This window comes from Janibacter sp. RAF52 (assembly GCF_052114035.1).
Taxonomy (GTDB): Bacteria; Actinomycetota; Actinomycetes; order Actinomycetales; family Dermatophilaceae; genus Janibacter; species Janibacter hoylei.
Genome location: NZ_JBFRDY010000003.1, coordinates 338,876 through 396,546, shown reverse-complemented (window position 1 = coordinate 396,546; position 57,671 = coordinate 338,876). Strand labels below are relative to the sequence as shown.

Here is a 57,671-nt window from a genome sequence, read left to right as displayed (position 1 = left end):
GGCTCTGGCCCGATCGACATCCTTTAACCGCTGTCCAGTGAGGCAGAGAAGGAGGTCTTGAGACACCCATGTGTCCGGACACGCCCCCAGAGGCCAGCCCCCCCGCCCGCGAGGTGATGAGCGCCGCCGACGTCGCGCGCGGCCTGCGCCGCATCGCCCACGAGATCGTCGAGCGCAACAAGGGGGCCCGGGACGTCGTCCTGCTCGGCATCCCCAGTCGCGGCGTCGAGCTCGCCCAGCGCCTCGCCGCCCAGATCAGTGAGATCGAAGGGGGAGCCGTCCCCGTCGGGTCCCTCGACGTGACGATGTACCGCGACGACCTGCGTGGTCGCCCCACCCGGGCCCCGCAGCAGACGCAGTTCCCCGCCTCCGGCGTCGACGACAAGATCGTCGTGCTCGTCGACGACGTCCTGTACTCGGGCCGCACCGTCCGGGCCGCCCTCGACGCCCTCTCCGACTACGGCCGGCCGCGCTCCGTGCGCCTGGCGGTCCTCGTCGACCGTGGGCACCGCGAGCTCCCGATCCGCGCCGACCACGTCGGCAAGAATCTGCCGACGTCGCAGACCGAGCGGGTCACCGTGCGCCTGTCCGGCCACGACGATGTCGCGGACTCCGTCACGATCTCCGGGGGTGAGCAGCGATGACCCGCCACCTGCTCTCCGTCGCCGACCTCGACGACACCGCCCTGCGCACCGTGCTCGACACGGCCGCCGAGATGCACGACGTGCAGCGCCGCGAGGTCAAGAAGATCCCGACCCTGCGGGGCCGGACGGTCATCAACCTCTTCTTCGAGGACTCCACCCGCACCCGCAGCTCCTTCGAGATCGCGGGCAAGTGGATGAGCGCCGACACGATCAACATCACCGGCAAGGGGTCGTCGACGTCGAAGGGCGAGTCCCTCCGAGACACCGTGCGCACCATCGCGGCCATGGGGGTCGACGCCATCGTCATGCGCCACCAGGCCTCTGGTGCGGCCCACCAGGTCGCCGGCTGGTTCGACGAGTCGGGCGTGCGCACGAGCGTGGTCAACGCCGGTGACGGCACGCACGAGCACCCGACGCAGGCCCTGCTCGACGCCTACACCCTCGAGCGCCGCCTCGGTTCGCTCGAGGGCAAGCGGGTCGCGATCGTCGGGGACGTGACCCACAGCCGGGTCTTCCGCTCCAACGTCCTCTCGCTGCCGCGCCTGGGCGCCGAGGTCACCGTCGTCGCGCCGCCGACGCTCATGCCGAGCGGCGCGAGCGCCTGGGCGAGCGCCGACGGCTTCACCCTGGGCGACGACCTCGACGAGGTCATCGACTCGGGTGTCGACGCGCTGATGATGCTGCGCGTGCAGCGCGAGCGCATGGCGGGCGGCTACTTCCCCACGGCTCGTGAGTACACCGTCGGCTACGGCCTGACCCGCGACCGCCTCGCCGCGCTCACCGCGGCCAACCCCGAGGCCGTCATCTGCCACCCCGGGCCGATGAACCGCGGCCTGGAGATCGCCGCCGACGCCGCCGACGCGGCGAGCAGCCTCGTCCTCGACCAGGTGAGCGCCGGTGTCGCCGTGCGGATGAGCGTCCTCTACCACTTGCTGGCCTCCGGCCTGCCCGACGAAGGGGGGCAGGCATGAGCGACCTGCTGATCACCGGCGCATCCCTGCTCGGTGGCGAGTCCACCGACGTCCTCGTCCGGGACGGCGTCATCGCCGCCGTCGGGGCAGAGGCCACCGCGGGGGAGAGCACCCAGCGCATCGACGCCGACGGGCTGGCCCTCCTGCCGGGGCTCGTCGACCTGCACACGCACCTGCGCGAGCCCGGTCGCGAGGACGCGGAGACGGTGCGGACCGGGTCCGCGGCCGCCGCGGCCGGCGGCTTCACCGCCGTCCTCGCCATGGCCAACACCAGCCCGGTCACCGACACCGCCGAGGCCGCCGAGCGCGTACTCGACCTCGGGGTCGCCGCCGGGCACTGCGACGTCCAGCCGATCGGGTCCGTGACCAAGGGCCTCGACGGGGCCGAGCTCGCCGAGCTGGGGCTCATGCACCGCTCGCGGGCCCGGGTCCGCGTCTTCTCCGACGACGGCCGCTGCGTCCACGACGCCCGCGTCATGCGGCGCGCGCTCGAGTACGTGCGGGCCTTCGACGGCGTCGTGTCCCAGCACGCGCAGGACCCCGCCCTGGCCGGGCCGGCCGCCTGCTGCCACGAGGGCGAGCTGAGTGGCCGCCTCGGCCTCACCGGGTGGCCGGCCGTCGCCGAGTCGAGCATCATTGCCCGCGACGCGGAGCTGGCGCTGCACACCGGCTCGCGCGTCCACGTCGCCCACGTCTCGACCGCCGAGGGCGTCGAGGCCGTGCGCTGGGCCAAGCGACGCGGCGCGCGCATCACCGCAGAGGTCACGCCGCACCACCTCGTCCTGACGACGGACCTGCTCCGCGGGTACGACCCGGTCTACAAGGTCAACCCGCCGCTGCGCCCCGCCGAGGACGTCGAGGCGCTGCGCGAGGCCTTGGCCGACGGCACGATCGACGCGGTCGCGACCGACCACGCACCGCACGCCCGGCACGACAAGGAGCACGCCTTCCCCGACGCGGCCTTCGGCATGCTCGGGCTCGAGACCGCCTTCGCCGTCGTCCACGACGTCATGGTGACGAGCGGCCGGATCGACCTGGCGACGCTCGCCGAGCGGATGTCCCACGCGCCAGCCCGCATCGCCGGGCTCGCCGACCACGGTCGCGCGATCGAGGTGGGCGCCCCGGCCAACCTCGTCCTCGTCGACACCAGCGAGCGGGTCACCGTCGACCCGGCCACCTCGCACTCCCTGTCCCGCAACACCCCCTTCGCCGGGCACACCCTCACCGGGCGTGTCCGCACGACGATCCTGCGCGGCCGCGTCACGGCCGCCGACGGAGAGGTCAACCTGTGAGCACCAGCAGCACCAGTCCAGCGGTCCTCGTCCTCGAGGACGGTCGCACCTTCACCGGTACCGCCTACGGCGCGACCGGCGAGACGGTCGGCGAGGCCGTCTTCTCCACCGGCATGACCGGCTACCAGGAGACCCTCACCGACCCGAGCTACCGCGGGCAGGTCGTCGCCATGACGGCCCCGCACATCGGCAACACCGGGTGGAACGACGAGGACGACGAGTCCACGCGCATCCACGTCGCCGGCTTCGTCCTGCGCGACCCCGCGCTGCGCCCGAGCAACTGGCGCTCGCAGCGCTCGCTCGAGGAGGAACTCGTCGCCCAGGGCATCGTCAGCATCGCCGGCATCGACACCCGGGCGCTGACGCGCCACCTGCGCGAGCGCGGCGCCATGCGCGTCGGCATCTTCTCCGGCGACGCTATCGGTGACGAGGCCAGCCGACTCGAGCGGGTGCGCTCCGCCCCCGAGATGGCCGGCTCGGCCCTCGCCGCCTCGGTGAGCACGAGCGAGCCCTACGTCGTCGCGGCGAAGGGGGAGCAGCGCTTCACCGTCGCCGCGATCGACCTCGGGATCAAGACGATGACCCCGGCCCGCCTCGCCGAGCGCGGCATCGAGGTGCACGTCCTGCCGGCCACTGCCACGTGGGAGCAGGTGCAGGCCGTCTCGCCCGACGGGCTCTTCTTCTCCAACGGCCCCGGTGACCCCGCGACGGCCGGCGACCAGGTCGCCCTGCTGCAGGAGGCGCTGCGGGCCGGGCTGCCGTACTTCGGCATCTGCTTCGGCAACCAGCTCTTCGGCCGGGCCCTCGGCTTCGGCACGTACAAGCTCAAGTACGGCCACCGCGGCATCAACCAGCCGGTGCTCGACCGCTCGACCGGCAAGGTCGAGGTCACGGCGCACAACCACGGCTTCGCCGTGGACGCCCCCCTCGACGAGGCGACGCAGACCCCCTTCGGCACGGCCTCCGTCAGCCACGTCTGCCTCAACGACGACGTCGTCGAGGGTCTGGAGCTGCGCGACGGCGACGGTGACGACGCCCGCCTGCTCGGCTTCTCCGTCCAGTACCACCCCGAGGCCGCGGCCGGACCGCACGACGCCGCCTACCTCTTCGACCGTTTCACCGACCTGCTGGCCACCGCCGGCACCAAGGAGGCCCGGGCCTGATGCCCAAGCGCGACGACATCAAGAGCGTTCTCGTCATCGGCTCCGGGCCGATCGTCATCGGTCAGGCCTGCGAGTTCGACTACTCCGGCACCCAGGCCTGCCGCGTCCTGCGCGAGGAGGGCGTGCGCGTCATCCTCGTCAACTCCAACCCGGCGACGATCATGACCGACCCGGAGTTCGCCGACGCGACGTACATCGAGCCGATCACCCCCGAGGTGGTCGAAAAGATCATCGAGCGCGAGCGCCCCGACGCCGTGCTCGCCACCCTCGGTGGCCAGACCGCACTCAACACCGCGATCTCGCTCCACGAGGCCGGCGTGCTCGACAGGTACGGCTGCCCCCTCATCGGCGCGAGCGTCGAGGCCATCGAGCTCGGCGAGGACCGCGAGCGCTTCAAGGGCGTCGTCGAGCGCTGCGGCGCCGAGTCCGCCCGGTCGGTCATCTGCCACACGATGGACGAGTGCCTCGCCGCGGCAGAGGACCTCAGCTACCCGGTGGTCGTGCGCCCCTCCTTCACCATGGGTGGGCTCGGCTCGGGCTTCGCCTACGACGAGACCGACCTGCGGCGCATCGCCGGCGCGGGGCTCCAGTACAGCCCGACGACCGAGGTGCTCCTCGAGGAGTCGATCCTCGGCTGGAAGGAGTACGAGCTCGAGGTCATGCGCGACAACGCAGACAATGTCGTCGTCGTCTGCTCGATCGAAAACTTCGACCCCGTCGGCGTGCACACCGGTGACTCGATCACCGTCGCCCCCGCGCTGACCCTCACCGACCGCGAGTACCAGCGGATGCGTGACGTCGGCATCGCCGTCATCCGCGAGGTCGGCGTCGAGACCGGCGGCTGCAACATCCAGTTCGCCATCAACCCGGACGACGGTCGGATGATCGTCATCGAGATGAACCCGCGCGTCTCGCGCTCGTCGGCCCTCGCCTCCAAGGCCACTGGCTTCCCGATCGCCAAGATCGCCGCCAAGATGGCCATCGGCTACACCCTCGACGAGGTCCCCAACGACATCACCGAGGAGACTCCGGCGGCCTTCGAGCCCACGCTCGACTACGTCGTCGTCAAGGTGCCGCGCTTCGCCTTCGAGAAGTTCCCGGCCGCCGACCCGACCCTCACGACGACGATGAAGTCCGTCGGCGAGGCGATGGCCATCGGCCGCAACTTCACCGAGGCGCTGCAGAAGGCGCTGCGTTCCGCCGAGCGCAGTGGCGCCGCCTTCCACTGGGACGGCGACCAGCCCACCCTCGAGGAGGGACGCGCCCTGCTCGACGCCGCCCGCACGCCCACGGACGGTCGCATCGTCCAGGTGCAGCAGGCGATGCGCGCGGGGCTGTCGGTCGAGGAGGTCTTCGAGGCGACGAAGATCGACCCTTGGTACCTCGACCAGATGGAGCTGATCAACGACGTGGCCCAGCAGGTCCACGATGCGGAGGAGCTGGGCCCGCAGGTGCTGCGCCTGGCCAAGCGGCACGGCTTCTCGGACGCCCAGATCGCCCGGCTGCGGCGCATGGACGAGGCCGTCGTGCGCGGGGTGCGGCACGCCCTCGGGGTGCGCCCGGTCTACAAGACGGTCGACACCTGCGCGGCCGAGTTCGCCGCCCGCACGCCCTACCACTACAGCTCCTACGACGAGGAGACCGAGGTCGAGCCGCGTGAGCGGGAGGCCGTCATCATCCTCGGCTCCGGGCCCAACCGCATCGGCCAGGGCGTCGAGTTCGACTACTCGTGCGTGCACGCGAGCTTCGCCCTGCGCGACGCCGGCTACGACACCGTCATGGTCAACTGCAACCCCGAGACGGTCTCGACCGACTACGACACGAGCAGCCGGCTCTACTTCGAGCCGCTGACCCTCGAGGACGCCCTCGAGGTCATCCACGCCGAGACCCAGGCGGGCCCGGTTGCCGGCGTCATCGTGCAGCTCGGCGGGCAGACGCCGCTCGGCCTCGCCGACCAGCTCAAGGCAGCCGGAGTGCCGATCGTCGGCACCTCGCCCGAGGCCATCGACCTCGCCGAGGACCGCGGCCACTTCGGTCGGGTCCTCCACGAGGCGGGGCTCAACGCGCCCAAGCACGGCACCGCCTTCAGCGCGGACGAGGCCGTCGAGATCGCCCGCGAGATCGGCTACCCGGTCCTCGTCCGCCCGTCGTACGTCCTCGGCGGCCGCGGCATGGAGATCGTCTACGACGACGCGACGCTCTCGGAGTACGTGACCCGGGCGGCGATCGCGAGCCCGGAGCACCCGATCCTCGTCGACCGCTTCCTCGACGACGCCATCGAGATCGACGTCGACGCGCTCTACGACGGCACCGAGATGTACCTCGGCGGGATCATGGAGCACATCGAGGAGGCCGGCATCCACTCCGGCGACTCCAGCTGCACCCTGCCCCCGGCCACGCTCGGCACCTCGGAGCTGCAGCGCGTGCGCGAGGCGACCCTCGCCCTCGCGCAGGGCATCGGCGTGCGGGGCCTGATGAACGTCCAGTTCGCCCTCGCCCAGGACGTCCTCTACGTCCTCGAGGCCAACCCGCGCGCCTCGCGGACCGTCCCCTTCGTCGCCAAGGCCACGGGCGTCCCGCTCGCCAAGGCCGCGGCCCGCGTCATGCTCGGTGCGACCATCGCCGAGCTCAAGGACGAGGGCATGCTGCCGCGGGAGGCCGACGGCGGCTCGATGCCGGCCCACGCGCCGATGTCGGTCAAGGAGGCGGTCCTGCCCTTCAAGCGCTTCCGCACGACGGAGGGCGACGTCGTCGACTCCCTGCTCGGCCCGGAGATGCGCTCCACCGGTGAGGTCATGGGCATCGACGCCGACTTCGGCGCCGCCTTCGCCAAGAGTCAGCTCGGCTCCCTCTCCAGCGGTCTGCCGACGAGCGGCAACGTCTTCGTGTCGGTCGCCAACCGGGACAAGCGGGCGATGATCTTCCCGATCAAGCGCCTCGCCGACCTCGGCTTCACGATCCTCGCGACCCAGGGCACCGCCGACGTGCTGCGGCGCAATGCCGTCGAGTGCGAGGTCGTCACCAAGCACTCCGAGAAGGCCGAAGGGGAGCGCAGCGTCGTCGACATGATCCTCGCCGGGGAGGTCGACGTCGTCTTCAACACCCCGTCCGGTCAGCACGCTCGTGCCGATGGCTATGCCATCCGCGCGGCGACGACGGCCATGGACAAGCCCATCGTCACGACCGTGCAGCAGCTCGGTGCCGCGGTGCAGGCGATCGAGGCGCGCCTCCATGGCGAGCTGCGCGTCAAGCCGCTCCAGGAGCACGCCCGCGACCTCGACCTCTACGGGGTCGGCCGGTGACAGCGCGGGCCGTCGCCGCCCGTGAGGGGGCCGGCGTCGTCCAGGTCGACGCCGAGGTCCTCGGCAACTCCGCTGCGGGAGCCTACCGGCACCTGACCCTCGTCACCCCGGGCCTGCCCGAGATCGCCCGGCCGGGGCAGTTCGTCGCCCTCTCCGTCGGTGACGGCACGAGCTCGATGCTCCTGCGCCGCAGCTTCTCGATCCACCGGGTGAGCCCCGCCGGCACCTACGGGGCGACGACGGAGATCGTCGTGGCGGCTCACGGGCCCGGCACGCGGGCCATCACCGCGCTGCAGCCGGGCGAGACGGTGAGCGTCGTCGGCCCGCTCGGGCGCGGCTTCCCGCTCCCTTCGCAGCCGGTGCCGTGCATCCTCGTCGGCGGTGGTTACGGCTCCGCGCCGCTCTTCTGGCTCGCCGAGCAGCTGCGTGAGCGCGGCTGCTCCGTCGAGATCGTCCTCGGCGCGGCGTCGGCCGACCGGCTCTACGGCGTCGTCGAGGCGCGGCGAGTCGCCGACGGGGTGACCATCACGACCGATGACGGCTCCGCCGGGACCCGGGGCTGGGTCTCCGACGTGCTGCCCGACCTCATCGCCCGCACCGGTGCCGGCGTGCTCTACGGCTGCGGCCCGATGGGCATGCTGCGCTCGATGAGCGCCATCGCGGCCGACCACGGCATCGTCGCCCAGGTCGCGGTCGAGGAGGCCATGGCCTGCGGTGTCGGCATCTGCATGACCTGCGTCATGCCCGTGGCCGACGCCCACGGCACGACGAAGATGGTCCGCAGCTGCCTCGAGGGCCCCGTCTTCCGCGGTGACCGGGTGCGCTGGGAGGCCTTCGAGGACGGCCTGTGCCGGGTACCGGCCGACGCCGTCGGAGCGCCGCAGGAGGCCCGCCGATGACCGACATGTCCGTCGACCTCGCCGGGGTACGGCTGCCCAACCCGATGATGACCGCGAGCGGCTGCGCCGCCAACGGTCGCGAGATGCACCGTTTCATCGACGTCGCCCAGCTCGGGGCCTTCGTCACCAAGTCGGTCAAGGCCCAGCCGGTCTCGGGCCGCGGTACGCCGCGCATGGCCGAGACGCCATCGGGGATGCTCAACTCGATCGGTCTGCAGGGTCCCGGCGTGCAGGCCTTCGTCGAGGAGGACCTCGCCTGGCTCGACTCGATCGGTGCCCGGGTCGTCGTCTCGATCGCCGGCAACACCGCCTCCGAGTTCGCCAGCGTCGCGCGCACCATCGTCCGTAGCCGGTACGCCAGCGCGGTGGCGGCCATAGAGGTCAACATCTCCTGCCCCAACGTCGCCAACCGTGGACTGGTCTTCGCCTGCGACCCGGCGAGCTCGCACAAGGTGATGACCCTCGTGCGCGAGGAGGTCCCGCGGGGCCTGCCGATGCTCGCCAAGCTCAGCCCCGACGTCACCGACATCGTCGAGATCGCCGACACCGTCCTCAAGGCTGGCGCCCACGGGCTGACGATGATCAACACGACACTGGGCGTGGCCATCGACATCGACCGCCTGCGACCGCACCTCATCGCCGCGACCGGCGGGCTCTCCGGCCCGGCCGTGCGACCCATGGCGGTGCGCGCCGTGTGGCAGGTGGCCGGTGCCATGCGCGTCGGCCGGATCAGGACCGCGCCGATCGTCGGGGTCGGGGGAGTGCGGCACGGACGCGACGCCCTCGAGCTCGTCGCCGCCGGGGCCAGCGCGATCCAGGTCGGCACGGCGGCCTTCAACGACCCAACGGCACCCGAGCGCGTCGGGCGCGAGCTCGAGCAGCTCATCGCCGAGCGCGGCTTCGACCGCCTGGCCGACGTCGTCGGCATCGCTCACGAGAGGTTCACGCCATGACCGAGCAGACCTTCGGCACCCGCCTGCAGGCAGCGATGGCGCACCACGGCCCACTCTGCGCAGGGATCGACCCGCACCGGGCACTCGTCGAGTCCTGGGGTCTGACCTACGACCTCGCCGGGGTCGAGCGCTTCACGATGACCTGCGTCGAGGCCTTCGGGGGGGCGGTGGCCGCGGTCAAGCCGCAGTCCGCCTTCTTCGAGGTCTTCGGGGCGCCCGGTGTGGCCGTCCTCGAGCGTGCCCTCGCCGACCTGCGGGAGGCCGGCACCCTCACCGTCCTCGACGTCAAGCGCGGCGACATCGGCACGACCGTCGACGCCTACGGCGAGGCCTTCGTCGGCACGCACGCCCCGGCCCCGGCCGACGCGATCACGCTCAGCCCCTACCTCGGGTACGGCTCGCTGCGACCGGCCCTCGACCTCGCCGCGCAGACCGGCCGTGGCGTCTTCGTCCTCGCCCTCACCTCCAACCCCGAGGGGGCGCAGGTCCAGCACGCCCGGCTCGCCGACGGACGCTCCGTCGCCGGCGCGATCGCCGACGACGCGGCTGCCGACAACGCGGACGCCCGCTCGCGCGGCGAGCTCGGCAGCGTCGGCCTGGTCGTCGGCGCGACCGTGGGGTCCGCGGTGCGCGACCTCGGCGTCGACCTGCCCGCGATGGCCGGGCCGGTCCTCGCCCCGGGGCTCGGGGCCCAGGGGGCCACGGCCGAGGACGTCCGTACGGTCTTCGCCGGCGCCCTGCCCCAGGTGCTCGCGAGCAGCAGCCGCGACGTCCTGCGCGCTGGACCCGACGTCGCGTCGCTGCGTGCCGGTGCCCGTGAGGTCGCCGAGCAGGTGGCCGCCATCACCACGGCGTGAGAGGCTGACCGGTACCCGTCCGGACCACCTGCGGAGGACCCCGTGCCCGTGCCGCCGCTCACCTCACGGCAGCGTGCCGAGGCCCTCGCCCGCGCCGCGGCCGCGCGCCGTTCGCGGGCCGATCTGCAGCAGCGACTCAAGCACGGCAGCGTCGGCCTCGAAGAGGTGCTGCGCGCCGGCGGCGACGACCCCGCGGTGGCGCGGATGCGCGTTGTGACCCTCGTCGAGTCGCTCCCGGGGGTGGGGCCCGCTACCGCTGCCCGGGTCATGGAAGAGTTGGGCATCGCGTCCTCACGCCGCGTCCGCGGCCTGGGACCACGTCAGCGCACCGCACTCCTCGAGAGGTTCACCCGGGTATGAGCTCCCCCCGACTGACCGTCCTCGCCGGCCCCACCGCCGTGGGCAAGGGCACCGTGGCCGCCTGGATCCGCGAGCACCAGCCCGAGGTCTGGCTCTCGGTGTCGGCGACGACCCGGCCGGCTCGACCCGGCGAGGTCGACGGCGTCCACTACCACTTCATGTCGGGCGACGACTTCGCCGACATGGTCACCCGCGGCGAGATGCTCGAGTGGGCCGTCGTCCACGGCCGGGCCTCCTACGGCACCCCGAGGGGGCCGGTCCAGGACGCACTGGCCGACGGGCGGCTGCCGCTCCTGGAGATCGACCTGCAGGGCGCCCGACAGGTGCGGGCCTCGATGCCGGAGGCCAGGTTCGTCTTCCTGGCCCCGCCGTCCTGGGACGAGCTGGTGGGTCGTCTGGAGGGGCGGGGGACCGAGACGGCCGAGGAGCGAGCGGTCCGGCTGGAGACCGCAAAGGTCGAGCTGGCGGCGCAGAACGAGTTCGACCACATCATCGTCAACGACGACATTCGTCGTGCGGCGGAGGAACTCGTATCATTGATGAGATCCGACTGACCCCGACGACAAGGACCACCTCGACGTGTCCGGCACCACGGCAAACCCCATCGGCATCACCAACCCGCCGATCGACGACCTCCTGACCAAGGCCGACAGCAAGTACGCCCTGGTCATCTACGGCGCCAAGCGTGCCCGTCAGATCAACGCGTACTACTCGCAGCTCCAGGAGGGTCTGCTCGAGTACATCGGCCCGCTGGTCGACGCGCAGGTCCACGACAAGCCGCTGTCGATCGCGCTGCGCGAGATCAACGAGGGCCTGCTCACCAAGGAGGTCAGCGCCGAGGGCGAGACCCCGGCGCCCGTCTCCGACGCGCCCGTCGCCGACGAGGCCTGACGGACTCCCTCCGTGCGCATCGTCCTCGGTGTCGGTGGCGGCATCGCCGCCTACAAGGCTGCCCTGCTGCTGCGCCTCTTCACCGAGGGCGGCCACGAGGTCACGGTCGTCCCGACCGATGCGGCGCTGCGCTTCGTCGGGTCGCCGACGTGGGAGGCTTTGTCGGGTCGCCCCGTCCAGACGGATGTATGGAGCAACATCACCGACGTCCCGCACGTGCGGATCGGTCAGGAGGCCGATCTCGTCGTCGTCGCGCCGACGACGGCGGACCTGCTCGCCAAGGCGGCCCACGGGCTGGCCGGTGACCTGCTGACCAATGTCCTGCTCACGGCCCGTTGCCCCGTCGTGCTGGCTCCGGCCATGCACACCGAGATGTGGGAGCACGCCGCGACGCGAGCCAATGTCGCGATCCTGCGCGAGCGCGGGGTCACCGTCGTCGAGCCGGCCTCCGGGCGGCTCACCGGGTCCGACACCGGCCCTGGGCGGCTGCCCGAGCCGGAGGCGATCCACGACGCCGCACTGGCAGCCCTCCAGAGCGATCGCCGCACCGGTGACGTCCCCAACGCGGGACAGGGCGATCTCGCCGGCCGTCGGGTGCTCATCAGCACGGGCGGGACCCGCGAGCCGCTCGACCCCGTGCGCTACCTCGGCAACCGGTCCTCCGGCAAGCAGGGCCTGGCCCTCGCGCAGGCCGCGGCCGACCGGGGGGCCCACGTCACGCTCGTCGCGGCCAACCTCGAGCTCCCCGTGCCCGCGGGCATCGAGGTCGTGCCCGTCGAGACCGCGCTCCACCTCCAGGGCGAGATGACCCGCCGGGCTCCCGACCACGACGTCGTCGTCATGGTGGCCGCCGTCGCCGATTTCCGCCCCGCCGAGTACGCCGCGAGCAAGATCAAGAAGACGCACGACCCGGCCGGACCCGACGCGGCACCGACGATCCAGCTCGTCCGCAACCCGGACGTCCTCGCCGGGCTCGTCGAGGCGCGCGGCTGCGCGACGTCGCCCGTCATCGTCGGCTTCGCCGCCGAGACCGGTGACGCCACCGGGTCGGTGCTCGAGCTGGGCCGCGCCAAGCTCGCCCGCAAGGGGTGCGACCTGCTCGTCGTCAACGAGGTCGGGGTCGACAAGACCTTCGGCGCCGACGACACGACGGTGCACGTGCTCCGCCGGGGCAGCGACGACGTCGTCGACATCGGCCCGGCGAGCAAGACCGAGGTGTCGCACGGCATCTGGGACGTCGTCGTGGGATCCGTCGTCGCCGACTGAGCCCGGGTGCTTAGACTGGCCGGGCCCTACCGGACGGTCACGTGGCCGTCCCTCGACGAACTTGGGAGTTCTGCGTGTCCGGACGTCTCTTCACCTCCGAGTCGGTGACCGAGGGTCACCCCGACAAGATCTGCGACCAGATTTCCGACTCGATCCTCGACGCGATGCTCGAGCAGGACCCGCGCAGCCGGGTCGCCGTCGAGACCATGGTGACCACTGGTCTCGTGCACATCGCGGGTGAGGTCTCCACCGAGTCCTACGTCGAGATCCCTCAGCTCGTGCGCAAGGTCATCGCCGAGGGCGTCGGCTACGACTCCTCCGACAAGGGCTTCGACGGCCGCTCCTGCGGCGTCTCCATCTCCATCGGCGCGCAGAGCCCCGACATCGCCCAGGGCGTCGACACGGCGTACGAAAACCGCACGGGCGGCGTCGACCCCAAGGACAAGCAGGGCGCCGGCGACCAGGGCCTGATGTTCGGCTACGCCTGCCAGGACACCCCCGAGCTCATGCCGCTGCCGATCTTCCTCGCTCACCGGCTCTCGCAGCGGCTCACCGAGGTGCGCAAGTCGGGCGAGCTCGACTACCTGCGCCCCGACGGCAAGACCCAGGTGACCATCGACTACGACGGTGACCGGGCCGTGCGTCTCGACACCGTCGTCCTGTCGACCCAGCACTCCGCCGAGATCGACCACGAGACGCAGCTGCCGGCCGACATCAAGGCGCACGTCTTCGAGCCGGTCATGGCCGCGCTCAAGGACTCCGGCGTCGAGCTCGACACGAGCAGCTACCGGACGCTGATCAACCCCACGGGCAAGTTCGTCATCGGCGGCCCCATGGGCGACGCCGGTCTGACCGGTCGCAAGATCATCGTCGACACCTACGGCGGCATGGCCCGCCACGGTGGCGGCGCCTTCTCCGGCAAGGACCCGTCGAAGGTCGACCGTTCGGCCGCCTACGCCATGCGCTGGGTCGCCAAGAACGTCGTCGCCGCCGGCCTCGCCGGTCGCTGCGAGGTCCAGGTCGCCTACGCGATCGGTGCGGCCCAGCCGGTCGGCCTCTACATCGAGACCTTCGGCACGGAGACGGTCCCGGTCGACAAGATCCAGGCCGCGGTCAACTCCGTCTTCGACCTGCGTCCGCTCGCGATCGTCGAGGAGCTCGACCTGCTCCGACCGATCTACGCGCCGACCGCCGCCTACGGCCACTTCGGTCGCACCGAGGCCGCCGGCTACGACAACCCCTTCCCGTGGGAGCAGACGACCAAGGTCGAGGCCCTGCAGGCCGCTGCTCGAGCCTGATCCACAGCCACCGGCCGGGCGGGGTGTCGCTGACACCCCGCCCGGTTAGGTTTGTCCGCGTGCGCGTCGCCCAGGTCCTCGTCGACTCGGGGCTGGTCCATCTCGACCGGCCCTTCGAGTACCTCGCGCCCGAGGACCTCGACGAGACCGCCCAGCCGGGCGTGCGGGTCAAGGTCCGCTTCGCCGGTCGCGATCTCGCCGGCTATGTCGTCGAGCGCAGCGACGTCGCCGAGCACACGGGGCGACTCGCCCCGATCCGCACCGTCGTCTCGCCGGAGCAGGTGCTCACCCCCCAGGTCCTCGAGCTGGCCCGGCGGGTCTCCCGCCACCAGGCCGGCACGGTGATGGACGTGCTGCGGCTGGCCATCCCGCCGCGGCACGCCCGAGCCGAAAAGGCGCTGCCACTCGAGCCGCCGGCGGACCCGCGCGACGAAGGGGGCATCCCCCCTTCGCCCGCAGGGGTGCCCGGGGTGTGGGCCGGCTACCGCGCCGGTGCGGCGTGGTGGTCACGGGTCGCGGCGGGGGAGTCACCGCGGGCGGCCTGGCTCGCCGCGCCCTCGCGGCCTACGGAGACCGACTGGCCCCGGGCCCTCGCCGAGGCCGCCCGGGCCGCCCTCCTGTCCGATCGGGGCGCGGTCCTCGTCGTGCCCGACCAGCGGGACGTCGCGCGGGTCGACTCGGCCCTGACGGAGGTGCTCGGACGCGACCAGCACGTCCGGCTGACCGCGGACCAGGGGCCGCAGGCGCGCTACACCGCGTGGCTCAAGGTGCTGCGCGGGCACGTCCGGGTCGTCGTCGGCACCCGTGCTGCTGCCTACGCCCCCGTGCGCGACCTCGGGCTCGTCGTGTGGTGGGACGACGGTGACGACCTCCACGAGGAGCCCCGGGCCCCGTACGCCCACGTCCGCGACGTCCTGCTCACGCGGGCCGAGGTCGAGGGCTGCGCCGTGCTCGGTGGTGGCCTCGCCATGTCCACCGACGTGGCGGCGCTCGTCGACGCCGGGCGGGTGCACCTCGTCGGCGGGTCGACCCCGCGACGCGAGGCGCCACGCGTCGTCGTCGCGGGAGAGGGCGTCGACGAGGAACGCGACGGGCCGGGATCCCGGGCCCACATCCCTTCGTCGGCCCACCGCGCCGCCTCCGCCGGGCTGCAGCACGGGCCGGTGCTCCTGCAGGTGCCGCGCCGCGGCTACCTGCCCGCGATGTCGTGCGCGACCTGCCGGGCACCCGCACGGTGCCCCGAGTGCCGTGGACCGCTCGCCCTGCCCGCACCCGACCAGGCGCCCCGCTGCGGGTGGTGCGGCACGAGCCCGCGCGGATTCGAGTGCCCGCACTGCGACGGCGACCGGCTGCGCGCCGGGATCATCGGTGCCCGGCGGACGGCGGAGGAGATCGGACGGTCCTTCCCCGGTACCCGGGTCATCACCTCGGGCGCAGGGGAGGTGCAGGAGGGGGTCGGCGCCGAGCCCGCCATCGTTGTCGCCACGCCCGGAGCGGAGCCCGTCGCCGACGGGGGGTACACCGCCGTGCTGCTGCTCGACGCCTGGGCCAGCCTCGACCGACCCGACCTGCGAGCGGGGGAGGAGGCGGTGCGCCGCTGGGTCACGGCCGCGGCACTGGCCCGTCCGTGGACCGACGGCGGGGTCGTCGTGCTCTGCGGAGCGCCGACGCACGCGACGATCCCGGCCGTCGAGGCCCTCGTGCGCTGGGACCCCGAATGGTTTGCGGCCCGCGAGATCGCCGAGCGGGCGGAGCTGTCGCTGCCGCCGACGACGTGGACCGCCGAGGTGGTGACCGACCGCCGCCGCATCGAGCCAATCGAGCACGCGGTCCGGGCCGCAGCGCCTGCCGCCCAGCTGCTCGGCCCGCTGCCGGTCACCGGGTCAGGGGACCGGCGCCGGCTCGTCATCACCGCGTCCTTCGCCGACGGACCACTCGTCGCGGCGGCGCTCAAGGACGTGCGCGCGGGGGAGAGCGCCCGCAAGGCGAGCGAGCTGACGTCGGTCAAGGTCGGGCACCTCACCCCGGGGTGAGCCGGGCGAGATGGACGGGCGCGGCCGGGCATCTAGACTGCGCCGGGTGCGACTGATCTTTGCCGGGACCCCCGAGGTCGCCGTCCCCTCCCTCCGTGCCCTGCTCGACTCCGACCACGAGGTCGTCGCCGTCGTCACCCGGCCCGATGCCCGGGTCGGGCGGGGCCGGCGCCTCGAGCCCTCCCCGGTCCGGGTCGTCGCCGAGGAGGCCGGCCTCGAGGTGCTCACGCCGACCAGGCCGACCGACGAGGACTTCGTCGCGCGGCTCACCGAGCTCGCGCCCGACTGCTGCCCGGTCGTCGCCTACGGGGCCCTGCTGCCCGCCGAGGTCCTCGACATCCCGACCCACGGCTGGGTCAACCTGCACTTCTCGCTGCTGCCCGCATGGCGTGGCGCGGCTCCCGCGCAGCGCGCCCTCATCGCCGGCGACGAGATCACCGGCGCCAGCACCTTCCTCATCGAGACCGGCCTCGACACCGGACCGGTCTTCGGCACGATGACCGAGCGGATCCGCCCCGACGACACCTCCGGGACCCTCCTCGACCGGCTCGCCGATGCCGGCGCACCTCTGCTCGTCGCGACGATGGACGGCATCGCCTCCGGCGATCTCGAGCCGCAGGCGCAGTCGGGCGACGGCATCAGCCACGCCGCGAAGCTCACCGTGGACGACGCCCGGATCGACTTCACCCACCCGGCCCTGGCCGTCGACCGGCTCGTGCGCGGGTGCACGCCGGCGCCGGGCGCCTGGACGACCTTCCGTGGGGAGCGGCTCAAGGTCGGACCCGTGACGGTCACCGACGAGAGCCTGCCCGCCGGCACCATCGAGGCCCGCAAGCGCGAGGTCCTCGTGGGGACCGCCGACCGGGCAGTCCGGCTCGGCGAGGTGACGCCCCTGGGCAAGAAGCCCATGCCGGCGGCCGACTGGGCCCGCGGGGTACGGATCGACGACGGCGAGCGCCTCGGGGAGGAGTCGGCATGAGCGAGCGACGAGAGGGCGGGCGCGGGCAGCGCGGCCAGGGTGGCCACCGCGGGCCCCGCCAGAAGTCCCGGACTGCACCCTCGGCACGCTCCCGTCAGGGCGACCTGCCGCGCAGCACCGCTCTGGGTGTGTTGCGGGCTGTCTCCCACGACGGTGCCTACGCCAACCTCGAGCTGCCCCGGGCCCTGCGGCGAGCGCGCCTGAGTGGCCGCGACGCCGGCTTCGCCACCGAGCTCACGTACGGCACCCTGCGGATGCAGGGGCTCTACGACGCGATCATCGCCGACGCGGCGCAGCGTCCGGTCGGCAAGCTCGACGGGGGAGTCCTCGACGTGCTGCGCATGGGCGCCCACCAGGTGCTCGGCATGCGGGTGCCCGAGCACGCCGCCGCCGACCAGTCGGTGGCGCTGGCCCGATCGGTCGCCGGTCAGGGGGCCGCCGGTCTCGTCAACGCCGTCATGCGGCGCATCGGCGAGCGCAGCCGCGACGAGTGGCTCGAGGTCGTCGTCCCGGCCGAGCCGGTCGCCGAGCGGCTGGCCATCGCCCAGTCGCACCCCGTGTGGGTCGTCAAGACGCTGCGGCAGGCCCTCATCGGTCACGGGATGACGACCCCCGACAGCGCGGACGCCGTGGTCGAGGAACTGCTCGCCGCGCACAACGTGCCGGCCGACGTCTCGCTCGTCGCCCGCCCCGGACTCGCCGAGGTCGACGAGCTGCTCGCCGCAGGTGCGCAGCCCGGGCGGTGGTCCCCCTTCGCCGTAGAGCTGGAGTCCGGCGCGCCCGGTGATCTCGACGCCGTCCGCGAGGGCCGTGCGGCCGTCCAGGACGAAGGGAGCCAGCTGCTCGCCCTGGCCCTGGCTGCCGCGCCGGTCACCCCGCGCGACGACGGCGCACCGGAGCGGTGGCTCGACCTGTGCGCCGGCCCCGGCGGCAAGGCCGGCCTGCTCGCCGCCCTCGCGCTGCGGCAGGGAGCCGACCTCGTCGCCAACGAGGTGAGCGAGCACCGCACCGAGCTGGTGCGGCAGAGCCTGCGCCCGGCGCTCGCCGCTGCCGGTGGGGCCGGCCGCGAGATCGTCGTGCGGACCGGTGACGGGCGTGAGGTCGGCACCGACGAGCCCGAGACTTACGACCGGGTGCTCGTCGACGCCCCGTGCACCGGCCTGGGGGCGCTGCGCCGCCGGCCCGAGGCCAGGTGGCGCCGTCAGCCCGGTGACCTCGCCGGGCTGGGTCCGCTCCAGCGGGACCTCCTGCGTGCCGGCATCGAGGCGACCCGTCCCGGCGGCGTCATCGCCTACGCGACGTGCAGCCCGCACCTGTCGGAGACGACCTTCGTCGTCCGCGACGTGCTCAAGAAGCGCGACGACGTCGAGGTGCTCGACGCCCGGGAGCTGCTCGCCGGCACGGCGCGTGCCGAGCTGACCGGCCTCGGCGACGGCCCGCACGCGCAGCTGTGGCCGCACGTGCACGGCACCGACGGCATGTTCCTCGCGATGCTGCGCAAGCGGGCCTGACGTGCGCGTCCTCGTCACCGGTCTCCACGTCACCGACGTCCGGCGGGCCCACGCCTTCTACACGCAGGTGCTCGGGCTGCGCGAGGTCCTCGTCGTGCCCGCGCACGACCTGTGCATCCTCGGCCCGAGCAGCGGGTGGGAGATGGGTGCGCAGATCAACCTCGAGCCGATCGAGGACGACGCGACCCGGGCCTGGTCCGAGCACCAGCTGCGCGCCGGGCTCGCCGCGCTCATGCTCGCCGTCGACGACGTCGAGCGCGAGTACCACCGGCTGCGTGACCGTGGCGACGTCGTCGTCCGCGAAGAGCTGACCCAGGACGTCATCGGACTGCACTTCCAGATCGAGGACGGCGTCGGCAACATCCTGTCCATCCACCAGGCCTGACCCACCACCACGAGGACCCCCGTGCAGATCTCCCCGAGCATCCTGTCCGCAGACTTCGCCAACCTCGAGTCCGAGCTGGGCGCGATCGGCAACGCCGACTGGGCGCACGTCGACGTCATGGACGCCCACTTCGTCCCCAACCTCACCCTCGGCCTGCCGATCGTCGAGTCGCTGCTCAAGGTGAGCCCGATCCCGATCGACTGCCACCTGATGATCGAGGACCCCGACCGGTGGGCCCCGCCGTACGCCGAGGCCGGTGCCCAGAGCGTCACCTTCCACATCGAGGCCGCCGCGGACCCGGTGACGCTCGCCCGCGACATCCGGGCCCAGGGGGCGCGTGCGTCGATGGCGATCAAGCCGGGGACCCCCTTCGCGCCCTACGAGGAACTGCTGCCCGAGCTCGACATGGTGCTCGTCATGACCGTCGAGCCGGGTTTCGGCGGGCAGTCCTTCATGGCCGACCAGATGCCCAAGGTCGCGCAGGTGCGTGAGGCCGTGCGCAGGCACGGCGGCGACATCTGGGTGCAGGTCGACGGGGGCGTCTCGGCGAAGACCATCGAGCAGTGCGCCGAGGCGGGTGCCGACGTCTTCGTCGCGGGGTCCGCCGTCTACGGCGCCGAGTCGGCCGCCGCCGCCGTCGACGAGCTGCGCGAGCTCGCCCGGGGGCACCAGCACTGACCTGGTGTCCGGCCCGCAACCGTCACTCGGGTGGTGGAGCGGACGGCGGTGGACGGGCAGGGCTCTGCGCAGTTGGGAGCGTCGGTGCCACCTAGTCCCCCCGCGCCTCCGAAGCCCTGCGGCGCGAGATAGCCAGCGGCCGCGCTCGACGAAGAGCTCGTCGCTATACGGCGTGGATCTCGACGCAGATGCCCGTGGCCACGTCGAGCGCGACGTCGTGAGCCTGCGGGTACCCGCGCCCCGGGACGAAGGAGGACCCCTCCTCGTCGTACACCAGCCGGTCGGCGACCTCGTTGTCGAGCAGCGCACAGCAGCTGCACCGCGTCCGCGACCACCCGCATGAGGTGCGGCCGGCAGATCCACGGCCCGACTCACGCGGCCACCGAATTGCCGAGCGGTGGGCTCCCTTCGCACAATGGTCGTGCACGTGCCACGTGACGCGGTGAAAATCCGCACCGGCGGTGAGAGCCCGCGACCCGACTGCTCCGGCAGGCGGTGAACTCCGGTCAAGAACCCCGGGGCCGACGGTGACAGTCCGGACGAGAGCGGCGCGTGCGGATCGGATCACCCATGTCCATCATCGAATGGATCTACGCGGCCGGCGTCGACATCGCCGGCTACCGGCTCTCCCTCATGGAGGTCATCGGCATCGGCTTCGGCCTGGCTTCCGCCGTCGGGGGGATGCTCCGCAAGGTGTGGGCCTGGCCCATCGGGATCGTCGGCAACGTCATCCTCTTCTTCGTCTACATCGGCATCACGATGGGAGTCGACGACAAGGCGCCCCTCTTCGGGCAGTCGGCCCGGCAGATCTTCTTCATCATCACCTCGCTCTACGGGTGGTGGCGCTGGCGGCAGGTCAAGCGCGAGCAGCACACGGGTGACGCCCACGCGATCACCCCCCGCTGGGCCAGTTGGGGCGAGCGCGCGGGGCTCGTGGTCACCATGGTGCTCGGCGTGGCCGTCGCCCAGCAGGTCTTCACGATGCTCGGTGCCGGTTGGCCCGCCCCGCGCTGGTACCACGTCGCGGACGCCTGGATCTTCATGGGCTCCCTGCTCGCGACCTACGCCATGGCGCGCGGCTGGAACGAGTTCTGGCTCATCTGGATCGGGGTCGACCTCGTCGGCGTGCCCCTGCTGTGGCACAGCGGCTACCTGCCGACGGCGGTGCTCTACGCCGTGTACGCCGCCTTCGTCCTCTACGGCTTCGTCGTGTGGCTGCGCGCCTCGCGCAGCGAGCGTCCGGACGCTGAACCCGCGAACTAGCTGCGGCCTGCGGCGAACTAGGCTGGTCTCCCGTGAAGACCTTCGAGACCCTCTTCGACGAACTCTCCCGCAAGGCCGCAGAGCGGCCCGCGGGCTCGGGCACCGTGGCGCAGCTCGATGCCGGGACCCATGCGATCGGCAAGAAGATCGTCGAGGAGGCCGCCGAGGTGTGGATGGCCGCCGAGTACGAGAGCAAGGAGGAGCTGGCCGAGGAGATCAGTCAGCTGCTCTACCACCTGCAGGTGCTCATGATCGACGGCGGGCTCACCGTCGACGACGTCTACACCCACCTCTGAGAGGACCGCTGTGCGCATCGCCGTGCCCAACAAGGGCTCCCTGTCCGAACCTGCCGTCGAGATGCTCCGCGAGGCGGGCTACCGGGTCCGCCGCGACAGCAAGGAGCTCATCGTCGCCGACCCGGACAACGACGTCGAGTTCTTCTACCTGCGCCCCCGCGACGTCGCGCTCTACGTCGGCAAGGGACAGGTCGACGCCGGCATCACCGGCCGCGACCTGCTGCTCGACTCCGGCTCGACCGCGACCGAGGTCATGGGTCTGGGCTTCGGTGGCTCGACCTTCCGTTTCGCCGGGCGCCCCGGCGAGGCGAGCGGAGCCGCCGACCTCGGCGGCCGTCGGGTCGCCACGTCCTATGCCGGCCTCGTGCGTGACCACCTCGCGGCGCAGGGGATCACCGCGGACGTCGTGCGCCTGGACGGCGCCGTCGAGACCGCGATCACCCTCGGGGTCGCCGATGCCATCGCCGACGTCGTCGAGACCGGGACGACCCTGCGGCAGCAGGGCCTAGAGGTCTTCGGCGAACCGATCCTGCGCAGCGAGGCCGTGCTCATCCGCCGCAGCGACGCCAGCGAGTCGGGCATCGACGTCCTCCACCGCCGCCTGACCGGAGTCGTCACCGCCCGTGAGTACGTGCTCCTCGACTACGACTGCCCGGCCGAGCTCGTCGAGCAGGCGGTGCAGCTGACGCCCGGTCTCGAGTCGCCGACGGTCAGCACCCTGCACGACGAGCGGTGGTGCGCGGTGCGCTCGATGGTCCCGCGCGCGCGGACCAACCGGATCATGGACGAGCTCTACGACCTCGGTGCCCGCGCCATCCTCGTCACCGAGATCAGCGCGTGCCGGCTGTGACCGCGCCCGACCGCGCCACCGCTGCCGCCTTCCGGCCCCGCCGTGGGCGGGTCGTCTCGGCCGTCATCGGCGTCGTGACGCTCGTCGGGGCCATCGCCCTGGCGGCGTCCCTGCCGGAGCGCTTCGGGATCATGGACCGGCTGACCTGCGCGGGCATCGGGGTCGCGGTGGCGGTCTTCATGAGTCGCTTCGCGACGATCCACGCCCGCCCGACCGCCGAGGGTCTGTACGTCCGCAACCTCGGCCCGGGGGAGCTCGTCCCCTGGGAGTCCATGACCGCGGTCCGCTTCTCGCAGGGGATGCCGTGGCCGCGCATCGACCTCGGTGACGATCTCGACGTCGCCGTCATGGCGATCCAACGCTCCGACGGGCCGCAGTCCGTCGACGAGGCTCAGCGGCTGGCCGACCTCATCGGTCGCTGACCTCGTCGGACGGGTCCGCTCCGCCCAGGACCAGGTGTGCCCGCGACGAGGTCCCGTCGGCCCCGAAGACGGCCTCCTCCTGGGCGGCCCACATGTCCCAGTGGCCCGCGAAGAGCGCACCATCCCGGGCGATGGCACGCTCCCGACGCAGCCCGGCGGGCGCGTCGAGCCACACCCGCGTCCCGGCGAAGGGGGCAGCCGCCCCCACGCTCGCGCCGCAGCCCTCGACGACGAGTCGGTCATCTACGGTCAGGGGCAGCGCCGGTCCGGGCCGGTCGGCGAGCCAGTCCCATGTCGGGACGACGGGCCCGGCGCCGCGGGAGAGTGGCTCGAGGACGTGCTCGACGAGCAGGTCGGTGCCGGCCGCGAGCCCCGACCAGCCGGGGTAGATCGAGTCCATCGACACCAGCGGTGCGCCCCACGCGGTGGCGACCCGGCGCCCGAGCGAGGTCTTGCCCGAGCCGCTGCGGCCGTCGATGGCCACGACGTGCACCCGGCCGCACGACGGTGGTGCGGTGGCGGCATGGTCGAGGACCTGGCGAAGGGCGGACACCGCACGGAGCGTAGCGGCCGGCCGGGCCCACCACGTGGCCGGCGGCGGTCCTCCCTTCGCCCTGCTGGGTAGGCTGCCCCGCGTGTCTCTCGCCGTGCGTGTCATCCCGTGCCTCGACGTCGACGCCGGACGGGTCGTCAAGGGCGTCAACTTCGCCAACCTGCGTGATGCCGGCGACCCGGTCGAGCTCGCGCGCAGGTACGGGCAGCAGGGCGCCGACGAGCTGACCTTCCTCGACGTCACGGCGAGCAGCGCCGACCGGGCGACGACCTACGACGTCGTGACCCGCACCGCCGAGGAGGTCTTCATCCCCCTGACCGTCGGCGGCGGCGTGCGTGCGGTCGAGGACGTCGACCGGCTCCTGCGCTGCGGCGCGGACAAGGTGGGGGTCAACACGGCGGCGATCGCCCGTCCCGAGCTCATCAGCGAGGTCGCCGACCGCTTCGGCGCGCAGGTGCTCGTGCTGTCGGCGGACGTGCGGCGCCGCACGGGTGAGGACGGCTCACCGGTCGGGGGCTTCGAGGTGACCACGCACGGCGGGCGCCGGCGCACGGGGATCGACGCGATCGAGTGGTGCGCGCGGGCCGCCGAGCTCGGAGCCGGCGAGATCCTCCTCAACTCCATGGACGCCGACGGGACCAAGACCGGCTTCGACCTCGAGCTCATCTCCGCCGTGCGGGCGGAGGTGGCGGTCCCGGTCATCGCGAGCGGGGGAGCGGGAGCGGCCGAGCACATGCCACCGGCCGTGGCGGCCGGAGCGGACGCGGTGCTCGCCGCGAGCATCTTCCACTTCGGTGAGGTGACGATCGGCGAGGTCAAGGACGCGCTGGACGCCGCCGGCCACCCGGTGCGGCGGGGTCGCGCGGACTGATCACAGGCCGTAGCGGGTGGTCCGGACGATCTCGACGGCCTCCGGGGGTCCGGTGAGCTCGACCTCGGCGACTGCCTGACGGCCGAAGCCGAAGAGCAGGATCTCGCCCGGGCGGCCGTGGATCTCGACGAGCGGCCCCGATCCGGAGCCCACCCGGGTGCGGCGCTTGGCCGTGACGAGCTCGATGTCGGCACCGCGGGTGCGGCGGAAGAGGACCTTGGCCATCAGGTTGAGCCGGTCACCGAGCGCGGAGATCATCTCGGGTGAGAGCGAGCGCCGGGGCGCGCCCAGACCGGCCCGCAGGACGTCCTCGTGGTGGACGAACATCTCGACGAGGTTGGCCTTCTCGTCGACGGCCGGCACACTCGTCGGGTGCCAGCGCGGCGGTCCCTGCCGCAGCCGCTCGACGAGCGTGGGGTAGTCGTGGTCGGCGAGCAGCCGCGCCATGGCCTTCTCGGTCCGCCCGGCCAGGGGCGGGGCGAGGATCCCCGCCGCCTGGTCGGGGCGACCCTCGCGCACGATGAGGTGGGCCAGCAGCTGCGCCGTCGTCCACGTGCCGCAGAGAGTCGCGGCATCGGGGCCCACGCGCTCGAGGGTGTCGCACAGGGCTGCGCGCTCGGCGAGTGCGTGGCGGGTCATCGTGCCTCCGGGGTGGGTGTCGGCGTCAGGGAGAGGTTCGAGGGTAACCCCGGGCGGCCGCGTGCTGCGATGTCGACGCGGTGCACAATGACGAGCGTGTCCCTCCCTTCGACCACGCCCCTGCCCGAGCCCATCGCGACCCGGCTGCGACGCGACCCCGCCGGCCTCGTCGCGGCGATCGTCCAGCAGCACGACACCGGCGAGGTGCTCATGCTCGGCTGGATGGACGACGAGGCCCTGCACCGGACGCTCACGAGCGGACGGGTGACCTTCTGGTCGAGGAGCCGGCAGGAGTACTGGCGCAAGGGCGACACCTCCGGGCACGTGCAGCACGTGCAGTCGGTGGCCCTGGACTGCGACGGTGACGCCCTCCTCGTGCGGGTCGACCAGGTGGGCGCCGCGTGCCACACCGGCGACCAGACCTGCTTCGACGCCGGTGACCTCGGCGCGGTCGTGGGGGAGCGGGCATGACGGCACCCGGAGCCGAGGTCCCCGATCTGACGCCCGGCCGGACGTGGCCCGAGCTGGACACCTTCACCGTCCTGGCCCGCGACCGTCGGGTCGTGCCGGTCGTCCGGCGCCTCGTCGCCGACGGCGAGACACCGGTGGGCGTCTACCGCAAGCTCGCCGGCGACGCCCCCGGCACCTTCCTGCTCGAGTCCGCCGAGCACGGCGGCGTGTGGTCCCGGTGGTCGATCATCGGTGCCCAGAGCCGGGCCACGCTCACCGAGCGGGACGGCCAGGCGCACTGGATCGGCGAGCCGCCGAGCGGCGTCCCCACGGACGGAGACCCCACGGCCGCCCTGCGGGCGACGCTCGAGGCCCTGTCGACCGACCCGATCGAGGGGCTGCCGCCCCTCACCGGCGGGATGGTCGGGGCGATCACCTACGACGCCGTCCGGCGCTGGGAAAAGGTGCGCGCCGAGCTGCCGGACGTCCTCGGCGTCCCCGAGCTCGGCATGGTGCTCGCGACCGACGTCGCCGTCCTCGACCACAGCGACGGCACGCTGCTGCTCGTGGCCAATGCCATCAACTACGACGCGACCGACGAGCGGGTCGAGGAGGCCTGGCGGGACGCCGTCGAGCGTCTCGACGCCATGACCGAGCGCCTGGCCGCCCCGGCGCCGAGCACGGTGGCCACCGTCGACCCGGAGGTGGCCGAGGCGGCCCGCGGTGACGTCACGAGTGATGTGACGGTCGAGCGCTTCGAGGAGATCGTCGAGCTGGCCAAGGAGGACATCCGCGCCGGTGAGGTCTTCCAGGTCGTGCTGTCACAGCGGTTTTCGACGCCCTGCCCGGTCGACGCCCTCGAGGTCTACCGCGCGCTGCGGCGCAGCAACCCGAGCCCGTACATGTACTTCGTGCGCCTGCCGCACCCGGACGGGTCCGTCTACGAGGTCGTCGGCTCCTCGCCGGAAGCGCTCGTCAAGGTCACCGGCCGGCGCGCCATCACCCACCCCATCGCCGGGACGCGCCCTCGTGGCAAGACGCCCGAGCACGACCTCGCGCTCGAGGAGGACCTCCTCGCCGACCCCAAGGAGCGGTCCGAGCACGTCATGCTCGTCGACCTCGGGCGCAACGACCTGCAGCGGGTCTGCGACGCCGGCACCGTCGACTGCGTCGAGTTCATGAACCTGCGGCGCTACAGCCACGTGATCCACCTCGAGTCCACGGTCGTGGGCGAGATGGCGAAGGGGGTCAACGCCTTCGACGTCCTCGTCGCCACCTTCCCGGCCGGCACGCTCTCCGGCGCGCCGAAGCCCCGGGCGCTGGAGCTCGTCGAGCGCTACGAGCGCTCCCGTCGCGGTGTCTACGGTGGGGTCGTGGGCTACCTCGACTTCCACGGCGACATGGACATGGCGATCGCGATCCGCACCGCCCTCGTCAAGGACGGCGTAGCGCACGTGCAGGCCGGTGCCGGGATCGTCGCCGACTCCGTCCCGAGCCTCGAGCAGGAGGAGACGGTGCACAAGGCGGGTGCCGCCCTCGCGGCCGTCGCGGCCGCTCGGGCCCTGCGCCCGGCAGGGGGCCCGTCATGACCTTCCTCGGCCGCAAGCTCGTCGTCGTCCTGCTCTCGGTCGCGGCCGGCATCGTCCTGCTCGCGGCGGGGCGTGCCGACTGGGTGACCGGCACCGTCGACGGTGTCGCGGGCCCGGTGCGCACGGCCGCTGTCGGGACCGAGGCCGCGCCCGGCCTGGCCGGCATCGCGCTCGTCGCCATGGCCGCGGCCATCGCGGCGACGACCTCGGGCCGGATCGCCCGGTGGATCTGCCTCGGGGTCCTCGGCCTCGTCGCCGCCGGTGTCGTGGCCCTGTCGGTGCGCTGCGTCGTCGCGGCTCCCGACGTCCTCGGCTCGGTGGCCGCGACCCACTCCGGCGGTACCGGCACCCTCGAGGCCACCGGGTCGGCCACGGTCTGGCCCTGGGTGGCGATGGTCGCCGCAGGCCTCCTGCTCGTCGCCCTCGTCGGAGGCATCTCGGGCGGTCGTCGGTGGGGCGGTCTCGGGAGCAAGTACGAGCGCCCCGGCGCCGAGACGGAGGCGCACTCCGTCAGCGGCGCTCGAGGTGAGCGGGTCGACTCCGACTGGGACCGGGTCACCCTCGGGGACGACCCGAGCGTCGACTAGCCTGTGGACATGCCCAGCGTCCTCGACCAGATCATCGACGGGGTCCGCGAGGACCTCTCCGGACGCGAGGCGGTCACCTCGCTCGAGCGGCTGCAGCGCCAGTGCGACGGCATGCCGGCACCTCGGGACGCCGAGGCCCTGCTGCGGCGCCCGGGCCTTGCGGTCATCGCCGAGGTCAAGCGGGCCAGCCCGAGCAAGGGCGCCCTGTCGGACATCCCCGACCCCGCGGCGCTCGCCTCCGCGTACGCCGAGGGCGGCGCCACCGCGATCTCGGTGCTCACCGAGGAGCGGCGCTTCGGCGGCAGCCTCGCCGACCTCGACGCGGTCCGCGCCGCCGTCGACGTGCCCGTCCTGCGCAAGGACTTCATGGTGAGCGAGTACCAGGTCTGGGAGGCCCGGGCCCACGGCGCCGACATCATCCTGCTCATCGTCGCAGCGCTCGACGACCGCCGGCTGGCCGAGCTCATGACCCTGGCCGGCACCCTGGGCATGACCTGCCTCGTCGAGGTCCACGACGAGGCCGAGGCGACGCGCGCCGTCGACCTGGGCGCCACCGTGATCGGCGTCAACAATCGCAACCTCAAGACGCTCGACGTCGACATCGACACCTTCGCCCGGCTCGCGCCGCTCATCCCCCCTTCGTGCGTCCGCGTGGCCGAGTCCGGCGTTCGCGGACCGGAGGAGGCCGCGCTCTTCGCGCGGGCCGGCGCCGACGCGATCCTCGTCGGCGAGGCCCTGGTGGTCGGGGGCGACCCCGTGGACGCTGTCCGGTCGATGATCGACGCGGCGGCCCGACGATGACGGAGGACGGGATGGACGACGTGCAGCACGAGCCGGCAGGGTCGACGCCGGGGAGGTTCGGCGCCTTCGGGGGGCGGTACGTGCCCGAGGCGCTGGTGCCCGCCCTCGAGGAGCTCGACGAGGCCCGCCGCAAGGCGGCCGTCGACCCCGACTTCATCGAGGAGCTCGCGGCGCTGCACCGCACGTACACCGGCCGGCCGAGCATCATCACCGAGGTGCCCCGCTTTGCCGAGCACGCCGGGGGAGCGCGCATCGTCCTCAAGCGCGAGGACCTCAACCACACCGGCAGCCACAAGATCAACAACGTCCTCGCCCAGGCCCTGCTCACCAAGCGGATGGGCAAGCGGCGGGTCATCGCGGAGACCGGCGCGGGCCAGCACGGCGTCGCGACCGCGACCGCGGCCGCGCTCATGGGGCTCGAGTGCACGATCTACATGGGCAAGGTCGACACCGAGCGCCAGGCGCTCAACGTCGCCCGGATGAAGATCCTCGGTGCCAACGTCGTCGCGGTCGAGCATGGCAGCGCGACGCTCAAGGACGCTATCAACGAGGCCATGCGCGACTGGGTGACCCACGTCGACCACACCCACTACGTCCTCGGCACCGTGACCGGCCCCCACCCCTTCCCGGAGATGGTCCGCGACTTCCACAAGATCATCGGCGAGGAGGCCCGCGAGCAGGTGCTCGAGCTCACCGGGCGCCTGCCCGACGCCGTCATCGCCTGCGTCGGCGGCGGGTCCAACGCCATGGGCATCTTCCACCGCTTCGTCACCGACGACGGGGTCCGGCTCATCGGCGTCGAGGCCGGCGGCGAGGGCATCGAGAGCGGCCGTCACGCGGCCCGCTTCGCGACCGCCGAGCCGGGTGTCCTCCACGGGGCGATGAGCTACCTCATGCAGGACGACGAGGGGCAGACGCTCGAGACCCACTCCGTCTCGGCGGGGCTGGACTACCCGAGCGTCGGGCCCGAGCACTCCCACCTGCGTGACACCGGGCGGGCCGAGTACCGCTACGCCACGGACGAGCAGGTCATGCACGCCTTCCAGCTCCTGTGCCGCACCGAGGGCATCATCCCCGCGCTCGAGTCCGCGCATGCGCTCGCGACGACCCTCGAGGTCGGCCGGGAGCTCGGGCCGGACGCGTTGATCCTCGTCAACCTCTCCGGGCGCGGCGACAAGGACATGCACACCGCCGCCCAGTGGTTCGGGCTGGTCGACGAAGGGACCCAGTCATGAGCGGCGCGACGAGTGCACTGACCGACGTCTTCGCCCGCTGCCGGGCCGAGGGCCGGGCAGCGCTCATCGGCTACCTGCCCGTCGGCTACCCGGACGTCGAAGGCTCGCTGGCCGCCGTCACGGCCCTCGCCGAGGCCGGTGCCGACATCATCGAGGTCGGCATGCCCTACAGCGACCCGGTGATGGACGGCCCCGTGATCCAGCGGGCCGCGACCGAGGCCCTCGCGGGAGGGGTGCACGTCGACGACGTCTTCCGGGCGACCGCCGCCGCACGTGACGCGGGTGCGGTCCCGGTCGTCATGTCCTACTGGAACCTCGTGCTCCGTCGCGGTGTCGACCGCTACGCGGCCGACCTCGCCGCCGCCGGTGGCGCCGGCATGATCACCCCCGATCTCATCCCCGACGAAGCGGGGGAGTGGCGGGCGGCCAGCGAGCGCCACGGCCTCGACCGGATCTTCCTCGTCGCCCCCAGCTCGACGCCCGAGCGCATCGCGACCGTGACCGCGGCCTGTTCCGGCTTCGTCTACACCGCCTCGACCATGGGCGTCACCGGCACCCGCGGCAGCGTCGGCAACAGCGCCCCCGAGCTCGTCGCCCGGGTGAGGCAGGCCACGGACCTGCCCCTGTGCGTGGGCCTGGGCGTGAGCAACGGTGCCCAGGCCGCCGAGGTGGCCTCCTTCGCCGACGGCGTCATCGTCGGGTCGGCCCTCGTCGCGACCCTCCTCGACCGCGAGCGCGAGGCCGGCCTCGACGCGCTGCGCACCCTCACGGCCGAGCTCGCCGAGGGCGTGCGGGGCCGGGCGTGACGGCCCGCCTGCGCGACCACCTCGGTCTGCTCCTCCGCCTCGTGCTCGGGGTGGTCCTGCTCCTCGCCGGCGGCCTCAAGGTGGGCAACCCGCTCGGCGCGGCCCGCGCCGTGCAGGCCTACGAGGTCCTCCCCTTCGAGCTGGCCCGATGGGTCGGCTACGCCCTGCCCTGGGTCGAGATCGTCGTCGGGCTGCTGCTCGTCCTGGGCCTCTTCACCCGCGTGAGTGCCCTCCTCGGCGCGGTGCTCATGCTCGCCTTCGTCATCGGGATCGGCCAGGCGTGGGCACGGGGCCTGACCATCGACTGCGGTTGCTTCGGCGGTGGCGGTCAGGTCTCGGCCGACGAGACGCGGTACGGCCGGGAGATCGCCCGCGACCTCGCCCTCGCCCTGTGCGGCGCCTGGCTCGTCCTGCGATCGTCCTCGACCCTCAGCCTCGACCGGGCTCTCTTCGGGCCCACCAAGGAGCCCGCATGAGCACCCAGGACCGCAAGGCCAAAGCCCAGGCGGCCGCCGGCACCACCGGTCGCGGGGCCAATGTCATCGTCGTGGCGGGGATCGTCATCGTCCTCGCGATGGCCCTCGTCGTAGGCGGCGTGATCTGGGCCAGCCGTGACGGCGGTGCGTCGACCACCGGCACGAGCCAGCTGTCCGACGGCGTGACGAAGGGGGAGCCCATCGAGCCCTTCGCCGCCGCCGAGCCGCCGAAGGACGCCCCCGTCGTCGACCTCTACGAGGACTTCCGCTGCCCGGTGTGCGCGGTCTTCGAACAGGCTGCGGGCGCGACGATCACCGACCTGGCCAAGGACGGCAAGATCCGGCTGCGCGTGCACCTCAAGACGGTCATCGACAGCAACACGGGTGGTGACTCGTCCGCGGTCGCCGGGTCGAGCGCGGTGTGCGCCGCCGACCAGGGCGCCTGGGAGCCCTACCACGAGGCGCTCTTCGCCCGGCAGCCGCAGCAGGAGACCGCCGAGGGTTTCCCGATCGACGCCTACACCGAGGCGGCCAAGGAGGCCGGGCTCGAGGGTGACGCCCTCGACGCGTGGCAGCAGTGCACCGACGACGGGACCTATGTCGACTACGTGCGCAGCGTCGACGAGGCCTCCTTCAAGGCCGGCTTCAAGGGCACCCCGGCGCTCACCGTCGACCGCACCCGCCTGCAGTGGGGCGGCCTGGTCGACGAGGCCACCGGGCGGATGGACACCGCGCGGCTCGAGGAGATCCTCACGAGCGGCGACGTCCCGTCCGAGCTGGAGGAGACCCCGTGATCCCGGCGACACTCCCTTCGCCGACGGTCGGGGTCATCGAGCTCGGCCCGCTCACCCTGCACGCCTACGCCCTGTGCATCCTCGCCGGGATCGCCGCGGCGATCTGGATCGGTGACCGTCGCATGCGTGACCGTGGCGGCGAGCCCGGTCTCGTCCTCGACGTCGCGATGTGGGCCGTACCCTTCGGCATCGTCGGTGGCCGCCTCTACCACGTCATCACCACGCCCCAGCCGTACTTCGGCGACGGGGGCCACCCCGTCGACGCGCTGAAGATCTGGCAGGGAGGTCTCGGGATCTGGGGCGCGATCGCCCTCGGCGCGCTCGGTGCCTGGCTCGGGCTGCGCAAGGAGGGCGTGGGATTCCTCACCTTCGCCGACGCCGTCGCGCCGGGTGTCCTCGTCGCACAGGCCATCGGCCGATGGGGCAACTGGTTCAACAACGAGATCCACGGCGAGGAGACCGACCTGCCGTGGGCGCTGGAGATCCACCGCTGGGACAGCTCGGCCGGCCGGGCCGTCGTCGACGCGGCGGGGGAGCCGGTCGTCCTCGGGACCTTCCACCCGACCTTCCTCTACGAGTCGCTCTTCCTCCTCGCCCTGGCGATCCTCCTGCTCGTCGTGGACCGTCGGCGGCGTCTCGCCCCCGGTCAGGTGCTCGGCCTCTACGTGGCCGGGTACCCCGTGGGCCGCATCATCATCGAGATGATGCGCACGGACGCGGCCAACACGATCCTCGGTCTGCGGGTCAACATCTGGACGAGCATCGTCGTCTTCGTCCTGGGTGTGGTCATCTACGTCGTCTGCGGTCGACGCGACGATCGTGGCAGCGAGACCAAGGTCTCAGATAGTGAGACATCAACTCTCACTAGGTAAGACAATCCGCTGTTACACTTCACCTCACCGCGGCCGCCGACGTCCGCACGCCCCCTGATCCCAGACGTGCCCGACGCTGCGCCCGAGCGAGCGCCGGGGACGTCCCCGACCACCACCGAGGACGGTGACCGACGTGACCCCTGTGTCCTTCTCCCCTTATGAGCGCTGGTCGGCACTCCCTCCTGACGACGGTCTCTACCGCCGCGACCTGGAGAAGGACGCCTGCGGCGTCGCCATGGTCGCCACGATGCGTGGTCACGCCGGTCACGACATCATCGACCACGCCCTGCTCGCCCTGGCCAACCTCGACCACCGCGGCGCCACCGGTGCCGACCCGCTCGTCGGGGACGGCGCCGGCATCCTCAGCCAGGTCCCCGACCGGTTCCTCCGTGAGGTCGTCGACTTCGAGCTGCCAGAGGCCGGCCACTACGCCGTCGGCATCGCCTACGTCCCGACGGACGCGAGCGAGCGCGAGACGATGACCCAGCGCATCGACGAGATCGTCCGCGAGGAGGGCCTGACGGTCCTCGGCTGGCGCCATGTGCCCGTCCAGCGCGACATCGTCGGCCAGATGGCTCGCGACTGCATGCCCGACTTCTGGCAGCTCTTCGTCGCCGCACCCGGCGGCGAGGTCTCCGGCCTGACCCTCGAGCGACTGGCCTTCGTCGCCCGCAAGCGCGCCGAGCGCGAGACCGGCGTCTACTTCTCCTCGCTGTCGGCCCGCACGATCGCCTACAAGGGGATGCTGACCACTGCGCAGCTCGAGCCCTTCTACCCCGACCTGTCCGACGAGCGTTTCGAGAGCGAGCTCGCGCTCGTCCACCAGCGCTTCTCGACCAACACCTTCCCCAGCTGGCCGCTCAGCCACCCCTTCCGGTTCATCGCGCACAACGGCGAGATCAACACGGTCAAGGGCAACCGCAACTGGATGCGGGCGCGCGAGTCCCTGCTGAGCAGCGACATCATCCCCGGTGACCTGCAGCGGATCATGCCGATCTGCGCTCCGGAGGCGTCGGACTCGGCGTCCTTCGACGAGGTGCTCGAGCTGCTCCATCTCGGTGGCCGCTCGCTGCCGCACGCCGTGCTGATGATGATCCCCGAGGCGTGGGAGAACCACGCGACCATGCCGCAGGAGCTCAAGGACTTCTACGAGTTCCACTCGATGTTCATGGAGCCGTGGGACGGCCCCGCCTGCGTGACCTTCACCGACGGCACGCTCGTCGGTGCCGTCCTCGACCGCAACGGCCTGCGTCCCGGTCGTTACTGGGTCACCGACGACGGCCTGGTCGTCCTCGCCTCCGAGTCGGGAGTGCTCGACCTCGAGCCCGAGCACGTCGTGCAGAAGGGGCGCCTGACGCCGGGCCGCATGTTCCTCGTCGACACCGCCGCCGGGCGGATCATCGAGGACGAGGAGATCAAGGGCCAGCTCGCCGCCGAGCGCCCCTACGGGCAGTGGCTGGACGAGGGCCGGATCATGCTCGGCGACCTGCCGCCGCGCGAGCACATCATGCACACGCCGGCGTCCGTCGCCCGCCGCCAGCAGACCTTCGGCTACACGCAGGAGGAGCTGAAGATCCTGCTCATGCCCATGGCGGAGAAGGCCATGGAGGCGCTCGGCTCGATGGGCACCGACACCCCGGTGGCGGTCCTGTCGGAGAGGCCACGGCTGATCTTCGACTACTTCACCCAGATGTTCGCCCAGGTGACCAACCCGCCGCTCGACGCGATCCGCGAGGAGCTCGTCACGGCGCTCGGCACGGCGATCGGCCCGGAGGGCAATGTCCTCGACGCCGACCCCGACCACGCCCGCCAGCTCGTCCTGCCCTTCCCCGTCATCGACAACGACGAGCTGGCCAAGATCGTCCACATCGACGCCGACGGCGAGCTGCCCGGCAAGGTGACGCACGTCGTGCGCGGTCTCTACGACGTGACCGGGGGAGAGGAGGCGCTGCGCGCCACCCTGACCCGCATCTGCACCGAGGTCTCCGACGCGATCGCCGAGGGCGCCCGGTTCATCGTGCTGTCCGACCGCGACTCCGGTCGTGACCTCGCGCCGATCCCGTCGCTGCTGCTCACCTCGGCCGTGCACCACCACCTCATCCGGGAGCGCACGCGCACCCAGGTCGGTCTGATCGTCGAGACGGGTGACGTCCGCGAGGTGCACCACGTCGCGCTGCTCATCGGCTACGGCGCCGCCGCGGTCAACCCCTACCTGGCCATGGAGTCCGTCGAGGACATGGTCCGTCGCGGGGTCATCACCGCGGTCGACGAGGAGACCGCGGTCCGCAACCTCATCAAGGCGCTCGGCAAGGGCGTGCTGAAGGTGATGTCGAAGATGGGCATCTCCACCGTGGCCTCCTACCGCGGCGCACAGGTCTTCGAGGCGCTCGGCCTGAGCCAGGAGCTCGTCGACGAGTACTTCACCGGCACGGTGAGCCAGCTCGGCGGCATCGGCCTCGACGTCATCGCAGCCGAGACCGCGGCCCGGCACGCGCGGGCCTACCCGCCGGAGGGCATGCGCCCGCCGCACCGGGTCCTCGAGGTCGGTGGCGAGTACAAGTGGCGTCGTGAGGGCGAGCCGCACCTCTTCGACCCGGAGACCGTCTTCCGTCTCCAGCACTCGACGCGGGCGCGGCGCTACGACATCTTCAAGCAGTACACCGACCGGGTCAACGAGCAGTCCGAGCGGCTGATGACCCTGCGTGGCCTCTTCGCCCCCGACGAGGACCGGGCGTCGATCCCGATCGACGAGGTCGAGCCGGTGAGCGAGATCGTCAAGCGCTTCTCCACGGGTGCCATGAGCTATGGCTCGATCAGCAAGGAGGCGCACGAGACGCTCGCCATCGCGATGAACCGTCTCGGCGCCCGCTCCAACACGGGGGAGGGCGGCGAGGACCTCGACCGCCTGATGGACCCCGAGCGCCGCAGCTCGATCAAGCAGGTCGCCTCGGGACGCTTCGGCGTCACGTCGACCTACCTGACCAACAGCGACGACATCCAGATCAAGATGGCGCAGGGAGCCAAGCCCGGCGAAGGGGGGCAGCTCCCGGGCCACAAGGTCTACCCGTGGGTCGCGAGCACCCGTCACTCGACGCCCGGCGTCGGCCTGATCAGCCCGCCGCCGCACCACGACATCTACTCGATCGAGGACCTGGCGCAGCTGATCCACGACCTGAAGAACGCCAACCCCTCGGCGCGGGTGCACGTCAAGCTCGTGAGCGAGATCGGCGTCGGCACCGTGGCGGCCGGCGTCAGCAAGGCGCACGCCGATGTCGTGCTGATCTCCGGCCACGACGGCGGAACGGGTGCCTCCCCGCTCACCTCGCTCAAGCACGCGGGTGGCCCCTGGGAGCTCGGTCTGGCCTCCACCCAGCAGACTCTCGTGCTCAACGGTCTGCGAGACCGGATCGTCGTCCAGGTCGACGGCCAGATCAAGACCGGCCGCGATGTCATCATCGGTGCCCTGCTCGGCGCGGAGGAGTTCGGCTTCGCCACCGCCCCGCTCGTCGTCAGTGGCTGCATCCTCATGAGGGTGTGCCACCTCGACACCTGCCCGGTGGGCATCGCGACCCAGAACCCCGAGCTGCGTTCGCGCTACTCCGGCCAGCCGGAGTTCGTCGAGACCTTCTTCGAGTACATCGCCGAGGAGGTGCGCGAGCTGCTCGCCGAGCTCGGCTTCCGCACCCTCGACGAGGCGATCGGTCGCGTCGACCTGCTCGACACGCGCAAGGCGGTCGACCACTGGAAGGCCTCTGGCCTGGACCTCGGTCCGATCTTCGCCAAGGTCAGCTCCTTCGACGGTTCGGGTGTCCGGCACGCCAAGGCGCAGGAGCACGGACTCGAGGCCGCCCTGGACCACCGGTTCATCGCGGTGGCGCAGCCGGCACTCGAGGGTGGCGAGCACGTCGCGGCGGAGTTCGCGGTGCGCAACGTCAACCGCACGCTCGGGACGATGCTCGGCCACGAGGTGACCAAGCGGCACCCGGAGGGCCTGCCCAACGGCACGATCGAGCTGACCCTCACCGGCTCGGCCGGTCAGAGCCTCGGCGCCTTCCTGCCCGCAGGCATCACCGTGACGATGGTCGGCGATGCCAACGACTACGTCGGCAAGGGCCTGTCCGGTGGTCGCATCATCGTGCGGCCCCCGGAGGAGGCGAAGTACGTCGCCGAGGACAACGTCATCGCCGGCAACGTCATCGGCTACGGCGCCACCTCGGGTGAGATCTTCCTGCGTGGTGTCGTCGGCGAGCGCTTCTGCGTCCGCAACTCCGGCGCCACCGCCGTCGTCGAGGGCGTCGGCGACCACGGCTGCGAGTACATGACCGGTGGCACGGTCCTCGTCCTCGGGCCGACCGGCCGCAACTTCGCGGCCGGCATGTCCGGGGGCAATGCCTTCGTGCTCGATCTCGACGAGTCGCTCGTCAACCCCGAGCTCGTCGACATCACCCCCCTTCGCCACGGGGACCGCGAGGTGGTGAGCCGACTGCTCGCCGAGCACCTCGAGCACACCGGCTCGGCCGTGGCCCAACGACTGCTCGACGAGGGGGAGGCCGGTCTCGACCGCTTCTCGCTCGTCCTGCCCCGCGACTACCAGCGTGTCCTGGACGTCCGCGCCGAGGCCGAGGCCGAGGGCCTCGACGTCGACGGTGCCGAGGTCTGGGACCGGATCATGGAGGCTTCCCGTGGCTGACCCGCATGGATTCCTGAACACCCGCGAGCGCGAGCTGCCCGTCCGCCGACCGGTAGACGTGCGCATCCGTGACTGGAAGGAGGTCTACGAGGAGCAGCAGGCCGGTCAGCTCCAGCGGCAGGCCGGACGCTGCATGGACTGCGGCATCCCCTTCTGCCACTCCGGCTGCCCGCTCGGCAACCTCATCCCCGAGTGGAACGACCTTGCGTGGCGCGGCGACTGGCACGACGCCATCGAGCGGCTGCACGCGACGAACAACTTCCCGGAGTTCACCGGTCGGCTATGCCCGGCCCCCTGCGAGACCGCCTGCGTCCTCGGCATCAACCAGCCGGCCGTGACGATCAAGCAGATCGAGGTGACGACGATCGAGGAGGCCTTCGGTCGTGGTGACGTCCCGCCGCAGATCCCGGACCGGCTCACCGGCAAGACCGTCGCCGTCGTCGGATCCGGCCCGGCGGGCCTGGCCGCTGCGCAGCAGCTGACCCGCGCCGGGCACACCGTCGCCGTCTACGAGCGCGCCGACGCACCGGGCGGGCTCCTGCGCTACGGCATCCCGGAGTTCAAGATGGAGAAGCGGATCCTTGACCGCCGCATCCAGCAGATGAAGTCCGAGGGCACGCGCTTCCGCTCCGGTGTCGCCATCGGTGACGAGATCACCGGCCAGCAGCTGCGTGACCGCTACGACGCGGTCGTCCTCGCGATCGGCGCCACGGTCCCGCGCGCCCTGCCGGTCCCCGGTAGCGAACTCGACGGCGTCATGCAGGCCATGGACTTCCTGCCCCCCGCCAACCGCGTCGCGGTCGGCGAGGAGGTCGAGGGCCAGGTGACGGCCGAGGGCAAGGACGTCATCATCATCGGCGGCGGCGACACCGGCGCCGACTGCATCGGCACCTCGATCCGTCAGGGCGCCAGGTCCGTGACGAGCCTCGAGATCATGCCGCAGCCCGGCGAGGACCGTCCCGCCAACCAGCCCTGGCCGACCTACCCGATGCTCTTCCGCGTCGCCTCGGCGCACGAGGAGGGTGGCGACCGCGTGTACGCCGTCTCGACGACGGAGATCATCGGCGACGACGAGGGCAAGGTCTCCGGCCTGCGCCTGACCGAGGTCGAGCGCACGGACCAGGGCTTCGAGCCGGTCGAGGGCACCGAGCGGGTCCTGCCGGCCCAGCTCGTCCTGCTCGCCATGGGCTTCCTCGGCCCGGACCCCGAGGGTGTGGTGGCGCAGCTCGGGCTCGAGACCGACGAGCGCTCCAACATCGTGCGCGGCAAGGACTACCAGACCGGTGTCCCGGGCGTCTTCGTCGCCGGTGACGCCGGCCGCGGGCAGTCGCTCATCGTATGGGCGATCGCCGAGGGCCGCGCCGCGGCCAACGGTGTGGACACCTATCTCATGGGCCGCTCGCAGCTGCCGCGCCCGATCAACCCCACGGACCGTCCGCTCGTCGTCTGAGCCGGCACGGCCCGACGAAGGGGATGACCGTCTCGGCGGTCATCCCCCTTCGTCCGTGGTGGCGTCACGGTCATAGGGTGGTGACATGCGTCGCGCCAAGATCGTGTCCACCCTCGGTCCCTCGACATCCACCCCCGAGCGCATCCGTGAGCTGGTCTCGGCTGGCATGGACGTCGCCCGGCTCAACCTCTCGCACGGTGAGCACGCCGTCCACGAGGCCAACTACCGCAGCGTGCGCGAGGCGAGCGACGACGTCGGTCGCGCCGTCGGTGTGCTCGTCGACCTGCAGGGCCCCAAGATCCGCACCGGGCGCTTCGCCGACGGCCCGATCGTCCTCGCGGCCGGCGACCACTTCACCATCACCACGCGAGACGTGCCGGGCGACCAGCAGGTCGTCGGCACGACCTATCCCGGTCTGGCCGGGGACGTGCGCGCGGGTGACACGATCCTCGTCGACGACGGCAAGATCACCCTCGCCGTCCACGACGTCGACGAGACCGACGTGCGCTGCGTCGTCGTCTACGGGGGCCCGCTGTCGGACAACAAGGGGATCAATCTGCCCGGCGCCGCGGTGAGCGCTCCGGCCCTGTCGGACAAGGACGAGGACGACCTGCGCTGGGCCCTGGGGCTGCGCGCCGACTACATCGCGCTGAGCTTCGTCCGCTCGTCGGCGGACATCACCCGCGTCCACGAGATCATGGACGAGGTGGGCGTGCGGCTGCCCGTCATCGCGAAGATCGAGAAGCCGCAGGCGGTCGAGGCTCTCGAGGAGATCATCGACGCCTTCGACGGGATCATGGTCGCCCGCGGTGACCTCGGCGTCGAGCTGCCTCTGGAGCAGGTGCCCCTCGTGCAGAAGCGGGCCGTCGAGCTGTGCCGGCAGAAGGCCAAGCCGGTCATCGTCGCCACCCAGGTCCTCGAGTCGATGATCGACAACTCGCGCCCGACCCGGGCGGAGGCCTCCGATGCCGCCAACGCGGTCCTCGACGGCGCCGACGCCCTGATGCTCTCGGGGGAGACCGCCGTCGGGAAGTTCCCCATCGAGGTCGTCAAGACCATGTCCAAGATCATCGAGACGACGGAGGAGCAGGGCCTGAGCCGCATGCGGGACCTCATGGCGCCGCCGACCTCCCAGGGCGGCGTCATCGCCGCCGCAGCAGCCGAGACGGGGGAGGCACTCGGGGTGAAGTACCTCATCGCCTTCACCCAGCTCGGCGGGTCGGCGCGACGCCTGGCGCAGGTGCGCTCGGGTCTGCCCATGCTGGCCTTCTCCCCGGTGCAGGACACCCGCTCGCAGCTCTCGCTCGTGTGGGGCATGCAGACCTTCCTCACCCCTCCGGTCACGCACACCGACCAGTACGCGCTGATGGTCGACGAGCAGCTGCTCGACCTCGGCTGGGTCGAGGAGGGCGACCGGGTCGTCATCGTGGCCGGCTCGCCGCCCGGGGTGCCGGGCTCGACGAATGCGCTGCGCGTGCACCGCATCGGCGACGCCCGCAACAAGACGACGGTGGCCTACCGGGCCCGCGAGGACGGCGTGCACGAAGGGGGCACCGGCGCACTCCCCGGCGGGATGGGCTGAGTCGGGAGAGGCCCCCTTCGGTCGGTATGCTTGCGGCGCACTCCGGCCGGGGTGGTGGAATGGCAGACACGGAGCACTCAAAATGCTTTGCCCGCAAGGGCGTGCGGGTTCAAGTCCCGCCCTCGGCACCAGTTCGAGACCTACCCACGGAGGATCAACCATGACGGTGGACACCGAGAGCCAGCAGGGCCTGCGGGTGCTGCTCGCGGAGGACGAGGCGCTCATCCGGCTCGACCTGGCCGAGATGCTCACCGATGCCGGCTACGAGGTCGTCGGGCAGGCGAGCAACGGCGAGGAGGCTGTCTCGCTCGCGGACTCGCTCCAGCCGGACCTGATCATCATGGACGTCAAGATGCCCGTCATGGACGGGCTGACGGCGGCCGAGACGATCGGTGAGAAGCGGATCTGCCCCGTCATCATGCTCACCGCCTTTTCGCAGAAGGAGCTCGTCGAGCGGGCCCGCGACGCGGGGGTCATGGCCTACATCGTCAAGCCCTTCACCGTCTCCGACGTCACCCCGGCGATCGAGGTCGCGACGTCGCGCTGGGCCGAGCTCAAGGCGCTCGAGTCGGAGGTCGCGGACCTCGGCGAGCGGCTGGAGACCCGCAAGGCCGTCGAGAAGGCCAAGGGCGTGCTCATGAAGAAGCTGAAGATCAGCGAGGCGGAGGCCTTCCGCTGGATCCAGAAGACGGCCATGGACCGTCGCCTCGGCATGCGCGAGGTCGCCGACGCCGTCGTCGCCGGGATGGACAAGGCCTGATCGGCCTGCGCCCGCCGCTCAGCCCAGCGCGACGACGAGCTGGGTGAGCAGCGGCGCCACGACGAGCGCCGGCAGCATGTCGCCGACGGGCACCTGACGGATCTGCAGCAGCCGCAGCGAGATCCCGACGAGGATCAGACCACCCGTGGCGGTGAGTGCCGCGATGTGGGCCTCCGGCAGGATCGCTCCGAGCGCCATGCCGACCAGGGTCAGCGAGCCCTGGACGACGGCGACGCTCACGGCGGAGAAGAGCACCCCGACGCCGAAGGTCGAGGCGAAGGCCAGCGCGGCGAAGCCGTCGAGCACGGACTTGAGCGCCAGCTTGTCGATGCCACGCCCGAGCCCGTCGTCGAGCGACCCGAGGATGGTGAGCGGCCCCACGCAGAAGAGCAGGCTGGCCGTCAGCCAGCCCTCGACGAAGCGCTCCCGGCCGGCGGCATCGGCGCGGCGGCGGCCGGCGACGGCCTGGACGCGGCCGGCGAGGGTCCCGAGCCGACGCTCGATCCCCAGGAGCGAGCCGGCCACGCTGCCGATGAGCAGCGAGCCGAGGACGATGAGCACCGGCGCTCCCGAGCCCACGGCGTCGGCGAGCGCCGGCGAGGTCACGTCGATGGCCGACAGGCCGGCCATGAGCAGCGTGACGAGCCCCAGGCAGTCGGTGACGACGTCACGCGTGTGCTCCGGGAGACGGCCGCCCACGGCCATGCCGAGGAGGGCCCCGGCCACGACGGTCAGGACGTTGAGCGCAGTCCCGGCCCCGATGAAGTCCATGGGTGCGGGCTCCCGTCAGTCGCCGCGGTCGCGGTAGATGCCGAGCTCGCCCTCGCGGTGCTGCATCGGGACCATCGCGACGCGCTGCGCCGAGGCGGAGATGTCCTTGATGAGCTCAGGCTGCGTGCTGTCGGTGACGTAGAGCCGGTCGGACCCCTCGGGCGCGCTCTCGACCCACAGGTGGTCCGCGTCCTCCGGGAAGGGCCACGACGTGAGGAAGTGCGGCTGCCAGCCCTGCCGGTGGGCCTGCCAGGCGATCGCGGGTGACGCCCCGAGCGTGGGCGTGAAGCCCAGCCCGTTGATCTGCACGTGCCGCCCCTGCCCGTCACCGAGGTCGTCCCCGGCCGCCCGCGCCACGGCGGTCATCGAGTCGATCTCCGCCCAGGCGGGCGGCAGGGCCAGGGCGGTTGCCGCGACGCCCCCGGCGACCAGCCCACCTCCGAGGGGGAGGGCGACCCGGGGGCGCAGGTGCGGTGTCGCGTTGTCGAGGTAGGCCAGGCCACGCCAGACGAGTGCGCACCACGTGAAGGCGGCCACGGGCAGCCAGGTGATGACCCAGTAGGGCGCGAGCGGCCACTCAGGCAGCCGGGACGCGGTGAGGAGCATCCCGATGTTGGCAGCGAGCGCCACGCGGGCGGGCCAGGCGCTGCTCGCGCGCCCCTTGGGCACGCGGTAGCCGGTGGCGATGACCGCGAGCAGCAGGACCAGGCCGATGCCGAGCACGGTGGCCGGCCCGGTGCCGTCGACGAGGAGGTCCTCCGTCGACCGCCGGAAGCCTCCGGGTGCCGGGGCGATGAGGTTGAGGTACGTCGCGCCCTCGGTGAAGCCGATCGGATCACCGGTGCCCGAGGTCGCCCAGCGCACGATCTGGGTGAGGTTGTTGGGGTGGTGCACGAAGAGCTCGGCGATGCTCGGCAGCCACACGACGACGCCCAGGCCGAGCGCCCACCGGTGGTTGCGGCCGTCGGTGGCCGCGCGGACGCGGCGGGTGTGGGTGAGTCGGGGCCACAGCAGCAGCGCCGCCGCGACGACGGCGAGCACGCCGGCGAGGGGCAGGAAGGCGAGGTTGGACTGGGCGATGAGCGAGACCGCCACGACGAAGGGAGGCAGGGCCCGCCGGTCGTCGCGAGCCAGTGCCCACAGGAGGACCAGGGCGAGGAAGGTCGGCAGGAGAGGGGCGAAGGGGTTGAAGGGCCGGAAGAGGGCGTCCGTGCCGATGGCCCACTGGGTGAGCAGGACCCCGCAGGTGAAGACGGCCACACCGAGCGCGCCGCCGAGTCGACGGGCCCAGGTGACGGTGAGGACCGATGCCGTGGCGGCGATGAGCCCACCACCCACGGCGATACCGGCCGCGGAGCCGCCGGCGAGGGCCAGCGGGAGGGCCAGGAGGTAGAACTGCAGCGGTCCGAGGTGGTGCGTCGACAGGTTGACGTCGATCCCGTCACCGGACGTGCTGCGCATGCCGGTGACCGGCAGCTGCCCGTCGAGGATGCCGGCCGTGCGCAGCGCGATCGTCGCGTCGTCTCCGTTGGGCTGCCAGCCGTGGGTCAGCGCCTCGACGACGGCGAAGGTGGGCGCGAGCAGCACGGCGACGACGGCCAGGGCGACGAGGCGGTCGGTCGTCGTCCAGCGGCGGGGGTGGAACCGGTGGGGGTCGATGCGGCGGACGCGTGCGCGCAGGGCGGGACCGCGCCGACCGGGGGAGCGGGGGGCCACTCAGGCGCCGGGCGGCAGGTCGCGCAGGATGCAGGTGATGCGCGAGGTGCAGGTGCGCCGGCCCTCGTCGTCGGTGATCGTCACCTCGTAGCAGGCGACGCTGCCACCGAGGGTGACCGGCACGGCGGTGCCGGTCACCCAGCCGGATCGGGCCGCCCGGTGGTGCGTGGCGTTGATGTCGAGGCCGACGGCGATCTTGCCGAGGGAGTGCGCGTGCACGGCAGAACCGATCGAGCCGAGGGTCTCGGCGAGGACGACGCTCGCGCCGCCGTGGAGGAGCCCGTAGGGCTGGGTGTTGCCCTCGACGGGCATCCGGGCCACGATCCGGTCCGTCGTCGCCTCGAGGATCTCGATCCCCATGCGCTCGGCCAGCGCTCCCCGGTGGGCGTTGAGCTCCTCGGCAGAGGGGGACTGTCGGTCGGTCATCAACTCTCCTGCAGATGTCGAAGGGGTGTCGGCCCAGCCTGCCACGGCGACGGGGTGTCGGGCCAAGCACCTAGTCTGGGCGCGTGAGTCGACTACTGCTGCTGGACGGACACTCCCTGGCCTACCGCGCCTTCTTCGCGCTCCCTGCCGAAAACTTCTCGACGAGCACGGGGCAGCACACCAACGGTGTGTACGGCTTCGTCGCGATGCTCATCAACGTGCTGCGGGACGAGGACCCCACCCACGTCGCGGTGGCCTTCGACGTCTCCCGGGCGACCTTCCGCAGCGAGGAGTACGCGGAGTACAAGGCCGGCCGCAGCGCGACCCCCGACGCCTTCTCCGGGCAGATCCCGTTGCTCAAGGAGGTGCTCGACGCGCTCAACATCACGTACGTCGAGCTCGAGGGCTTCGAGGCGGACGACATCATCGCGACGCTGGCCACCCAGGGGCGCGAGGCCGGCATGGACGTGCTCATCTGCTCCGGTGACCGCGACACGCTCCAGCTCGTCGACGAGCGCACGACGGTCCTCTACCCGCGCAAGGGTGTCTCCGACCTCGTGCGGATGACGCCCGAGGCGGTCACCGACAAGTACGGGGTCGGCCCCGATCGCTACAGCGATCTCGCCGCGCTCGTCGGCGAGGCGAGCGACAACCTGCCCGGTGTCCCCGGCGTCGGCCCCAAGACGGCGGCGAAGTGGATCAACGCCCACGGCGACCTGCAGGGCATCGTCGCCTCGGTCGACCAGATCGGCGGCAAGGCCGGCCAGTCGCTGCGCGACCACCTCGACCAGGTCCTGCGCAACCGCCGGCTCAACGCCCTGCTGCGCGACGTCGACCTGCCGGTTGGCGTCGACGACGTCGTCCGACGCGGGTGGGACCGCGAGCAGGTCCACACGCTCTTCGACAGCCTCGAGTTCCGTGTCCTGCGCGACCGGCTCTTCACGACCTTCGACACCGCCGAGTCCGAGGTCAGTGGCGGCGTCGAGGTCGACGGGCGGGCGCTCGCTGCCGGCGAGGTGCGCACGTGGCTCGACGACCACGCGGGTGAGCGGCTCGGGCTCGACGTCGTCGGTGACTGGGGGCGCGGCCGGGGTGACGTCCGCGGTCTGGCCCTGGCCACGGCCGAAGGGGAGGCCGCCTACGTCGACGTCGTCGAGATCAGCGGCGAGGACGAGGCTGCGCTGCGCGACTGGCTCGCCGACGCCGACCGGCCCAAGGTCCTGCACGACGCCAAGGGCCCGATGCTCGCCCTGGCCACGGCCGGTCTGCCGCTGGCGGGCCTCGCGGTCGACACCGCGATCGCGGCCTACCTCGTCCGGCCGGACCAGCGCTCCTACGACCTCGCCGACCTCGCGGTGCGACACCTCGGTCGCGATCTCGGAGGAGAGGACGCGGAGGTCGACCAGGGGATGCTCGACTTCGCGACCGACGACTCCTCGGCCGGTCGTGAGGCCATGGTGCGCGCGGCGGCCGCGGTCGAGCTCGCGCCGCTCCTCGAGGCCCAGGTGGAGGAGACCGGCGGCAGCCGGCTCATGCGCGAGGTGGAGCTGCCCGTCGTGGGGGTGCTCGCCGCCATGGAGACGGCGGGCATCGCGGTCGACTCCGAGGCGCTGACCGACCTCGAAGCGCAGTTCGCCGACAAGGTCGCGACGGCCCAGGCGGACGCGTGGGCGGCCATCGGGGACGAGCAGATCAACCTCGGCTCGCCCAAGCAGCTGCAGGCCGTCCTCTTCGACACCCTCGGCCTGCCCAAGACCCGCAAGACCAAGACGGGGTACACGACCGACGCGGACGCGCTGGCAGATCTCCACGCCAAGACCGAGCACCCCTTCCTCGAGGCGCTCCTGCGCCACCGCGATGCGACGCGGCTGCGGGTGACCGTCGAGGGGCTCATCAAGTCGGTCGCCGACGACGGGCGCATCCACACGACGTACCAGCAGACGATCGCCGCGACCGGCCGGCTGTCGTCGACCGACCCCAACCTGCAAAACATCCCGATCCGGACCGAGGAGGGTCGGCGCATCCGCGAGGTCTTCGTCGTCGGACCCGGCCACGAGTCGCTGATGTCGGCCGACTACAGCCAGATCGAGATGCGGGTCATGGCCCACCTGTCCGGCGACGAGGGGCTCATCGAGGCCTTCCGCACCGGTGAGGACCTCCACCGCTTCGTCGGCGCGCGGGTCTTCGGCGTGGAGCCCGACGGCGTGACGGCCGAGATGCGCAGCAAGGTCAAGGCCATGTCCTACGGCCTGGCCTACGGGCTGAGCGCCTTCGGCCTGTCCAAGCAGCTGGGCATCTCCACGGGCGAGGCGACCGACCTCATGGACGAGTACTTCGAGCGCTTCGGAGGCGTGCGCGACTACCTCGAGGAGGTCGTCGACCGGGCTCGGGCGACCGGCTACACCGAGACGATGCTCGGTCGTCGCCGCTATCTGCCCGACCTGACGAGCGACAACCGGCAGCGACGTCAGATGGCCGAGCGGATGGCGCTCAACGCACCGATCCAGGGCTCGGCGGCCGACATCATGAAGCTGGCGATGCTCCGGGTCGACCGGGCCCTCGGCGAGGGAGAGCTCAGCTCACGCGTGCTCCTGCAGGTGCACGACGAGCTCGTCATCGAGGTGGCCGCGGGCGAGGACGCGGCGGTCGAGGCACTCGTGCGCGAGGAGATGGGGCGCGCCGTCGACATGGACGTCCCGCTGGACGTGTCGGTCGGTCGGGGACGCAGCTGGCACGACGCCGCCCACTGACCTGAGCCCGGTGCGGCCGTCGTGGTCGCCGTCCGCTCAGCCGAGGGCGATGAGCACGTCCTGGCAGATGGGGGCATCGGCTCCACCGAGCGGGCGGCCGAAGCGCACGATGCGGGCACCCGGCACGATCGAGCGCACGAGCGCGAGGGCCTCGAGGTTGGCGCCCGAGGACTCGCGGCCGAGCCCGACCTCGAGGAGCAGGTACCGGCTGCGCGCGAGCGTCTCGCGGGCGCCGCGCAGGGCCTCGACCTCGAAGCCCTCCACGTCGATCTTGAGCAGGTCGATGCGGGGGAGGTCGGCGGTGATCTCGTCGAGCGTCAGGACGTCCACATCGACGGTCAGCTCCGGGTCGTAGTCCTCCACCTCACCGGGTCGCAGGGTCGCCATGACGCTGACGTGGTGGCGGTGCAGGGTCATCACCGCCCGCTCCTCCCCGACGGCCACCTGGTGGGAGCGCGCGCCGGGGAAACCGGCAAGGTTGTGCCGGAGCTTGGCGTGCGTGTCCGGGTCCGGCTCGACGGAGACGATCTGCGCGTCGGGGACGAAGGCGCGGGTCGCCGCGGCGAACTGCCCGACGTTGGCTCCCACGTCGACGACGACGGGGGCAGGGGTCCCGTCGAGGACGGCCGGCACGACGACGACGTCGTGGACGTCGAGCAGGCAGGTCTGGAAGGTGCCGAGGTCGAGAGGGCTCGTCGCGCGGAAGTGCACGTCGCCGGCCCGGACCGTCGCGGTGCGCCCGGCCTGGAGTGCGGGCAGCGCTGCTGCCTTGCTCGCGAGGAAGGCCGCCCGCTCTCGTGCCCCCCACCGGTGGAGATGCAGGGTCTCGCGGTCGAGGGCGACGGACCGGCCCACGTAGAAGCGGACCCACAGGGCCGCCTTGCCCCAGCGTGTCCGGGGGGTGGACGCGGTCATCGGGCGCTCCCTTCGTCATCAGGTGTGTCGTCGGTGGTGACATGGGTGCCGTCGGCGGCGGCACGGCCCCGCAGGCTCGTCCGGTCGGCCACGACGACCCCGGCGCCGACGACGCTGTCGCGCACCAGCGCTCCGTCCCCGACCACGACGTCGTCGAGAAGGATGCTGTCGACGACCCTGGCCCCCGCTCCCACCCGCACGCCGACTCCGGTCGACGACCGGACGACCTCGGCGCCGTCGGCGATCAGCGTCCCGGGCGAGACCGGGTCGATGCTCGTCCCGGAGGGCACCACGCCGGCCGCGGTCCCGTCGAGCAGGGCGAGGTGGGCGCCGAGCAGCGCCGTGGGGGAGCCGATGTCGGCGAACCACGCCTCGGCCCGGTGGGCGACGACCAGGGCACCGTCCCCGATGAGCGCGGGGAGCAGGTCGCGCTCCCACGACTGCACGCCCCCGGTGGCGAGTCCTTCGAGCACCCGCGGCCGCACGACGTAGGTCCCGGCGTTGACCAGGGTCCCGGGCGGTCCCGGGACCTTTTCGCGGAAGCCGACGACCCGCCGGCCGTCGTCAGCGACGTCGACCGTGCCGAAGGGAGCGGGGTCGTCGGCCGCGCGCACGTGGAGCACCACGTCGGTCCCGTCGTGCCCCGCAGCGCACTGGAGCGCCAGGTCGTGGCCGGTGAGGAGGTCGCCGTTGGCGACGACGACCTGCTCGTCCCGGTCGGGGGCGAGCGCCTCGAGGGCGGCGAGCAGGGCGCCGCCGGTGCCGAGGGGGGTGCCCTCGTCGTGCGTGTGCACGTCGAGCCCGTCCACCGGGTGGCTCACGACGTGGTCCCGGACGAGGTCGGCGTGGGTGGCCGTCGCGAGGACGACGCGCCGGACGCCCGCGTCGGCGAGCCGCCGGAGCTGGAGGTCGATGACGGGGACGCCTGCGACGGGCAGCAGGTGCTTGGGGCGGCTCAGGGTGAGCGGGTGCATGCGGGTGCCGAGGCCTCCGACGAGGAGGACGGCGGCCCGCGGCGTGGTCATTCGGGCAGCGGGTCGCCGTTGGCGGCGTCCCGCACCCGGGGGGCGAGCCAGGACCAGACCTGGGGCCCGGACTCGCGCGTGACGTGGAGGTAGTCCTCGTAGAGGGGGGTGCCGTTGATGCCGTCGTGGTAGCCGTCACCGCAGAGGAAGGAGTTCTGGTCGATCGTCTGGATGTCGTTGTCGTCGGCCCACGCCCGGGAGAGGTCGTTGACCCGCTCGACGGCGATGTCGTCGTTGAAGCGCGTGACCTCTGCGTCGACGCCGAAGTCGGGGACCCGGTGGCAGGCGAGGTTGACCATGACGACGCGGCGGTCGCCCGGGGCCTTGTCGATGGCCTGCAGGAGCCGGTCGTACCCGCGCTCGACGTAGTCCTCGTAGGCGCTGGAGCGGAAGTCGAGGCGGGAGCCGTCGACGTCCCGGTCCGAGACCATGCTCTGGCTGACGAAGATCACGACGACGTCGGGGTCCTCGTCGGTGACGGCCTGGGTGAGCTGCTCGCGCCACTCCGCGCAGTCGGGGTTGATCGGGTCGGGCGCGTCACCGCGGTAGCGGGCCTCGGGGAAGAGGTCGCAGCCGGGGTTGGTGTAGGCCCCGACGGTGAGGTCCGGGTAGGTCCCCTTGGGGTAGAACTTCGCGTAGCTCGCCGGGATGGAGTTGCCGACCAGCAGGGCGCGTCGGGTGGTGTCCCCTGAGATGTACGGGGGAGCGGTGTAGGCGATGTTGGACGTCACGTCGCCCGAGACGACCGCCTGGCTGGCGCCGACCGGCAGCGCCACGGCGCCGGCGACGACCGCCACCGCAGCGGTCGCGCCCGCTGCCGCACCGACGCGTGGGAAGCGCGGCACGAGGACCTTGAGGCCGTGCCGGCGGATCGGCTGCTCGACGAGCAGGTAGGACAGCGTGGCGACGACGAAGGAGAGCATGATCTGCACGTAGGCCCGCACGAGGGGGTCGACGTCGACGAGCAGCTGGTTGGAGTAGACGAGGATCGGCCAGTGCCACAGGTAGAGGCCGTAGCTGATGAGACCGACCCGGCGCAGGGGCTCCCAGGACAGCAGCTTCTGGACGAGGTTGGTCTCCCAGCTGGCCGCGGCGACGACGACGACGGCGACGAGCACGCACAGCACGAGCAGGCCGCCGCGGAAGAGCACGGCGGGTGCCTGGGTGCGGGCGACGAGGGCGACGACCACGAGCGCCAGCGCGGCGGGAGCGAGCATGCGCGCGATGCGGTCGGTGCGGGCCGTCACGGCCGACGGGCCGCGTGCCGTGCCGCTGCGGAGCGCGAGCACGCCGGCGACCGCTCCGACGAGCAGCTCGAAGGCGCGGGTGTCGGTGCCGTAGTAGACGCGCGACGGCTCCAGCCCGGGGGTGTAGAGCAGGGCCATGAGGGCCGCGGACACCAGGGCGAGCCCGCCGAGCACCATCGCCACCCGGGTGCGCTTGCCGACGAGACGCAGCAGGAGCAGCAGCAGGAGCGGGTACAGGATGTAGAACTGCTCCTCCACCGACAGCGACCAGGCATGGCGCAGGGGCGAGGGCGTCGCGAGGGTCGCGAAGTAGGCCTCGTCGCTGGCGTACATGCGCCAGTTGGCCACGTAGAAGATCGTGCTGAGCACGTCGTCGCCGACGGCATCACGGCGCGCCGGCAGACCGATGAACCGGGCGGCCAGGAGGACGGCGGCGAGGACGACGAAGAGCGCGGGCAGCAGGCGACGAGCCCGGGCGAGCCAGAAGCCGGGCAGGTCGACCCGGCCGGTGCTCGTGCGCTCGCGCAGGAGCAGGCTCGTGATGAGGAAGCCCGAGATGACGAAGAAGATGTCGACGCCGAGCCAGCCGCCCGGCAGCCACTTCTCGTTGACGTGACCCACGACGACGGCGATCACGGCGATGGCGCGCAGGCCGTCGATGGCGGGTCGGTAGTCCAGACGGAGATGTCCTTCCGCCTGCCGGGTCGTCGGGCGCGGGCGCGCGGGCGCGCGAGAGGTCCGGCGCCGCAGCGCTCTGGGGTCAGGGAGTCTCATGGGTGGTGGTCTCGTTCTGCTGCACTCGACGAATCACAACACAACTCGTGAGTAGCATGGGCGCATGGTGACTGACACTACCCCCCAGGGACCCTCGCCGCTCCGGGTCGCTCGAGGTCTCGTCCTCCTGCTCGCGGCGCTGCTGCTCATCGCAGCCATCTACTACTACTTCGTTCCGGTGCAGGTGGCCTCGAAGGAGGGCGTCTTCGGGTGCGGGAGCGCCTCCAACCCGCCGAGCGCGGACAAGGACGGGTTCCAGTTCGGCGCCTGCCAGAAGACTGCGGTGATCAACCAGTTCCGCACCTACGCCCTTCTCGGCGGGGCTGCGGCGACCGCTCTCGCGGCCTTCCTCGTCTTCCGGTCCCCCCGGTCGGATGGGGAGGACGACGACATCAACCTCGGTCGCGACGGTGACTCCCGTCGGGGCGACCGAGGTGCACGTGACCTGCGCGCTGCCCGCTCCGAGCGGAGCGAGCGCCCCGAGCGTTCCGAGCGTTCCGAGACGCGCGAGCTGCGAGGCGCCAGGCGTGAGGACCGGGCCCGTGCGGCCGAGGTCGATGACGAGCCGCGGGCGAGCGCGACGGACGACTGGGACGAGCAGGTCAGCGAGGCCGCACCCTCGCGGTCGACGCGACGTGGGGACGACTTCCTCGACGACGAGATCGAGGACGAGGCGCCGCGGCGTACCCGCCGTCGCCGGGACGACGACTTCTGATCGACACCCCACGGGTTCGCCGACCTCTCAGGGGCGGTCCACCTCGGCGCCCGGCTCGCCTCCACGGAGGACGAGCCGGGCGCTGCCCATGAGGGCGACGAGTGCCGCGACGCCGGCGTACGTGCCGACGACCGGGGAGACCGTGGTGACGTCGCCGAGCAGCAGGGCGCCGGCGCCCACAAGGGTCCCTGCGAGGGCCACGACGGTCAGCCCGCGGTGACCGCGGGCCATCTCGGCGAAGAGCAGGACCTGGCAGAGGGCCCAGAGCGTCCCGAGGGCGGTGAAGGCGGGCAGCAACCCGGCCGCATCGAGGTACTCGGTGCCGCCGAGGACGCGGACGAGCTGCTCGGGCACGACCCCGACGACCAGGATCCCGACGGCGCCCAGCCCGAGGACCAGGCCGAGGGCGGCGAAGACCGGCCGGCGCCCGGACCCGCGGCTGGCGACCGGCACGAGCGTGAGCGCCACGAACTGGGTGCCCCAGAAGACGACCTTGCCGAAGAGGCCGGCGAAGGCGTACGCCCCCGCATCGTGCGCGGTGAGCAGGTGCCGGGCCAGCAGCACGTCGGTGCTCGTCATGGCGAGGAGGACCGCGAGGGTGCCGTTGGAGGTGAGCAGCTCGCGCACGAGGCCCATCTCGAGCCGACGCCATCGCTGCACGTGTCGACGGGCGAGCCACAGCGACATGAGGGCCGGTGCCCACGCCGCGAGGACGAGCCACCCGAAGACCCCGACGACGCCGGCGCCCGTGGCCGCGGCGGCGATCGCCGAGAGCACGCGCGCGCTCGAGATGGCCACGTAGACCGCCGCGAGGGCGGCGAACCGGCGGTGCCCGAGGAGCAGCCCCTGGGCGGCCCCCGTGAGGGTGTACGCCGGCATCATCAGCGCGACGAGCACCATCGCGGCGGGGGAGCCGAGGTGGAAGGCATGGGCGACGAAGGGAGCCAGAGCCACGGTGAGGAGGGCGAGGGTGCCGCCGACGACGAGCGAGAGCCCGATGCCGGAGCGGTGGGCGTGCCCACGAGCCTGGTGGGCGGCCACGACGACCTGGAAGGCGCTCGCCGGCAGGGAGAGGAAGATCGCCGTGTTGTTCACCGCCGAGAAGGCGCCGAAGTCGGCGGGCCCGAGGGATCGGGACACCAGGAGGACGAAGGCATAGCCGAGGACATTGCTCAGGCCCATGCAGACCCCGAGCAGCCAGCCGCTCGAGCCCACCGTCTTCGTCCTCGGCTCCGCCGAGGCGCTCACATCCGTCCCCTCTCCTCCGCGGACGCGGCAACCCTACCTGTGGGTACGGTCGGGGCCCTCTCGCGTTACGCTGCTCGCCACGGGACCACCGGGTCCCGCCGATGTCCCCTGCCGATGGAGAGTCCGTGCCCGCTCGATCGACCGCGCTCCGCGCGGCCCATCTGGCAGCCCTGGCGGTGTTGGCACTCGTCGTCTTCGGCAATGCCTATGGGCACTTCCACACCGACATCAAGCCCGAGGTCTACGTCTCGCCCGGGCGGATGCTCCAGCAGTACCTCTCCTCCTGGAGCACGACCCCCTACCTCGGCGCGGCCAACTTCAACGTCGGTCTCGTCCCCGTCCTCGTGTGGACGGCCCTGCTGCGGCTCGTCGGCTTCTCGCCCGAGCTGACCTTCAAGATCTTCCACTTCGTGCTCTGGGTCATCGGCGCCCGGGGTGCCGGGCGTCTGCTGCGCGAGCTCGTGCCCAAGGTCTCCCCGTGGTCGGTCTTCGTCACGAGCGTCGTCTTCCTCGCCAACCCCTACGCGGTGACCGGGGGGTCGACCCTGGCGATCGCGCTGCCGATGTGCCTCCTGCCGTGGATGCTCGTGGCGCTCATCAAGGCACTGCGCGACCCGACGTCATGGGTCTGGCCGGCGTGCGTCGGCCTGCTCTTCTTCGCGATGAGCGGCATGAACGTCGCTGTCGTCCCGATCTACCAGCTCCTCATGGCCATCCCGGTGGTCCTCGTCCTGCGGCGGGCGTGGTCACTGCGTTGGTCGGCGGTCGCCTCCGTCGTGGCGAAGTGCGGTGCCTTCGTCCTCGGTCTGTCGCTCTACTGGCTCGTCCCCTCCTTCGCCGCGCAGGGCACCGGGGCCCAGGTCGTGCGGGGCTCGGAGACCCTCGACGGCATCGCCCGCGTCAGCTCCTACCTCGAGGTCCTGCGCGGCCTGGGCATGTGGACCCTCTACGGGCGCTCGGACGCCGGGCCGTGGGTGCCCCAGTACGCGATCTACATCACCGCGGCCTTCGTCGTGGTGCTCACGGTCCTGTGGCCGGCGCTGGCCCTCTGGTCGCTGAGGTGGACTCCGCCGACCGTGACGCGCATCGCGGCCGTGAGCGTCGCGATCGCCGCGGTCATCATGGTCGGGCTCTTCCCCGGCGACCCGTCGGCGCCCGCTGGGGCCGTCATGGAGTGGGCCTTCGAGCACGTCCCGGGCGCAGTCGCCTTTCGGACGTCCAACAAGATCGGTGCCGTCCTCGCGCTCGCCTTCGCGCTGACGATCGGTCTGGGGGCCCACCACATCGCCTCCCGGGTCCGCGCGGTGCCTGGACTGCGGCAGCTGTCCGTCGGGGGAGCCTTCGTCCTCGTCATCGCCTGGGCGGCCCCTGCCTTCACCGGCAACCTCTACATCTCCGAGTTCGACGTCCCGGACTACTGGCACCAGGCGGCGGACCGGGTCAACGAGTCCTCGAGCGACCACCGGGTGCTCCTGCTGCCGGGGCAGGTGCGTCCCTACTACCGCTGGAGCCAGGAGCGGCCCGACGACGTGAGCAACTCGCTCATCACGCGCGACACCGTCATCCCCGAGACGACGTCGAGCACCTCGGCAGGGGGTGCCAACTTCCTCAACGCGCTCGACGACACGGTCCAGTCGGAGACCAGCGTCAACTCGGCGGCGTCGACCTACGCGCGCTACCTGGGTGTCGACCAGATCCTGCTGCGGCACGACATCGTGTGGGAGGACGCCGGCGGTGCCCGCCCCGGGTCGACGGCCCGGGTCCTCGCCGGTGACCCCGGCCTCTTCGGCCAGGCCAACTTCGGCGAGTCAGGGCGCAACATCCTGCCCCCGAGCATCGCGCCGGAGGACTACCGCGAGAGCCTGCTGCACCCCGTGCAGCTCTACGACGTCGACGAGCCGGTGTCGACGGTCCGGGTCTCGCCCACCAAGGGCTCGCTCCTCGTCGCCGGGGACGCATGGGCCCTCCCGCCGCTCACCGACGAGGGCCTGCTGCGCGACACCCCGCTCTTCCGCTACACGAGTGATGTCGACGACGACGACTTCGCCACCGCGGTGGAGGACGCCGGGCGGATCGTGCTCACCGACACCAACCGGCGCAGGGCATCCATCACCAACCGCCTGACGTCGGGCAACGGACCGCTCCTCACCGAGGACGAGACACCGGAGCTGACCCGGGCTCTCGGCACGCCGGACGACCAGACGGTCCTCCGACGCTCGGGGATCCTCGCGAAGGCCAGCGAGGAGGGTGCCACCTTCTTCGAGATGCCCAGTGCCGTCGCCGAAAACGCGGTGGACGGCAATCCGAGCACGTCGTGGATCTTCGGTGACTTCCGCCGGGCCCCCGGCATGTCCTTGGATCTGACGCTGCCGCAGTCTGAGCGTCTCGACACCGTGACCATCAGCCAGGCCGACCTCGGCCCGGTGGGCATCGACGAGGTGGAGCTCACGGCCGGCGGCCGGAGCGTGACGGGTCGCTTCCCGGCGAAGGGGGACCTGCAGCTCGACCTCGACGGCGTCGACGCCCGGACCGCCCGGCTGGAGGTCAAGAGTCTCAAGGGCGATGGCTTCAACCTCGTCGGCATCTCGGAGATCGACCTCGGCACGGACGAGGTCGCCGAGCGCACGGCCCGGCTGCCGCGCAGCCTCGACCAGAAGTACAGCCGCCTCACGCCGCGGGAGCGCCAGTCCTTCGGCGAGGTGCCCCTCGACATCTACCTCAACCGGGTGATCAACACCCCCACCGGCCGCGACGACAGCGAGTCGGACCTGCGTCGGGACTTCACCGTCCCCGACGACCGGCGGATGCAGCTGTCGGCCAAGGTGCGCCTCGGCGACGACTGGGAGGAGGTCTACGACCGTCTGGGTGGCGTGAGCACGGGGCCCACCTTCCGCTCGGCCAGCGTCTTCTTCAACAACGCCGACCTGCGCGCCTCCCGTGCTGCCGACGACGACGCGGAGACGGCGTGGGTCCCCGGGGGCGGGATGGAGGGTGAGTGGTGGGAGGCCACCGCCCCCGACACGACGACCTTCGACGAGGTGCGCATCACGCAGGCGGACGGCTTCGGCGCGACGGCCGACGACACCCGCTTCGCGAGCGAGGTCGAGGTGACGGTCGACGGCAAGCCAGCCGGCACCGGCACGGTACGCCGTGGCACCTCCACCGTCGCCCTCGACCGTCCGGTCCGTGGCAAGCGCATCCGCGTCGAGGTCACCGACACCCGTGGTGGTGACGAGGCGACCAACGCGCGCTTCACGACCATCGACGCCGGTCTCGGCCAGGCAGCGCGTACCGGCACAGCCCGCGGGTGCCTCACGGTGGCCACCCTCGATGGCAAGCCGGTGCGCATGCGGCCCGCGGATGCCTCCGCCGTCGCGGTCTCCGACTCGGTCGGTGCCGCATGGGTCGGCTGCGAGCGACTCGATCTCAGCTGGGGCGAGCACCGGCTGCGTCCCGTCGACGACGTGACCCTCGACAGCCTCACCATGCGCGACACGTCCGGGCTGAAGACCACGGCTGCCGCATCCGCGCCGACCTCCCAGATCGACCAGCACGCCGGTGGTGGAGCCACGGTGCGCACGGGTGCCGGCAAGGGGTCCTATGCGGTCGTCCTCGGCCAGGGGTACGACTCGCGGTGGACGGCGACGATGGACGGCACGGACCTCGGCACGCCGGTGCAGCTCGACGGCTACTCGGTCGGCTGGATCATCGACGACCCGTCGCAGGCGCACGAGATCGAGATCTCCTTCGCCCCGCAGCGCTCGGCGACCATCGCCCTGCTCGTGTCGACGACCGTGCTCGTCCTCGCCTTCTACCTCGTCGGTGCCCACCTGTGGTCACTGCGGCAGCGACGTCGCGAGGAGGCGGCCGCGGCCCCGACCCCCGAGACGGGCGCGGGCACGGACTTCGCCGACGATCACGACGACGCCTTCGAGGCGCGCCGCGCGACGACGACCACGGAGGTCGTCGAGCCCGAGGAGGACCCGGTCAACGACCCGCTGGCCCGGAGCGCGACCGGGGGCCGCCACGGCCGCCCCCGCCGCCGTGCCCTCGTCGAGACGCTCGTCGTCCTCGGCTCGGGCCTGCTCGTCGGCTGGCCGGGCCTGCTCGTCGCGGCGATCGCCGTGGCCCTCGTGCGGCTGCGCGGGGTGCGGGCCGAGCGCCTCATCGACGCCGGCGTGGTCCTCGTCATCGTCGCGGCCCTGTGGTTCGTCGTCGGCCCAGGCAACACGGGCGGCGAGGTCAGCGCCGACGCCATCTCCGCGAGCATGTGGCCGCACCGACTTGCCGGGGGTGGGCTCGTCCTCGCCGTCCTCGGTGGCCTGCTCAGGTCCGAGCAGCAGCTGCAGTCCCTCACGACCAAGGAGCGTCATGGCCCAGCCTGAGCCCGACTCGGTGACCGTCGTCGTCCCGACCCGCAACAACATCCGCACGATCGAGGCCTGCCTGCGCTCGGTGATCGAGCAGACCCACCCGGTCGAGCTCATCGTCGTGGACAACCACAGCACCGACGGCACCCCGGACGTGGCCCGTCGGTTCGCCGACCGGGTGATCACCGCAGGTCCCGAGCGCTCGGCCCAGCGCAACACCGGCATCGACGCGGCGACGAGCACGTGGGTGCTGTGGCTCGACAGCGACATGATCCTGCCGCCCCGCGCCGTGGCCCTGGCGCTCGACACGGCCCGGGCCACCGGCGCCACGGGGATCGCCCTGCCGGAGCGCACGATCGGTGAGGGCTTCTGGACGGCCTGCCGGGCGCTCGAGCGCGAGTGCTACCTCGACGACCCGTGGCTGCACAACCCGCGTCTGGTCCGTCGCGACTACCTCCTCGGTGACGGGGCCTTCCACACCGACATGTCCGGCCCGGAGGACGCGGACCTGCGGATGAAGATGCGCGCCTCCGGCGCCGGCATCGAGCTGGCGCCGATCATCATCGACCACGACGAGGGCCGGCTCACCGTCCGTGACGTGCTGAGCAAGCGCTACTACTACGGCCGCAGCATCCCCGCCTTCGCCGCCGAGCACGACGGTGCCGTCGGGGCCCAGGGCAAGGCGGTCCTGCGCTCCTACGCGCGCAACCACCGCCGCCTGCTCAAGGACCCGGCCCACGCCGTCGGCATGGTGGCCCTGCGCGCCCTCGAGGCCGGCGGATATGCCCTGGGTGCTCGTCGCGGACGCAAGGACCGGGCGCAGTCGTGACCGACGACCTGCGCCGCATGCTGTGGGTCTCACTCCCGGACCAGCGGGCCCGGCGCGAGCTGTACTGGATGTCCCGGATGCCCGGGACCCGGGTGCGCGCCATGGCCCAGCAGGAGCCGGTGGGGGACCTCGACTGGATCCCGAGCACCTACGCGCGACCGATCAAGCGCTTCATCGAGGCCGGTGCCTTGGCGTGGGTCCGCGGCCTCGACGAGCAGGACCCGGCGGAGTACGACTGGGTGACCTCGCTCGAGCTGTGCTCCCTCGTCACGGGGCAGGCCTCGCGGTGGCGGCGGGCCGCCCGGGCCGGCGGTGCCCGTCGGCCGCTGCAGGCGGTCATCACCTGGGAAAACCTGCCGGACCAGCCCTTGTACAAGGTGCCGCCCTACCGGCAGGCCCTGAACTCCTGCCGTGACG

Annotated in this window: 50 protein-coding genes, 1 tRNA gene and 1 riboswitch (1 of these 52 cut by a window edge); of the genes, 42 read left to right on the top strand and 9 right to left on the bottom strand. The window is 72.2% G+C overall.

Annotated elements, in window-relative coordinates:
* Nucleotides 1–68 precede the first annotated feature (68 nt).
* The 22 genes from pyrR (at nucleotide 69) to AB4Y78_RS06305 (ending at nucleotide 22,313) form a co-directional block, all read left to right on the top strand.
* Nucleotides 69–644, top strand: a complete 576-nt coding sequence (gene pyrR / locus AB4Y78_RS06410; protein ID WP_051988019.1) for a bifunctional pyr operon transcriptional regulator/uracil phosphoribosyltransferase PyrR — start codon at nucleotides 69–71, stop codon at nucleotides 642–644.
* On the top strand, nucleotides 641–1,615 hold the full coding sequence (locus AB4Y78_RS06405) for an aspartate carbamoyltransferase catalytic subunit (protein ID WP_007928286.1): 975 nt from the start codon (nucleotides 641–643) through the stop codon (nucleotides 1,613–1,615). The genes pyrR and AB4Y78_RS06405 overlap by 4 nt, the downstream gene beginning before the upstream one ends.
* Nucleotides 1,612–2,907 (top strand): dihydroorotase, encoded by a 1,296-nt coding sequence (locus AB4Y78_RS06400; protein ID WP_007928288.1) that lies wholly within the window; start codon nucleotides 1,612–1,614, stop codon nucleotides 2,905–2,907. The genes AB4Y78_RS06405 and AB4Y78_RS06400 overlap by 4 nt, the downstream gene beginning before the upstream one ends.
* Nucleotides 2,904–4,070 (top strand): glutamine-hydrolyzing carbamoyl-phosphate synthase small subunit, encoded by a 1,167-nt coding sequence (gene carA, locus AB4Y78_RS06395; RefSeq protein WP_306512366.1) that lies wholly within the window; start codon nucleotides 2,904–2,906, stop codon nucleotides 4,068–4,070. Before AB4Y78_RS06400 ends, carA begins: the two co-directional genes overlap by 4 nt.
* Complete coding sequence (carB, locus tag AB4Y78_RS06390) at nucleotides 4,070–7,372, top strand: carbamoyl-phosphate synthase large subunit (protein ID WP_007928290.1); 3,303 nt, start codon at nucleotides 4,070–4,072, stop codon at nucleotides 7,370–7,372. The genes carA and carB overlap by 1 nt, the downstream gene beginning before the upstream one ends.
* A complete protein-coding gene (locus AB4Y78_RS06385; RefSeq protein ID WP_265229560.1) occupies nucleotides 7,369–8,271 on the top strand; it encodes a dihydroorotate dehydrogenase electron transfer subunit in 903 nt (300 codons plus the stop codon). The genes carB and AB4Y78_RS06385 overlap by 4 nt, the downstream gene beginning before the upstream one ends.
* Nucleotides 8,268–9,224, top strand: a complete 957-nt coding sequence (locus AB4Y78_RS06380) for a dihydroorotate dehydrogenase (RefSeq protein WP_441714777.1) — start codon at nucleotides 8,268–8,270, stop codon at nucleotides 9,222–9,224. Before AB4Y78_RS06385 ends, AB4Y78_RS06380 begins: the two co-directional genes overlap by 4 nt.
* Nucleotides 9,221–10,081: an orotidine-5'-phosphate decarboxylase gene (pyrF, locus tag AB4Y78_RS06375; RefSeq protein ID WP_387356170.1), complete on the top strand. Its 861-nt coding sequence runs from the start codon at nucleotides 9,221–9,223 to the stop codon at nucleotides 10,079–10,081. Before AB4Y78_RS06380 ends, pyrF begins: the two co-directional genes overlap by 4 nt.
* Before the next feature lie 42 nt (nucleotides 10,082–10,123).
* Nucleotides 10,124–10,441: an integration host factor, actinobacterial type gene (gene mihF, locus AB4Y78_RS06370; RefSeq protein WP_441714781.1), complete on the top strand. Its 318-nt coding sequence runs from the start codon at nucleotides 10,124–10,126 to the stop codon at nucleotides 10,439–10,441.
* Nucleotides 10,438–10,995 (top strand): guanylate kinase, encoded by a 558-nt coding sequence (gene gmk / locus AB4Y78_RS06365; RefSeq protein WP_387356168.1) that lies wholly within the window; start codon nucleotides 10,438–10,440, stop codon nucleotides 10,993–10,995. Before mihF ends, gmk begins: the two co-directional genes overlap by 4 nt.
* A 25-nt stretch (nucleotides 10,996–11,020) precedes the next feature.
* Entirely contained in the window at nucleotides 11,021–11,332 is a 312-nt protein-coding gene (rpoZ, locus tag AB4Y78_RS06360) for a DNA-directed RNA polymerase subunit omega (RefSeq protein ID WP_441714783.1), read from the top strand.
* Nucleotides 11,333–11,344: 12 nt separating this feature from the next.
* Nucleotides 11,345–12,598, top strand: coding sequence for a bifunctional phosphopantothenoylcysteine decarboxylase/phosphopantothenate--cysteine ligase CoaBC (gene coaBC, locus AB4Y78_RS06355; RefSeq protein WP_441714785.1), 1,254 nt, complete (start codon nucleotides 11,345–11,347; stop codon nucleotides 12,596–12,598).
* 74 nt (nucleotides 12,599–12,672) lie between these two features.
* On the top strand, nucleotides 12,673–13,896 hold the full coding sequence (metK, locus tag AB4Y78_RS06350; protein ID WP_007928302.1) for a methionine adenosyltransferase: 1,224 nt from the start codon (nucleotides 12,673–12,675) through the stop codon (nucleotides 13,894–13,896).
* Nucleotides 13,897–13,955: 59 nt separating this feature from the next.
* A complete protein-coding gene (locus AB4Y78_RS06345) occupies nucleotides 13,956–15,929 on the top strand; it encodes a primosome assembly protein PriA (protein WP_441714788.1) in 1,974 nt (657 codons plus the stop codon).
* Nucleotides 15,930–15,975: 46 nt separating this feature from the next.
* A complete protein-coding gene (gene fmt, locus AB4Y78_RS06340) occupies nucleotides 15,976–16,908 on the top strand; it encodes a methionyl-tRNA formyltransferase (RefSeq protein ID WP_441714790.1) in 933 nt (310 codons plus the stop codon).
* Entirely contained in the window at nucleotides 16,905–18,419 is a 1,515-nt protein-coding gene (locus tag AB4Y78_RS06335) for an RsmB/NOP family class I SAM-dependent RNA methyltransferase (RefSeq protein ID WP_441714792.1), read from the top strand. Before fmt ends, AB4Y78_RS06335 begins: the two co-directional genes overlap by 4 nt.
* Nucleotide 18,420: 1 nt before the next feature.
* Nucleotides 18,421–18,804 (top strand): VOC family protein, encoded by a 384-nt coding sequence (locus AB4Y78_RS06330; protein ID WP_007928308.1) that lies wholly within the window; start codon nucleotides 18,421–18,423, stop codon nucleotides 18,802–18,804.
* 21 nt (nucleotides 18,805–18,825) lie between these two features.
* Nucleotides 18,826–19,482, top strand: a complete 657-nt coding sequence (rpe, locus tag AB4Y78_RS06325; RefSeq protein WP_007928309.1) for a ribulose-phosphate 3-epimerase — start codon at nucleotides 18,826–18,828, stop codon at nucleotides 19,480–19,482.
* Nucleotides 19,483–19,906: 424 nt separating this feature from the next.
* A riboswitch (FMN riboswitch) is annotated at nucleotides 19,907–20,037 on the top strand.
* A 15-nt stretch (nucleotides 20,038–20,052) separates the two neighbouring features.
* Nucleotides 20,053–20,745 carry a nicotinamide riboside transporter PnuC gene (pnuC, locus tag AB4Y78_RS06320; protein WP_441714794.1) on the top strand — a complete coding sequence of 231 codons (693 nt, stop codon included), beginning with the start codon at nucleotides 20,053–20,055 and terminating at the stop codon, nucleotides 20,743–20,745.
* A gap of 32 nt (nucleotides 20,746–20,777) precedes the next feature.
* Entirely contained in the window at nucleotides 20,778–21,041 is a 264-nt protein-coding gene (locus AB4Y78_RS06315; RefSeq protein ID WP_007928313.1) for a phosphoribosyl-ATP diphosphatase, read from the top strand.
* 10 nt (nucleotides 21,042–21,051) lie between these two features.
* Nucleotides 21,052–21,891 (top strand): ATP phosphoribosyltransferase, encoded by an 840-nt coding sequence (gene hisG / locus AB4Y78_RS06310; RefSeq protein WP_441736960.1) that lies wholly within the window; start codon nucleotides 21,052–21,054, stop codon nucleotides 21,889–21,891.
* Complete coding sequence (locus AB4Y78_RS06305) at nucleotides 21,879–22,313, top strand: PH domain-containing protein (RefSeq protein WP_259909433.1); 435 nt, start codon at nucleotides 21,879–21,881, stop codon at nucleotides 22,311–22,313. The genes hisG and AB4Y78_RS06305 overlap by 13 nt, the downstream gene beginning before the upstream one ends.
* Here the strand turns inward: AB4Y78_RS06305 and AB4Y78_RS06300 are convergent.
* Nucleotides 22,300–22,866 (bottom strand): hypothetical protein, encoded by a 567-nt coding sequence (locus AB4Y78_RS06300; protein ID WP_441714799.1) that lies wholly within the window; start codon nucleotides 22,864–22,866, stop codon nucleotides 22,300–22,302. The genes AB4Y78_RS06305 and AB4Y78_RS06300 overlap by 14 nt on opposite strands.
* 82 nt (nucleotides 22,867–22,948) lie before the next feature.
* On the opposite strand from AB4Y78_RS06300, the gene hisF reads away from it, so the two are divergent.
* Complete coding sequence (hisF, locus tag AB4Y78_RS06295; protein ID WP_282072175.1) at nucleotides 22,949–23,737, top strand: imidazole glycerol phosphate synthase subunit HisF; 789 nt, start codon at nucleotides 22,949–22,951, stop codon at nucleotides 23,735–23,737.
* Here hisF and AB4Y78_RS06290 read toward each other — a convergent pair whose 3' ends face one another.
* The gene (locus AB4Y78_RS06290) at nucleotides 23,738–24,376 is read right to left on the bottom strand and encodes a TIGR03085 family metal-binding protein (protein WP_259909436.1); all 639 of its coding nucleotides are present in this window, start codon (nucleotides 24,374–24,376) and stop codon (nucleotides 23,738–23,740) included.
* Nucleotides 24,377–24,463: 87 nt separating this feature from the next.
* Here AB4Y78_RS06290 and hisI point away from each other — a divergent pair, with 87 nt between their 5' ends.
* The 14 genes from hisI (at nucleotide 24,464) to AB4Y78_RS06220 (ending at nucleotide 40,468) form a co-directional block, all read left to right on the top strand.
* Nucleotides 24,464–24,847, top strand: coding sequence for a phosphoribosyl-AMP cyclohydrolase (gene hisI / locus AB4Y78_RS06285; RefSeq protein ID WP_259909437.1), 384 nt, complete (start codon nucleotides 24,464–24,466; stop codon nucleotides 24,845–24,847).
* Nucleotides 24,844–26,415, top strand: coding sequence for an anthranilate synthase component I (locus AB4Y78_RS06280; RefSeq protein ID WP_441736958.1), 1,572 nt, complete (start codon nucleotides 24,844–24,846; stop codon nucleotides 26,413–26,415). The genes hisI and AB4Y78_RS06280 overlap by 4 nt, the downstream gene beginning before the upstream one ends.
* Nucleotides 26,412–27,002, top strand: coding sequence for a Trp biosynthesis-associated membrane protein (locus AB4Y78_RS06275; protein WP_259909439.1), 591 nt, complete (start codon nucleotides 26,412–26,414; stop codon nucleotides 27,000–27,002). Before AB4Y78_RS06280 ends, AB4Y78_RS06275 begins: the two co-directional genes overlap by 4 nt.
* A gap of 9 nt (nucleotides 27,003–27,011) precedes the next feature.
* Nucleotides 27,012–27,803 carry an indole-3-glycerol phosphate synthase TrpC gene (gene trpC / locus AB4Y78_RS06270; protein ID WP_441714804.1) on the top strand — a complete coding sequence of 264 codons (792 nt, stop codon included), beginning with the start codon at nucleotides 27,012–27,014 and terminating at the stop codon, nucleotides 27,801–27,803.
* Between the two features lie 11 nt (nucleotides 27,804–27,814).
* Nucleotides 27,815–29,038, top strand: a complete 1,224-nt coding sequence (trpB, locus tag AB4Y78_RS06265; protein WP_259909441.1) for a tryptophan synthase subunit beta — start codon at nucleotides 27,815–27,817, stop codon at nucleotides 29,036–29,038.
* Nucleotides 29,035–29,844 carry a tryptophan synthase subunit alpha gene (trpA, locus tag AB4Y78_RS06260; protein ID WP_265229550.1) on the top strand — a complete coding sequence of 270 codons (810 nt, stop codon included), beginning with the start codon at nucleotides 29,035–29,037 and terminating at the stop codon, nucleotides 29,842–29,844. Before trpB ends, trpA begins: the two co-directional genes overlap by 4 nt.
* Entirely contained in the window at nucleotides 29,841–30,320 is a 480-nt protein-coding gene (locus AB4Y78_RS06255; protein ID WP_441714807.1) for a MauE/DoxX family redox-associated membrane protein, read from the top strand. Before trpA ends, AB4Y78_RS06255 begins: the two co-directional genes overlap by 4 nt.
* On the top strand, nucleotides 30,317–31,114 hold the full coding sequence (locus AB4Y78_RS06250) for a DsbA family protein (RefSeq protein ID WP_441714809.1): 798 nt from the start codon (nucleotides 30,317–30,319) through the stop codon (nucleotides 31,112–31,114). Before AB4Y78_RS06255 ends, AB4Y78_RS06250 begins: the two co-directional genes overlap by 4 nt.
* The gene (gene lgt / locus AB4Y78_RS06245) at nucleotides 31,111–31,986 is read left to right on the top strand and encodes a prolipoprotein diacylglyceryl transferase (RefSeq protein ID WP_441714811.1); all 876 of its coding nucleotides are present in this window, start codon (nucleotides 31,111–31,113) and stop codon (nucleotides 31,984–31,986) included. Before AB4Y78_RS06250 ends, lgt begins: the two co-directional genes overlap by 4 nt.
* A gap of 124 nt (nucleotides 31,987–32,110) precedes the next feature.
* Nucleotides 32,111–36,676: a glutamate synthase large subunit gene (gene gltB, locus AB4Y78_RS06240; RefSeq protein ID WP_441714813.1), complete on the top strand. Its 4,566-nt coding sequence runs from the start codon at nucleotides 32,111–32,113 to the stop codon at nucleotides 36,674–36,676.
* Nucleotides 36,669–38,126, top strand: coding sequence for a glutamate synthase subunit beta (locus tag AB4Y78_RS06235; RefSeq protein ID WP_007928347.1), 1,458 nt, complete (start codon nucleotides 36,669–36,671; stop codon nucleotides 38,124–38,126). The genes gltB and AB4Y78_RS06235 overlap by 8 nt, the downstream gene beginning before the upstream one ends.
* An 85-nt stretch (nucleotides 38,127–38,211) precedes the next feature.
* Complete coding sequence (pyk, locus tag AB4Y78_RS06230; protein WP_441736955.1) at nucleotides 38,212–39,708, top strand: pyruvate kinase; 1,497 nt, start codon at nucleotides 38,212–38,214, stop codon at nucleotides 39,706–39,708.
* A gap of 45 nt (nucleotides 39,709–39,753) precedes the next feature.
* A tRNA-Leu gene (locus AB4Y78_RS06225) sits at nucleotides 39,754–39,839 on the top strand.
* 29 nt (nucleotides 39,840–39,868) lie between these two features.
* A complete protein-coding gene (locus tag AB4Y78_RS06220; RefSeq protein ID WP_007928351.1) occupies nucleotides 39,869–40,468 on the top strand; it encodes an ANTAR domain-containing response regulator in 600 nt (199 codons plus the stop codon).
* An 18-nt stretch (nucleotides 40,469–40,486) separates the two neighbouring features.
* Here the strand turns inward: AB4Y78_RS06220 and AB4Y78_RS06215 are convergent, their stop codons facing one another.
* From AB4Y78_RS06215 to AB4Y78_RS06205, 3 genes are read right to left on the bottom strand one after another with little or no spacing between them, the layout of a single operon-like run.
* A complete protein-coding gene (locus AB4Y78_RS06215) occupies nucleotides 40,487–41,239 on the bottom strand; it encodes a DUF554 domain-containing protein (protein ID WP_259909449.1) in 753 nt (250 codons plus the stop codon).
* Between the two features lie 15 nt (nucleotides 41,240–41,254).
* Nucleotides 41,255–42,955: a hypothetical protein gene (locus tag AB4Y78_RS06210; RefSeq protein ID WP_259909450.1), complete on the bottom strand. Its 1,701-nt coding sequence runs from the start codon at nucleotides 42,953–42,955 to the stop codon at nucleotides 41,255–41,257.
* Complete coding sequence (locus AB4Y78_RS06205; protein WP_259909451.1) at nucleotides 42,956–43,381, bottom strand: PaaI family thioesterase; 426 nt, start codon at nucleotides 43,379–43,381, stop codon at nucleotides 42,956–42,958.
* An 83-nt stretch (nucleotides 43,382–43,464) separates the two neighbouring features.
* Between AB4Y78_RS06205 and polA the strand changes: the two genes are divergently transcribed.
* Nucleotides 43,465–46,131, top strand: a complete 2,667-nt coding sequence (polA, locus tag AB4Y78_RS06200) for a DNA polymerase I (RefSeq protein WP_441714817.1) — start codon at nucleotides 43,465–43,467, stop codon at nucleotides 46,129–46,131.
* A gap of 36 nt (nucleotides 46,132–46,167) precedes the next feature.
* On the opposite strand, the gene AB4Y78_RS06195 is transcribed toward polA, so the two are convergent.
* Genes AB4Y78_RS06195 through AB4Y78_RS06185 form a run of 3 tightly spaced genes read right to left on the bottom strand, consistent with a single transcriptional unit; the run spans nucleotide 46,168 to nucleotide 50,092 of the window.
* Nucleotides 46,168–47,046 (bottom strand): FkbM family methyltransferase, encoded by an 879-nt coding sequence (locus tag AB4Y78_RS06195; RefSeq protein ID WP_259909453.1) that lies wholly within the window; start codon nucleotides 47,044–47,046, stop codon nucleotides 46,168–46,170.
* Complete coding sequence (locus AB4Y78_RS06190; RefSeq protein WP_441714818.1) at nucleotides 47,043–48,071, bottom strand: sugar phosphate nucleotidyltransferase; 1,029 nt, start codon at nucleotides 48,069–48,071, stop codon at nucleotides 47,043–47,045. Before AB4Y78_RS06190 ends, AB4Y78_RS06195 begins: the two co-directional genes overlap by 4 nt.
* Nucleotides 48,068–50,092 (bottom strand): acyltransferase family protein, encoded by a 2,025-nt coding sequence (locus AB4Y78_RS06185; protein ID WP_259909455.1) that lies wholly within the window; start codon nucleotides 50,090–50,092, stop codon nucleotides 48,068–48,070. The genes AB4Y78_RS06190 and AB4Y78_RS06185 overlap by 4 nt, the downstream gene beginning before the upstream one ends.
* A 64-nt stretch (nucleotides 50,093–50,156) precedes the next feature.
* Here AB4Y78_RS06185 and AB4Y78_RS06180 point away from each other — a divergent pair, with 64 nt between their 5' ends.
* The gene (locus tag AB4Y78_RS06180; protein WP_259909456.1) at nucleotides 50,157–50,807 is read left to right on the top strand and encodes a hypothetical protein; all 651 of its coding nucleotides are present in this window, start codon (nucleotides 50,157–50,159) and stop codon (nucleotides 50,805–50,807) included.
* Nucleotides 50,808–50,834: 27 nt separating this feature from the next.
* On the opposite strand, the gene AB4Y78_RS06175 is transcribed toward AB4Y78_RS06180, so the two are convergent.
* The gene (locus tag AB4Y78_RS06175; protein WP_441714821.1) at nucleotides 50,835–52,055 is read right to left on the bottom strand and encodes a hypothetical protein; all 1,221 of its coding nucleotides are present in this window, start codon (nucleotides 52,053–52,055) and stop codon (nucleotides 50,835–50,837) included.
* A gap of 125 nt (nucleotides 52,056–52,180) precedes the next feature.
* On the opposite strand from AB4Y78_RS06175, the gene AB4Y78_RS06170 reads away from it, so the two are divergent.
* The 3 genes in view from AB4Y78_RS06170 to AB4Y78_RS06160 are tightly spaced (each overlapping or abutting the next) and all read left to right on the top strand, a layout consistent with a single transcriptional unit that may run on beyond the window.
* Nucleotides 52,181–56,440, top strand: a complete 4,260-nt coding sequence (locus AB4Y78_RS06170; protein WP_259912234.1) for an alpha-(1->3)-arabinofuranosyltransferase — start codon at nucleotides 52,181–52,183, stop codon at nucleotides 56,438–56,440.
* Nucleotides 56,427–57,254, top strand: coding sequence for a glycosyltransferase family 2 protein (locus tag AB4Y78_RS06165; RefSeq protein WP_259912232.1), 828 nt, complete (start codon nucleotides 56,427–56,429; stop codon nucleotides 57,252–57,254). Before AB4Y78_RS06170 ends, AB4Y78_RS06165 begins: the two co-directional genes overlap by 14 nt.
* Nucleotides 57,251–57,671 carry the start of a glycosyltransferase family 4 protein gene (locus AB4Y78_RS06160; protein WP_007928374.1) on the top strand. 689 nt of this gene lie beyond the right edge of the window, so the window shows 421 of its 1,110 coding nt (coding positions 1–421); its start codon is at nucleotides 57,251–57,253; its stop codon lies beyond the right edge, outside the window. Before AB4Y78_RS06165 ends, AB4Y78_RS06160 begins: the two co-directional genes overlap by 4 nt.

Excerpts from the sequence above, each read along its gene's own strand:
- pyrR (WP_051988019.1), top strand. The coding sequence starts at position 69 with ATGTGTCCGGACACGCCCCCAGAGGCCAGCCCCCCCGCCCGCGAGGTG.
- AB4Y78_RS06405 (WP_007928286.1), top strand. The coding sequence starts at position 641 with ATGACCCGCCACCTGCTCTCCGTCGCCGACCTCGACGACACCGCCCTG.
- AB4Y78_RS06400 (WP_007928288.1), top strand. The coding sequence starts at position 1,612 with ATGAGCGACCTGCTGATCACCGGCGCATCCCTGCTCGGTGGCGAGTCC.
- carB (WP_007928290.1), top strand. The coding sequence starts at position 4,070 with ATGCCCAAGCGCGACGACATCAAGAGCGTTCTCGTCATCGGCTCCGGG.
- AB4Y78_RS06380 (WP_441714777.1), top strand. The coding sequence starts at position 8,268 with ATGACCGACATGTCCGTCGACCTCGCCGGGGTACGGCTGCCCAACCCG.
- pyrF (WP_387356170.1), top strand. The coding sequence starts at position 9,221 with ATGACCGAGCAGACCTTCGGCACCCGCCTGCAGGCAGCGATGGCGCAC.
- gmk (WP_387356168.1), top strand. The coding sequence starts at position 10,438 with ATGAGCTCCCCCCGACTGACCGTCCTCGCCGGCCCCACCGCCGTGGGC.
- AB4Y78_RS06335 (WP_441714792.1), top strand. The coding sequence starts at position 16,905 with ATGAGCGAGCGACGAGAGGGCGGGCGCGGGCAGCGCGGCCAGGGTGGC.
- pnuC (WP_441714794.1), top strand. The coding sequence starts at position 20,053 with ATGTCCATCATCGAATGGATCTACGCGGCCGGCGTCGACATCGCCGGC.
- AB4Y78_RS06290 (WP_259909436.1), bottom strand. The coding sequence starts at position 24,376 with ATGACCCGCCACGCACTCGCCGAGCGCGCAGCCCTGTGCGACACCCTC.
- hisI (WP_259909437.1), top strand. The coding sequence starts at position 24,464 with ATGACGAGCGTGTCCCTCCCTTCGACCACGCCCCTGCCCGAGCCCATC.
- AB4Y78_RS06280 (WP_441736958.1), top strand. The coding sequence starts at position 24,844 with ATGACGGCACCCGGAGCCGAGGTCCCCGATCTGACGCCCGGCCGGACG.
- AB4Y78_RS06275 (WP_259909439.1), top strand. The coding sequence starts at position 26,412 with ATGACCTTCCTCGGCCGCAAGCTCGTCGTCGTCCTGCTCTCGGTCGCG.
- trpC (WP_441714804.1), top strand. The coding sequence starts at position 27,012 with ATGCCCAGCGTCCTCGACCAGATCATCGACGGGGTCCGCGAGGACCTC.
- trpB (WP_259909441.1), top strand. The coding sequence starts at position 27,815 with ATGGACGACGTGCAGCACGAGCCGGCAGGGTCGACGCCGGGGAGGTTC.
- trpA (WP_265229550.1), top strand. The coding sequence starts at position 29,035 with ATGAGCGGCGCGACGAGTGCACTGACCGACGTCTTCGCCCGCTGCCGG.
- AB4Y78_RS06250 (WP_441714809.1), top strand. The coding sequence starts at position 30,317 with ATGAGCACCCAGGACCGCAAGGCCAAAGCCCAGGCGGCCGCCGGCACC.
- pyk (WP_441736955.1), top strand. The coding sequence starts at position 38,212 with ATGCGTCGCGCCAAGATCGTGTCCACCCTCGGTCCCTCGACATCCACC.
- AB4Y78_RS06220 (WP_007928351.1), top strand. The coding sequence starts at position 39,869 with ATGACGGTGGACACCGAGAGCCAGCAGGGCCTGCGGGTGCTGCTCGCG.
- AB4Y78_RS06215 (WP_259909449.1), bottom strand. The coding sequence starts at position 41,239 with ATGGACTTCATCGGGGCCGGGACTGCGCTCAACGTCCTGACCGTCGTG.
- AB4Y78_RS06205 (WP_259909451.1), bottom strand. The coding sequence starts at position 43,381 with ATGACCGACCGACAGTCCCCCTCTGCCGAGGAGCTCAACGCCCACCGG.
- AB4Y78_RS06195 (WP_259909453.1), bottom strand. The coding sequence starts at position 47,046 with ATGACCGCGTCCACCCCCCGGACACGCTGGGGCAAGGCGGCCCTGTGG.
- AB4Y78_RS06190 (WP_441714818.1), bottom strand. The coding sequence starts at position 48,071 with ATGACCACGCCGCGGGCCGCCGTCCTCCTCGTCGGAGGCCTCGGCACC.
- AB4Y78_RS06185 (WP_259909455.1), bottom strand. The coding sequence starts at position 50,092 with ATGAGACTCCCTGACCCCAGAGCGCTGCGGCGCCGGACCTCTCGCGCG.
- AB4Y78_RS06180 (WP_259909456.1), top strand. The coding sequence starts at position 50,157 with ATGGTGACTGACACTACCCCCCAGGGACCCTCGCCGCTCCGGGTCGCT.
- AB4Y78_RS06165 (WP_259912232.1), top strand. The coding sequence starts at position 56,427 with ATGGCCCAGCCTGAGCCCGACTCGGTGACCGTCGTCGTCCCGACCCGC.